The following is a 57,671-nucleotide window of genomic DNA, read 5'->3' on the forward strand; positions in this document are numbered from 1 at the left end:
ATCGGCGAGCCCGTCGCCCTCGCGCTGGGCAACGGCGCCGCCGGCACCGCCGCCGCGCTGGCCGAGCACGGCGCGGTCAAGGTCCTCACCAACGACGCCGCCGAGCTGGCCGACTACCTGGTCGTGCCGAAGGTGGACGCGCTGCAGGCCGCCTACGACGCCGTGTCCCCGGCCGCCGTGCTCGTACCGTCCTCCGCGGAGGGCAAGGAGATCGCCGCCCGCCTCGCGGTGCGCATCGGCTCCGGCCTGATCACCGACGCCGTCGACCTGGAAGCGGGCGAGCAGGGCCCGGTGGCCACCCAGTCGGCGTTCGCCGCCTCGTACACCACCAAGTCCCGCATCTCCAAGGGCACGCCGGTCATCACGGTCAAGCCGAACTCGGTCGCCGTGGAGGCCGCCCCGGCCGCGGGCGCCGTGGAGGCCCTGACGGTCTCCTTCTCGGCGCAGGCCACCGGCACCAAGGTCGTCTCGCGCACCCCGCGCGAGTCCACCGGCCGTCCGGAGCTGACCGAGGCCGCCATCGTGGTCTCCGGCGGGCGTGGCGTGAACGGCGCGGACAACTTCCACCTCATCGAGTCGCTGGCCGACTCGCTGGGGGCGGCCGTGGGTGCCTCGCGGGCCGCGGTGGACGCGGGCTGGTACCCGCACTCCAACCAGGTCGGCCAGACCGGCAAGTCCGTTTCGCCGCAGCTGTACATCGCCTCGGGCATCTCCGGTGCGATCCAGCACCGGGCGGGCATGCAGACCTCCAAGACGATCGTGGCGATCAACAAGGACGCCGAGGCCCCGATCTTCGAGCTGGTCGACTACGGCGTGGTCGGCGACCTCTTCGACGTCGTCCCCGCCCTCACCGACGAGGTCAACACCCGCAAGGGCTGACCGTACGAATCGGCTGACGGTACGAGGCCTTCGCCCCCGCACACCGCGGGGGCGAAGGCCTCGCCGCGTCACAGGGTCAGTGAAGCCTGCACCGGCAGATGGTCGCTGGGGAACTGCCCGCCCTGCGAGAAGGTGTTGATGGCCGCCGAGTGGACCCGCACCCCGGGCGTCGCCAGGATCCAGTCGATGCGATCGCCGTCCGGCGTCAGCGGCTTGTAGCCGTGGAAGGTGGCGTACGCCTTGCTGCGCTCGTCCGCCGCGTCCCACGTGTCGACGAGCCCGGCGCCCAGCATGGTGTCGTAGACCGGGTTCTTGTGGGCCGCGACGTTGAAGTCACCCGTGACCAGGAGCGGCAGGGACGAATCGAGGGCGGCGATCCGTTCGGAGATCAGGCGCGCGGCCCGGATGCGCGCGTTCTGGCTCGCGTTGTCGAGGTGGGTGTTCAGGACGTACAGCTCCGTGTCCGTGCGCAGGTCGTGGAAGCGGACCCGGGTGACCATGCGGATGGAACCGCCGCCCCAGGTGTTCGACCCGATGACGTCCGGGGTGTCGGAGAGCCAGAAGTGGTCGTACTCGACCGGCGCGAGTCTGCGGGTGTCGTAGAAGACGCTCATGAACTCGTCGCGGCTGCCGCCGGCCCGGCCGGTGCCGATCCAGTCGTAGTGCGGGCCCAGGTCCTCGGCGATGTCCCGCACCTGCTGGTAGAGGCCTTCCTGGGTGCCGATGACATGAGGACGCGCCCGGCGCAGGAGTTCCCGGGTCACCGGGCGGCGGTCGGCCCAGGTATTGGGCGGCGTGGTGCTCGCGTAGCGGAGGTTGAACGACATGACCTCCAGGCGGCGCCCCGCCCGCTCTACCGCGGAAGCGGGTGAGGCGGCCAGCGCGGTGGTGACCAAGGGCACTGCCACCGCGGCGAGCGCGGTCTGCAGGCCGAAGCGGCGCGTTACTCGGGTGTCGTTCGGCACGCGGTCTCCTTCAATGGGTGACGGTCAGGATGAGGTGCGGGCACGCGAGTGCGGAAGCAGGATCCGAGACACGGGTGAACGCACGTGGTCCGGCAGACGAGAGGGTGTTGACCAGCGGGAAGGTCGCCGGATAACTTCGGCATGCGGATTGTGGATTCCGTGAAGCGGAAGTTCTTCCTGCTTTTCAGTAATCCTGAATGGTCCTGAGTGTGTGGTCCCGAGCGTGTGGAGGGTGCAGGAATGGGTCAGCAAGAGAAGGTGGCAACGAGTCTCGCGGGCGCGGTCAGCGAGGGCATCAGCGCTTCCCTCGCCCCGGTGGACGCGGAGCTCGAGCGCCGCTACCCCGGCGACCCGGGCACCCGTCAGCCGGTCCACACCGTGTACGTCCCCGGTGAGCTCTTCGGCGCCGACACCATCCGTACGTGGGGCGACCAGGCCCTGAAGGCGCTCGACGAGCACGCCCCGGACGCCGCCACCTTCGCGTCCGTCCTCGGCCTCTCCGACGACCTCGCCGCGCCGGTCTACGACCGCGTACGCGCCAAGCTGGAGCGCGAGCCCGTCGAGGACCTGCGCATCGACTTCGAGGACGGCTACAAGGGCACGGACGAGGACCAGGACGCCGCCCGCGCGGCCCGCCTGATCGCCGAGGCCTACAAGAACGGCACCGCGGCCCCGTACATGGGCATCCGCATGAAGTGCTTCGAGGAGAACGTCCGCGACCGCGCCATCCGCACCCTCGACATCTTCCTGTCCGGCCTCATGGAGGCGGGCGGCCTGCCGGACGGCCTCGTCCTGACGCTGCCCAAGGTGACCTACCCCGAGCAGGTCACCGCGATGGTGCGCCTCCTGGAGGAGTTCGAGAAGGCGCGCGGCCTGGAGCCGGGCCGGATCGGCTTCGAGATCCAGATCGAGACCAGCCAGTCCATCCTCGCCGCCGACGGCACCGCCACCGTGGCCCGCATGATCGGCGCCGCCGAGGGCCGTGCCACCGGGCTGCACTACGGCACCTTCGACTACAGCGCCTGCCTCCACGTGAGCGCCGCGTACCAGACAAGCGACCACCCGGCCGCCGACCACGCCAAGGCGATCATGCAGGTCGCGGCGGCGGGCACCGGCGTACGCGTCTCGGACGGCTCCACCAACGTGCTGCCCGTCGGCAGCACCGAGAAGGTGCACGACGCCTGGCGGCTGCACTACGGCCTCACGCGCCGCGCCCTGGCCCGCGCCTACTACCAGGGCTGGGACATGCACCCCGGCCACATCCCCACGCGCTACGCCGCCGTGTTCGCGTTCTACCGCGAGGGCTTCGAGCAGGCCGCCGCGCGCCTGTCCGCGTACGCCGCCCACCGCGAGGGCGGCGACGTGGCGGACGAGCCGGCGTCGGCCAAGGCGCTCGCCGGGTACCTCCTGCGCGGCATGGACTGCGGCGCACTCGACGCCGGAGAGGTCACCCGGCTCACCGGTCTGACGCTGGCCCGCCTGCAGCACTTCTCGGGCCCGCGCCGCGGCGACCTCACCCCCTCCGCCAAGTAACGTCCGGCATCCGCTGTCACCCCTGCCCCGTAGTCTGTTCGCCACGGAAAGTGGCGGCACAGGAACGGGGCAGCGGTGACTTCGGGGGATCAGGAACAGACGGGCGGCGTCGGGCGCCTGCTTGCGGGGCGCTACCGCGTGACGGCTCGGCTCGGGCGCGGCGGCATGGGCGTGGTCTGGCGCGCCGTCGACGAGGTGCTCGGCCGCGAGGTCGCGGTCAAGGAACTGCGCACGTACACGGACGCGGCCGGTCCCGAACTGGCCGACCTGCGCGTACGGATGCAGCGCGAGGCCCGCGCGGCCGCCCGGGTGCGCCACCCCGGAGTCGTGGCCGTGCACGACGTGGCGGAGGTCGACGGGCGGCCCCTGATCGTCGTGGAACTGGTCGAAGGACCTTCCCTGGACGACGTCCTGCGCGATCGCGGCACCCTGGACCCCCGGGAAGCGGCGGCCATCGGCGCCAAGGTCATGGACGCGCTCGCCGCCGCCCACCGCGCCGGCGTCCTGCACCGCGACGTCAAACCCGGCAACATCCTCCTGGAGAGCGGTGGCCGCGTCGTCCTGACCGACTTCGGCATCGCCACGATGGATGACCCGGGCGACGGCTCCGCCACCCACCTCACGCGCAGCGGCGAACTCGTCGGCTCCCTGGACTACTTGGCGCCCGAGCGCGCCCAGGGCCAGGACCCGGGCCCCGCATCCGACGTGTGGGCCCTCGGCGCCACGCTGTACGCGGCAGTCGAGGGCGCGTCCCCGTTCCGTCGTACGTCCACGTGGTCCACGCTCACCGCGATCGTCGCCGACCCGCTGCCCGAGCCGCAGCGTGCGGGCCCCCTCATCCCCGTACTGCGGCAGCTGATGCACAAGGACCCGCTGGCCCGGCCGGACGCGGCGCAGGCGGCGCTGATCCTCGCCGACGCGGCGGACGGCGTGGTGACGGCACCGCTGCATGAGCCCGCGTCCCGGCCGAGGGAGGCCACGGAGCGGAGCATTCCCAGCGGGCCGCCGCCGGGGTTCGGACCGCCGCCTTCCAGCGGCGCCGTGCTCCCGGCGCCGGTGACGCCCGCCACGTCCCCGCAGCGGCGACCGCGCCGCGGCCGGGCGCTGCTCGCCGCTGCGGCCGTCGCCGTCGTCCTCGCGGCGACCGGCGTCACCGTGGCCCTCCTCAACGGCCAGGAGGGCAGCGGCAGTCGGGCGCAGCGGCCCGCGTCCTCCGGGGGCGCCGCCGAGCCGGAGGCGGACAGCAGCCGCGGCGCCCTCGACGGTACGGACGGTCCCGGTCCCTCGAAGCAGGGGGACGAGAAGTCCCGCGAGCCGGAAGGGAAACCCTCCACCGGCAAGGACCGGGACAAGGACGACCCCAAGTCCACGGACGGACCGGCGGCCCGCCCCAAGTCCTCCTCCAAGCCGACCGGGGACGACGGCGACGGCACGACGGGCGGCGGCGCTTCCAGCGGCTCCGGCTCCGGCTCCGGTGGAGGCGGCGACCCGGCCCCCGAACCCGCCTGCCACGCGGCGGGTGGCGGCAAATACGACTGCTCGGTCTGGCGCACGGCCACCTCGTACACCGCTTCGGGCGCCGAAGCGGGCGTACTGAACGCGGGCACGAACTACTTCTACTGCCAGCAGAACCTGGGCCGCCGGGAGACGCACGGCGAGTGGACGAACGTCTGGTGGGCCAGGACGGACGACGACAGCGGCAACAGGGACGTCTTCATCAGCGACGTCTACATCAAGGGCGGAGAAAACGACAAGCCGCTGCCCGGCCTCCCGGTCTGCTGACCACTGACGCCCCGTCAACCGTCAGCTCGCTGGCGGCAGTTCGCCCGACCCGCGCTTGATGAGCCGCGTCGGGAGTTCGATGCGCTCCGGCGCGTCCGACGCGCCGTCGAGCTGACGGAACAGGCGCTCGGCGGCGGTCCTGCCCAGCTGGGCGGCGTCCTGGGCGACGACGGTCAAGCCCGGCTGGACCAGGTCCGCGAGCTCGATGTCGTCGAAGCCGACGAGAGCCACGGGGCGGTCGAGACCGGCGAGGACGCGGACGACCGTCACCGTCACACGGTTGTTGCCCGCGAAGATCGCCGTGACGGGGTCAGGGCCGCCCAGCATCTTCCTGGTGGCCTGCTCGACGCGGTCCGGGGCGGTGAGGCCCAGGGACATCCACTCCTCCTCGACGGGGATGCCGGCATCCTCCATGGCCGCGCGGTAGCCGCGCAGCCGCTCTATGGCGGTGTGGATGCGCGGCTGGTCGCCGATGAAGCCGATGCGCCGGTGGCCGTGGGCGATGAGGTGGGCGACGCCGTCGCGCGCGCCGCCGAAGCTGTCGGAGAGCACCACATCGGCGTCGATCTTCCCGGCGGGGCGGTCGACGAAGACGGTGGCGACACCGGCGGCGATCTCCGGCTCCAGATAGCGGTGGTCGTCACCGGCCGGGATGACGACGAGGCCGTCGACCCGGCGAGCGCACAGCGCGAGCACCAACTCCTGCTCGCGGTCCGGGTCCTCGGCGCTTGAGCCGTTGATGAGGAGCGCGCCGTGGGCGCGGGCCACTTCCTCCACGGCGCGGCTGAGCGGGCCGTAGAAGGGGTCGGCGAGGTCTTCGAGCACGAGGCCGATGCTGGCGGTGCGGCCCTTGCGCAGGACCCGCGCGCTGTCGTTGCGGCGGAAGCCCAGGGCGTCGATGGCCTCCTGGACGCGGCGCTCGGTGTCCGGGGTGACGCCCGGCTCGCCGTTCACGACGCGGGAGACCGTCTTGAGGCCGACTCCTGCGCGGGCGGCGACGTCTTTCATGGTCGGACGGTTGCCGTAGCGGGGTTCGGGTCGCTCGGGTCGGCTGGCGGTCTCGGCCACGGTGCGCTGTCCTGTCGTCGACGTAGGTGAGCTGAAAGTGGTGCGTAAGTGATGTGGCGTCGAGCATAGAACCTGGACAACGTTGTCAGATGCAAGAGAGACTGTCCATCGCATTCTCCGGCCTGCCCTTTCACAATTAGGGCGGCCTGCCCTTTCACCAGGAGATCTGACACTGATGCACACGGACCTCGTCGCCGCACTCGACATCGGCGGCACCAAGATCGCCGGCGCCCTGGTGGACGGCCGCGGCCGGATCCTGCTGCGCGCCCAGCGGCCCACGCCCGCGCGCGAGGACGGCGACACCGTGATGCGGGCGGTCGAAGAGGTCATAGGCGAGCTCACTCGCTCCCCGCTGTGGGGCAGGGCGCGCGCGGTCGGCATCGGCAGCGCGGGGCCCGTGGACGCGTCGGCGGGGACGGTCAGCCCGGTCAACGTCCCCGGCTGGCGTGGCTACCCGCTGGTCGAGCGGGTGCGCGCGGCCACCGGCGGGCTTCCGGTCGAGCTGGTCGGGGACGGCGTGGCGATGACGGCGGCCGAGCACTGGCAGGGCGCGGCCCGCGGGCACGACAACGCGCTGTGCATGGTGGTGTCCACCGGTGTCGGCGGCGGACTGATCCTCGGGGGCAAGCTGCACCCCGGCCCCACCGGGAACGCGGGCCACATCGGGCACATCAGCGTCGACCTGGACGGTGACCCGTGCCCGTGCGGCGCGCGCGGGTGCGTGGAGCGCATCGCGAGCGGGCCGAACATCGCGCGGCGCGCGGTGGAGGGCGGATGGCGCGCGGGCGCCGACGGCGACACGTCGGCCGCCGCGGTGGCCCTCGCCGCTCGGGCCGGCGACCCGGTCGCCGTCGCCTCCTTCGAACGGGCGGCACAGGCACTCGCCGCGGGGATCGCGGCCACGGCCACGCTCGTCGAGATCGACATCGCGGTGATCGGGGGCGGGGTGGCGAAGGCGGGCGACGTGCTCTTCGACCCCCTGCGCCGCTCCCTGAAGGACTACGCCACGCTCTCGTTCGTACGCGACCTGACCGTGGCCCCGGCGCTGATGGGGACGGACGCGGGGCTCGTGGGGGCCGCGGCGGCGGCGCTCAGCCAGGAGGACAGGTCGGTGGCCCTGCGGCCTGCTGTGGGGAGCTGACCCCTTCGGGCCGTCCGGCCCGGGGGAGTGGCCGCTCTTGGCTGCGGCCGGGGTGATCTGGTCCGGCCTGCAGCCGGCAGTGTGTGGGGCTGGGTGGATGCGGTGGCCGCTGTCAGCCACGTGGCGTCCTGTCGTGAGGAGTTGACCGTCTCTGGCTGTCCGGCCCGGTGGAGTGGCCGCTCTTGGCTGCGGGGCGGGGTGACCTGCCCCGACCCGCAGCCGCCTTCGCACACGGCTCGGCAGCCGCCACTGCGCACGGCTCGGCAGAAGTCGTCGCCGCGCGGCTCGGTGGTGCGCCAAGTCGGCTCACGTGCTGCGGGCCGGGCTGAAGTCCCTCAGCCCGGCCCGCAGTCGATGACCCGCACCACTCAGCAGCTGAGCACCGGCTTTGCCCAGTCCGCGTGGTCGGAGTCCCTGCCGTCGCCGCCGTCCGTGACGACGAGGCGTACGACCTGGGCCCCGGTCACGTCGGCCGAAAGGCTCCGCGCGGCATCGGCGTTGGTCAGGACGCCGGTCGACGCGGCCCTCTTGCCGTCCGCCCAGATCTCGAAGGTGACCGTGCCCTTGGCGCCCTTCTCGTCGTCGACGCCCACCTGCGCGGCGACCTTCTCGCAGGCCCCGCCGGTGTAGTACTCGACGGCGCTCGCCGCGTGCACCCCGAGGCCCTTGGCGTAGACGGCCCCGCCGATGGTGAGCGGCTTGCCGTCGCCCGCCGCCTCCTCGCCGTTGCTGGTGTCCTTCTCGACGGGACCCCAGCCGTTGACCGTCGACATCCACGGCAGGTCACTGACCGCCGAGTCGCCCGCGGGCGGCGCCACCACGACATGGGCCGTCAGCGGCAGCACGTTCTCGGCACGGGTGCCGCCGGGGGAGCGGTAGGTGGTCCTGAGCGTCAGGTCGTACGCTCCCGGCGCCGCGCCCCGAGGTGCGGTCACCGACCACGACGTGCTCAGCGACTTGCCCGTACGCAGGGAGTCGGTGGTCGCGGGCGAGGTCGCCCTGATCCGCCAGCCGGAGGGGCCGCTGAAGGCGGCGGACACCTTCTGCGCGGAGGTGCGGCCGAGGTTGGTGACCTTCGACGTCAGCTTCTCCGCCTTGCCCGCCTCGACCAACGGCTGCCCGCCGATGCCGAGTTCGACGGCGGGCGGGTTCTTGTCCCACGCGCCGTCCGCCGTGACGCGCAGCAGTACGGTGCCGTGTGCCGGAACGGTCGCAGAGATCGTGCCCGCCGTGTTGTAGCTCTTGTGCTGCCACAGGTCCCGCAGGGTGTAGCCGTCGGCGTCCGGCAGCCCGACGTCCTTCGCCGACGTGGCGATCGACTGGGCGGTGCCCGTCTCGTTGAAGAGCGCGACCGTCCTGCTGCCGTCCTGCATCTCCTTGGCGACGACCCAGCGGCCGCCCTGCGAGGACAGCACCTTGCCCTGCTTGCCCAGCGGGTCCTGGTCGACGGCGATGACTTCCTTGTTCCCGATGATCTCGAAGGTCTCGGGCGTGGCCTTGCGCAGGTCGGAGCCGATGAGCAGCGGCGCGGCCATGATCGACCACATCGAGAAGTGCGTGCGGTACTCCGTGTCCGTCATGCCGCCGTTGCCGACCTCCAGCATGTCGGGGTCGTTCCAGCGGCCCGGTCCCGCGTGCTCGTCGAGCGGCAGGTTCTGCTTCATGATCGACAGCATCGAGCTCCAGTTGTCGCTGATGTCGCCGGTGGTGCGCCACAGATGGCCTACGTCGGCCGCCCACTCCCAGGGTTTGTTCTCGCCCCACTCGCAGAGGCTGTAGACGATGGGGCGGCCGGTGGCCTTCAGCGCGTCGCGCATCGCGATGTACCGCTTCTTGGCGTCGACGCCCTGGTTGTTGCAGTTGTCGTACTTGAGGTAGTCGACGCCCCAGTCGGCGAACTGCCGTGCGTCGCTGACCTCATGGCCGAGTGCGCCCGGGAAACCGATGTCGCTGCAGGTCTTGGTGCCGGCGCTGGTGTAGATGCCGAGCTTCAGGCCCTTGGCGTGCACATAGTCGGCAACACCCTTGATTCCATTGGGGAATCGCTCGGGATCGGGCACCAGCTTGCCGTTCGCGTCCCGTTCGGGCAGTGCCCAGCAGTCGTCGAGATTGACGTACTGGTAGCCGGCGTCCTTGAGGCCCTTCTCGACGAAGAGGTCCGCGATCCCCTTGACCATCGACTCGTCGAACTCGGCCCTGCAGTGGGTGGAGTTCCAGTTGTTGAAGCCCATGGGCGGGGTGAGGACGAGATCGCCGGGGAGCTTCACGTCACTCGTGCCGCCCGGATCGCTTGCATCGCCCATGTCACTCGCGCCGCCCAGGTCGCGTGCCGTCGCCGCCGGTGCGGCCAGCCCTGCCGCACACAGCAGTACGGCGGCGAGCGACCCGACGACTCTTCGACGCGTGGTGCGGGGAGAGATATGACGCATCGTTACATTCCTCCGTACTCGCAGAAGTTGTGGGGCTGCATGTACGTGTCAGAGGTGCGCGCTTACGTTAGGCCGTGTTGGACTCTGTTGGAAGAGGAGCCGTAACGGTTCGGGCAATCGAACGCCAAAACCCTTGACTGGCACGGCACTTGGGGGTGGGATCGCAGGCCTCGCGTTCGGTTGTGTTCGGTTGCACCCCGAGGAGGGGGACATGGCACAGTCATCGTTCATGGGTCCTGCCACGCCCCGAAGCATGTCAGGACATCGGATGTCGCGGCGGAATGTCCTGCGTGGTGCGGCCGCCGGAGCCGGTGCACTCACCCTTCCGGCCCTGCTCACGGCCTGCGGCGACGGTCCCGGGGGCAACAAGGGCGAAGTCACGATGGGCTCCAATTCCTCGGACGCGGTCCCCAAGAAGGCGTTCGCCGCCGCCTTCGACGCGTACGAGAAGAAGTCAGGGAAGACCGTCAAGGTCAACACGACAGAGCACAACGAGTTCCAGCAGAACATCACGCGCTATCTGCAGGGAACACCCGACGACGTCTTCATGTGGTTCGCGGGATACCGCATGCAGTACTTCGCGGAGAAGGGCCTGCTGATCGAGATCAGCGACGTGTGGAAGGGCTTCAAGGGCTTCTCTGCCGCGCTGCGGGAACAGTCCACGCACGAGGGCAAGCAGTACTTCGTGCCGTATTACTACTACCCATGGGCCGTCTTCCACCGCAAGAGCCTCTTCGAGAAACAGGGCTACGAGCAGGCCAGGACGTGGGACCAGTTCATCGCGCTCGCCAAGAAGACGAGCAAGGACGGCATACCGGTCGCCTTCTGCGACAAGGACGGCTGGCCCGCCATGGGCACCTTCGACTACATCAACATGCGCCTCAACGGATACGAGTTCCACAAGAGCCTGATGGCCGGCGAGGAAGCCTGGACCGACACGAAGGTCAAGAAGGTGTTCGACCTGTGGCGCGAGCTCATGCCGTACTACCAGAAAGGCGCGCTCGGCCGGACCTGGGAAGAGGCCGGCCAGGGGCTGCAGAAGCGCAAGACCAGCATGGCCGTCCTCGGGATGCCGCACCCCGGCCAGCAGTTCCCGGCGGACGAACGCGACGACATCGACTTCTTCGCCTTCCCCGAGATCGACCCGGCGCACGGCCAGGATGCCGTCGAGGCACCGATCGACGGATTCCTGGTGGCGAAGAAGTCGAAGAATCTCGACGGCGCCAAAGAACTCCTGAAGTGGCTGGGGACACCGAAGGCCGAGGACATCTATCTGGCCGGTGACCCCAACAACGTCGCGGTCAACGACGGCGCCGACACCAGCAAGTACAGCCCGCTGCAGAAGAAATCGGCCGAACTCGTCTCCGGGGCCAAGCAGATATCGCAGTTCCTCGACCGGGACACCCGGCCCGACTTCGCGCAGACCGTCATGATCAAGGCGCTGCAGGACTTCATCGACAATCCCAACGACGTCGACGGCCTGGTCAACAGCATCGAGCGCCAGAAGAAGGACATCTTCTCGTCGGACGTCAGCTGAGGACCGGGGGGACGACGTTCCGTGCCGCAGAAAACCGCGCGGCGCGCCGGACGGCGGGGACCACGGCGTTTCACACGCCGTGACACGGCCGTGCTCGGCGTGCTCCTTGGAATTCCCGTCCTGCTGGACATCTTCATCATCTGGGGTCCGACCCTGGCCTCCGTCGGCCTGTCCTTCACCTCCTGGGACGGCATCGGCGACATCCAGTGGGTGGGCGGAAAGAACTACGAGAGCCTGGTCGACAATTACCCGGCTTTCTGGCCCGCCGTCCGCCACAACCTGCTGTGGATCGCCTTCCTCGGCCTGGTGGCCACGCCGTTCGGCCTGCTCCTTGCGGTGATCATCGACCGGGGCGTCCGCTTCAGCCGCTTCTACCAGTCCGTGCTCTACATGCCGGTGGTGCTCTCGCTCGCCGTGGTCGGCTTCATGGCCCAGCTGATCCTCGGCACCGACCAGGGCGTGGTCAACACCATTCTGAACAACCAGAGCGACCCGATCGACTGGCTCGGGAACTCCGACATCAACATCTGGATGATGATGCTGGCCGCGAGCTGGCGGCATACGGGCTACGTCATGATCCTCTACCTGGCCGGGCTGAAATCCGTGGACCCCGCCCTGAAAGAGGCCGCGGAGATAGACGGCGCGAACGCCCGCCAGACATTCTTCCGCGTCGTCTTCCCGACCCTGCGACCGGTGAATGTCATCGTCGGCGTCATCACGGTCATCGAGGCACTGCGCGCCTTCGACATCGTCTACGCGGTCAACAAGGGCCGTAACGGCCTCGAACTGCTCTCCGTGCTCATCACCGACAACATCATCGGCGAGGCGAGCCGTATCGGATTCGGCTCCGCCATCGCGGTCGTGCTCCTGAGCGTCTCGCTCGGATTCATCGTGACGTTCCTGGTCCAAGAGCTGCGAGGTGCGCGCGACCGATGACCGCCGACATCCACACCACGCCGCTTCGGAAAGAACCCGCACGGCCCGCCGAACTGCCCCCGGGCCGCAGCCGCCGACGCGGCCGTTTTGGCGTGCACATCTTCCTGACGGCGGTGACCCTGGCCTTCCTCGCGCCGCTCCTCCTCGCGGTCTACGCCTCACTGCGCCCTTACGAGGAAACGGCGCAGCACGGCTATTTCTCGTTCCCCGAACGCCTGTCGTTCGACTACTACCGCCAGGCCTACAGCGATTCCGGCATGGGCAAGTACTTCACCAACACCTTGCTCATCGCGGTGCCGGCGGTCCTCGTCACGCTCTTCCTGGCGGCGTTCGTGGCCTTCGCCGTGTCCCGTCTGCGGATCCGCGGGGGAATGGTCCTGCTGATGCTCTTCACGGCGGGAAACCTCCTGCCGCCGCAGGTCCTCGTGACCCCCCTCTACGTCCTCTTCCTGAAGATCCCCCTGCCGTGGTGGATGTCCGACTCACTGACCCTGTACGACTCGTACTGGGCGATCATCATCGTCAACGTGGGCTTCCAGGTCGGTTTCTGTGTGTTCGTGCTCGCGAATTTCATGCGGACGCTGCCGCAGGAAATCCTGGAGGCGGCGATCGTGGACGGCGCGGGCGTATGGACCCAGTTCTGGCGCATCACCCTCCCGCTGTGCCGCCCCGCTCTCGCGGCCCTCGGCACGCTGGAATTCACCTGGATCTACAACGACTTCCTCTGGGCCCTCATCTTCATCTCCAACCCCGACAAACTCCCGATCACGTCATCCCTGAACAACCTGCGCGGCCAGTTCTTCACCGACTACAACCTCCTGGCCGCGGGCTCGGTCCTGGTGGCGCTGCCCACGGTCCTGGTCTTCCTGCTCCTGCAGCGGCACTTCATCGCGGGGCTGACGCTGGGGTCGAGCAAGGGGTGAGGGGCCCGGACTGGCCGCGAACAACTGAGCGCCCGGCAGAGCTTGCGTTCGAGGTGATGTGCAATCGGCAATTGCCGACCGGCAGGTGCATCCAAAGCGGCCCGCGGCAGAGAAGCGTCTAGTGCAGGGTCGGCTCCCCCGACCGACCACCCCTGGGTCGCCGCTGGCGTCGGGCGCCCGAGCACCCCGACGCCAGTGGCATTGCCAGTGGTTCGGACCGGGGGAATGGCCAATGCCGCGAAAGGGCGTCGACGTGGACGAGCAGACGAACCCACCAACCCGCGCCGTGAGGGTTCCGCTCGCTGCGGCTCGCGTTCGCCTCTCGCCTGTCCAGGAGGCTTACGGGGCCTGGGCCGGCCACCAACGCGCCTGCAGCATCTGCCGGAACGTGGACGCGGGGCCGTGTCCGACCGTGGGGGTGCTGCGCCGGCAGTGGGACGCGCTGGCGGGCGCCGCGGTCCGACGGGTGGCCGACGAGTCGGCATGACGGCCCGAGTTCGCGGGAGCTGTCGGAGGGGGCCCGCGAGGGGGCTGAGAGTGTCCGCCTCCTGATCGGGTGGCGTCCGTCCGCATGACCCGCTCCGTGTCACGGGCTGTCGTATCCCGCCGCGACCAGCGGGATTGAGATTGTCGGGCGTGTCCACCGACAACCTCCAGCAGACGGAGCACTTCGCATGAAAGCCCCGAAGTACGCGCGTGACATCCCCGGCCTGTGCTGGGACGAGAGGCCCGGTGACGTCCTTCACTGCACTCTTCAGCAGGGCCACACCGGCGACCACTTCCACGCGTACACGCGCACCAGGTGGATCAACCGGCCGGTGAAGCGTTGTCCCGGGCCCGGCCGGGCGTGAAGGGTTCACACGGGGTGTGAACGGAATGCATATATGCACCCGGCGCGCACACTCCCGGCGGTGCCACGCGCGGGGCAGGCTCATGATGCTGCCCGGACCCCGCAGCACAATGCGCCACCCCCCTCACTCGTCTTCCAGCGCCTGCTCCAGCGTCGCAACGGGCAGCAGCGTCGGCGTAAGGCCCGTGAGGCGCAGGATGCGGAGCGTCAGGCGGTGGGTGCAGACCACGGAGAGGCGGGCGCCTCTTGCCGTCGTGCGACGATGCGCGCGGACCAGCAGGGCGATGCCCGAGCAGTCGAAGAACGTGGTCCGGGTCAGGTCGATGACCACGGTCGTCGCGGTGCCACCGGTGATGGGGTCGATGAGCGGGGCCATCCGCTGGTAGGCCAACAGATCGATCTCGCCGTGCAGTTCGACGACGACGGCGCCGTTGTGGCCGTACACGCGCGGCTGCTGATCGGAGTCCTCGAAGGCGAATTCGTTCAGTGCGTCGAGCTGCACGTGTCCCCCCAGTGTCGACATCGGCCGGATCCTCGCGGCAGCGGGTGCATCAGGAGAGCCGGATTCAGGAGGTCACCAGGGGCTGGGGCGCCTGGCGGATCACGCTAGCGGGGTCGGACGCGCCCTGGAGTGAGGGAACGATTCATGCAGGGTGACTGCCACCCGATGGGGTGAAGTGACAGCGAATCGCTTGACACGTTGTGGCGTCATTTGGTCCAGATAGTGGCCGCCTCATCAGGCCCTGGTTTCCGTGGCAGGGTGTTGCGGGCAAGCCACAGGGGGCCGACGGAAGAGGGGGGAACCGTGATCATCTGGATCAACGGTGCGTTCGGTGCGGGCAAGACCAACGCCGCACGGGAACTGATCGAGCTGATCCCGAACAGCACGCTCTTCGACCCCGAGATCATCGGCGCCGGACTGCCGGACCTGCTGCCGCCCAAGCACCTCGCCGAGGTGAGCGACTACCAGGATCTGCCGATCTGGCGGCGGCTCGTCGTGGACACCGCGGCGGCTCTGCTCGCCGAGCTCGGCGGCGTCCTCGTGGTCCCCATGACCCTGCTGCGGCAGGACTACCGCGACGAGATCTTCGGCGGCCTCGCCTCTCGCAGAATCCCCGTACGACACGTGGTCCTGGCCCCGGATGAAACGATCCTGCGCGAGCGAATATCCGCCCGCACGGTCCCGGGCCCGCCCGACGGCGAGGTGCGCGTACGACAGTGGTCCCTCGACCACATCGAGCCGTACCGCATCGCGCTCGCGGGCTGGCTCGGCAGCGACGCGCACCGTATCGACACCGGCGCGCTCACCCCCTGCCGGACCGCCGAACGCATCGCAGAGGCCGTACGCACCGGGGACGTGTCCGTCTGCGACATCGTGCAGACCCCGGAGCCCACCGCGGAGACGCTCGCGGCCGGGGTGCTGCTCTTCGACGAGCGCGGCCGGGTGCTGCTCGTCGACCCGACGTACAAGGCCGGCTGGGAGTTCCCCGGCGGCGTCGTCGAACCCGGCGAGGCGCCCGCGCGCGCGGGCATGCGCGAAGTGGCCGAGGAGACCGGCATCCAGCTCACCGACGCCCCCCGGCTCCTCGTCGCCGACTGGGAGCCGCCCGCACCGCCCGGCTACGGAGGGATGCGGTTCCTCTTCGACGGCGGGAGCCTCGACGGCGGCGAGGCGCGCCGGATGCTCCTGCCGGGACCCGAACTCCGTGACTGCCGTTTCGTCACCGAGGAGGAAGCGGCCACACTGCTGCCCTCCGTGCGCTACGAACGGCTGCGCTGGGCCCTGCGCGCGCGGGAGAGCGGGATCGCCCTGTACCTGGAAGCGGGCGTCCCTGTCGGCTGCCGGTGAGCGGCGGGGGCGCAGTCCGGCCCCCGCCCGGTGGCTCAGCTCGCCGCGTACTTCCGGAGGAACAGCGCCTCCGCGACCGAGAGGCGCTCCAGCTCCTGCGGCGACACGCTCTCGTCGACCGCGTGGATCTGCGCCTCGGGTTCGCTCAGGCCGATGAGCAGGATCTCCGCACGGGGATAGAGCGCGGCGAGGGTGTTGCACAGCGGGATCGAGCCGCCCTGCCCGGCGTACTGCATCTCCTCGCCGGGGTACGCCTCGCCCATCGCCGCCGCCATCGCCGCGTACGCCGGGCTCGTGGTGTCCGCGCGGAACGGCTGGCCCTGCCCGATCTGCTCGGTGGTCACCTGCGCGCCCCACGGGGTGTGCGCCTCCACGTGCGCCTGCAGCAGCTTGGTGGCCTCGGCCGCGTCCACGCCCGGCGGCACCCGGAGGCTGATCAGCGCCCGCGCGCCCGCCTGCACGGACGGCGTCGCGCCGACCACCGGCGGGCAGTCGATGCCGAGGACCGTGACCGCGGGACGCGCCCAGATGCGGTCGGCGACCGTGCCGCTGCCGACGAGGCCGACGCCGTCGAGGACCTTGGCGTCCCTGCGGAAGTCGCCCTCTTCGTACTGAAGGCCGTCCCAGACCTCGTCGCCGGTGAGCCCGTCGACCGTCGTCGAGCCGTCCTCCGCGCGCAGCGAGTCGAGGACCCGAACCAGCGCGGCGAGCGCGTCCGGGGCCGCGCCGCCGAACTGTCCCGAGTGCAGATTGCCCTCAAGGGTGTCGATACGGACACGCACGAGCGTCATGCCGCGCAGTGTGGCGGTGACCGTCGGCAGGCCGACGCGGAAATTGCCCGCGTCGCCGATGACGATGGTGTCGGCCGCGAGGAGGTCGGGGTGCTCCTCGGCGTACCGCTCCAGACCGCCCGTGCCCTGCTCCTCGGACCCCTCGGCGATCACCTTGACGCTCACCGGGACACCGCCGTTCGCCTTCAGGGCGCGCAGCGCGAGCAGGTGCATCAGGACGCCGCCCTTGCAGTCGGCGCTGCCGCGGCCGTACCAGCGGCCGTTGCGCTCCGTCAGCTCGAACGGCGGGGTGGTCCACGCCTCCTCGTCGAGCGGCGGCTGCACGTCGTAATGGGCGTAGAGCAGCACGGTGGGAGCGCCCTCGGGGCCCGGAAGGAAGCCGTACACCGACTGCGTGCCGTCCGGGGTGTCGAGCAGGGCCACGTCCTGGAATCCCTCGGCGCGCAGCGCGTCCGCCACCCAGTTCGCGGCGGCCTCGCTCTCGCTCCGGGGGAACTGGTCGAAGTCCGCCACCGATTTGAAGGCCACCAGTTCGGTGAGCTCCGCCTTCGCCTTCGGCATGAGTGAGGCGACGGTCTCGGCGATCGGATGCGGCGACATGGGCACGCTCCTCGTAGGTGCGACGTTATACGTATGTGGGTGTTGTGATCCTCCCACAGGAGGGTGCCGGAGGTGCCCGCCGTAGGATGCCTTGGAAAGCGCGGCCAACAGCTGGATCGGGAGCGGTAGACCAACGTGAGCAGCGAGAACTCAGCGGACTCGGCGGACGACGCGCAGTATGTGTGGGACGTCGTCGTGGTGGGAGCAGGGCCCGCGGGGGCGTCCGCGGCCTATGCGGCAGCCGTCGCGGGACGCAGTGTCCTCATCCTGGAGAAAGCCGAACTGCCCCGGTACAAAACGTGTGGCGGAGGCATCATCGGCCCCTCGCGCGACTCGCTCCCGCCGGGGTTCGAACTGCCCTTCAGAGACCGCGTGCACGCGGTGACGTTCTCCCTGGACGGCAAGTTCGCCCGCACCCGCCGCTCGAAGCAGATGCTCTTCGGGCTCATCAACCGCCCCGAGTTCGACCAGCAACTGGTCGAGCACGCGCAGAAGGCGGGCGCCGAGGTGCGCACCGGCGTCACCGTCGCGCGCGTGGAGCAGCACGGCTCCGCGGTGCCCGACCGGCGGACGGTCGCCGTGGTGCTGCAGGGCGGCGAGACGGTGCTCGCCCGCGCGGTCGTCGGGGCCGACGGCAGCGCGAGCCGCATAGGGGCGCATGTCGGCGTGAAGCTCGACCAGGTGGATCTCGGTCTTGAGGCCGAGATCCCGGTGCCGCAGAGCGTCGCCGAGGACTGGGCGGGCCGGGTGCTCATCGACTGGGGCCCGATGCCGGGCAGTTACGGGTGGGTGTTCCCCAAGGGCGACACCCTCACCGTCGGCGTCATCTCCGCGCGCGGCGAAGGCTCGGCCACCAAGCGGTACTTGGAGGACTTCATCGCCCGCCTTGGGCTCGCGGGCTTCGAGCCGAGCATCTCGTCGGGCCATCTGACGCGCTGCCGCAGCGACGACTCGCCGCTCTCGCGCGGCCGGGTCCTGGTGTGCGGTGACGCGGCGGGGCTCCTTGAGCCCTGGACCCGCGAAGGCATCTCCTTCGCGCTGCGCTCGGGTCGGCTCGCGGGGGAGTGGGCGGTGCGGATCGGTGAGGCGCACGACGCGGTCGACGCCCGCCGCCAGGCCCTGAACTACGCCTTTGCCATCAAGGCGGGCCTCGGTGTCGAAATGAGCGTCGGGAAGCGCATGCTGGCCCTCTTCGAGCGCCGTCCGGGCACGCTGCACGCGGCGATCACCGGGTTCAGGCCCGCGTGGAACGCGTTCGCGAGGATCACCCGCGGCTCGACGACGCTCGGCGAGCTGGTGCGGAGCCATCCGCTGGCGGGACGGGCGCTGAGCGCGTTCGACCGGTAGTCCCCGGTGGTTCCGGGCGGCGTCACTTCGTGACGGTGAGGCGGAAGACGGGGTGGTCGCTTGCGGCCGCCTCGATCTCCGCGTCCGTGGACTTGGCGGTGACGCCCTTGAAGTACTGGTTGACCTCCCAGCCCCACTTCTCCAGGTAGCCGCGCAGCAGCGGCAGCTTCTCGGCGTTCGGGACCTCCTCGACCGTGAACGGGCGGACCTTGCGCCCGACGCGCAGCTCGCCGCCGCCCGCCACGCGCATGTTGCGCACCCACTGCGAGTGCCCGCGGGCCGAGACCAGGTACTGCGCGCCTTCGTACGTGAACGGGTTGACCGGGACGCGCTGCATCTGGCCGCTCTTGCGGCCCCGTACGGAGAGCTCGGCCGAGCCGGCCAGGCTGACGCCGTGCCGCGCGAGCCAGCCGACGAAGTCGTTGAGCCGCAGGGCCATGCGGCCGGCCTTGAGGTAGTGGGTGGTGGAGGGGGCCGAGGGGGAGGACGTGGACATGGTGACCGCCAAATTCGGGAGGGCTTCCGAGAGCACTGCTCTCGCTTAAGAGCAGTGTGCACGAGAGCGGCGCCCCATTTCAAGAGCAGTGCTCTCGAAAGTGTCTGCCGCTCTCTTTTTAGTGCGCAGCTCCCGTTTCAGCGCACTGCTCCGAACCCGTGGCACACTGCCTGCATGAGCAGCGCCACCAGCGGGGCCAGGGCCCGCGCCCGAGTCGAAGTCACCGCCGCCATCAAGGACGAGGCCCGCAGACAGCTGGCCGCCGACGGCGCCGCCAAGCTCTCGCTGCGCGCCGTCGCCCGCGAGCTCGGCATGGTCTCCTCCGCCCTCTACCGCTACTTCCCCAGCCGCGACGACCTCCTGACCGCGCTCATCATCGACGCCTACGACTCCCTCGGCGCCGCTGCCGAAGAGGCCCACGCCGAGGTCGCGTCGGAGGAACCCGTGCGGCGCTGGGCGGTCGCCTGCGAGGCCGTGCGGTCCTGGGCGCTCGGCCACCCCCATGAGTACGCCCTGATCTACGGCTCGCCGGTCCCCGGCTACAGCGCGCCCGACACCACGGTCCAGGCCGCCGCCCGCGTCGGGCTGCTGCTCATCGGGATCCTGCGCGACGCCCATCAGGGGCGCGGTATCGCCGCGCGGCCGCTCCCGGAAGGGCTGCGCGCCGAGGCCGAGCGGATCACCGCGGACCTCGCCCCCGATCTGCCGCCGGCGGTGAACATGGCGATGGTCACGGCGTGGGCGCAGCTCTTCGGGCTCGTGGGCTTCGAGGTGTTCGGTCAGTTCAACCGCGTCGTCGACGACCGCCCGGCGCTCTTCTCGTACGCGGTCACGCAACTCGCCCACAGTGTCGGGCTGTTGGAGCAGAAGTAGCCCGCACGCCGCCATGCTGCGCCCGCCCCGTGCGAAGGCTGCACCGGCGCTTCGGACTGCACGAGAAGCACGGGAGCGGGGAGGAAGGCAAGACCCCCGGGTACTCCAGCGGGAGTACGTGTGATCGCCACGCCGGGCTGACGCCCGGCGGCCGCCCCGCGGTCTAGCGTTGCCGTCATGGACGAGCAGCACGAACGCGGGCGCGGCGGTCCGTCCCCGTTCCGGGGCGGACCGCCGATGTGGCGGCACGGTCCGCCCCGGTGGCTTCAGGGGGACGCCGGCAGGCTGCCGTGGCTGACGACGCTGGCGATCACCGTGTTCGTGCAGATCGGCTCGAAGTACGCGGCGCAGGGCCAGCTCGACCGGGTGGAGCTGAACGTTCCCGCCCGGCTGCTCCTGCTCGCGGGCACGGCCTCGCTCCTGCTGCGCCACCGCCACCCGGTCCCGGTCGCGTACTTCACGGCCGGGACCGCCCTTGTCTACCTCGGGGCCGGGTTCGCGTACGGCCCGGTCCTGATCACCGTCGCCGTCGGCTGCTTCGCCGCGGTCGTCGCGGGGCACCGGCGCGCGGCGTGGGGCGCCGTCGCGATGCTGTGGGCGGGGCATCTCCTGGTCGCGCACTGGCTCTACCGGTGGCTGCCACCGGACGGGGACGGAGCGCGCACCTGGGGCGAGGAGACCATCGTCGCCGTCTGGGTCGTCGCCATCATCGCGGTGTCCGAGCTGGCCCGCGTACGCCGTGAGCAGTGGATGAAGGAGCGGGCGGAGCGTGCGCGGGCCGCCGAGCGGCGGGCCGACGAGGAGCGTCTGCGCATGGCGCGCGAACTGCACGACGTCCTCGCGCACAGCATCTCCGTGATCAACGTCCAGGCGGGCGTGGGCCTCGCGCTGCTCGATTCGGACCCCGAGCAGGCCCGCACCGCGCTGACCACCATCAAAGCCGCGAGCAAGGAAGCGTTGGGGGAGGTCCGCCAGGTCCTCGACACCCTCCGTACGCCCGGTGACGCGCCCCGGGCCCCGGCTCCCGGGCTCGACCGGCTGCCCGAGCTCGTGCAGCAGGCCGCGAGCACCGGGCTCACCGTCGACGTGGACACGCAGGGGTCCGGCAGGAGACTGGCGCCAGGCGTCGACCTCGCCGCCTTCCGCATCGTCCAGGAGGCGCTGACCAACGTCGTAAGGCACTCCGGGTCGCGCCACGCGCGCGTGCTCGTGCGCCACGAGGCGGCGGCGCTCACCCTGCGCGTGGACGACGACGGCCCCGCCACCGGCGCGGACGCGGGTGGCAGCGGCAACGGCCTCGCCGGGATGCGGGAGCGCGCCGCCGCCCTCAATGGCACGATCGAGGCGGGATCGCGCCCCGACGGGGGATTCCGCGTCACCGCCGTACTGCCCACCCGCACGGCACCTCAGGAGGACCAGTGATCCGCGTACTGCTCGCCGACGACCAGTCGCTGGTCAGGGCCGGTTTCAAGGCGCTGCTCGGTGCCCAGCGGGACATCGGGGTCGCCGGGGAGGCCGCGGATGGCGAGGAGGCGGTGCGCATGGTGCGTGAACTGCGCCCCGACGTCGTCCTGATGGACATCCGCATGCCGCTGCTCGACGGGCTCGCCGCGACCCGGCAGATCACCGGCGACCCGGAGCTGAACGACGTCAAGGTGGTCATGCTGACCACCTTCGAACTGGACGAGTACGTCTTCGAGGCGATCCGCTCCGGGGCCTCGGGTTTCCTCGTCAAGGACACCGAGCCCGAGGAACTGCTGCGTGCCGTGCGCGCGGTGGTCGACGGCGACGCGCTGCTCTCGCCCGGGGTGACGCGCCGCCTGATCGCCGAGTTCGCGGCCCGTTCCAAGGAGCCCGCGGGCCCCGAGCCGCTCGGCGAACTCACCGAGCGGGAGCGGGAGGTGATGGCGCTCGTCGGCATCGGCCTGTCGAACGAGGAGATCGCCCGCCGTCTGGTCGTCAGCCCGCTGACCGCGAAGACCCACGTCAGCCGGACCATGGTCAAGCTCGGCGCCCGCGACCGTGCCCAACTGGTGGTACTGGCCTACGAGTCGGGCTTGGTGCGGCCCGGCTGGCTCGGCTGACGCTCCCGCCGGTGGCGCACGAGGACCGTCACCACGGACACGACGAAGACCGTGACCGCGACGATCGCGCCGACCCGGTTCAGGGTGCGCGCCGATGACGAGGACACACCGAAGAGGTGGAGCGGGGACGTCACGACGAAGAAGGCGGCGCCCGCGAGGCACGTCGCGGCGAACAGCGCGAAGCCGGTCTCCACGGTGTTGGCGTCCCGCTGGGCCTGCGTCCTTCGCCCCATCTCCCGAGTGTCAGGGGTAGGCCTCCGGCGGGCAAGCAACTGCCCGCCGGAGTATGGATGTTGACTCCGGGCCAAGTCAGTCGTGAACGGCCACCCGCTCCTCGTCGGCCTCGCGCCGCACGGACTTCACGACCAGGACCGTCTCCTGCTTGCGACGGGTCCGCAGCCCGGTGAGGGTGATCAGGAGTCCCGCGACCGCGATGGCCGTGACCACGATCAGGCCGGGGCGGTAGCTGTCGAGCACGGCCTGCGGTGAGGCGTCGCCGCCGTGGGACGACGCGGTGATCACGGCCGTGACGACGGCGAGGAAGATCGCGCCGCCCACCTGGATCGAGGTGTTCAGGAGGCCCGACACCATGCCCTGCTCGTCGTCGTCCACGCCGTTGGTGGCCTGGATGTTGAGCGAGGGGAAGACCAGGGCGCAGGCGAAGCCGAGCAGGATCATGGACGGCAGGACCATGGAGGCGTACGACGGGGTGAGGCTGACGCGCAGGAACAGCGTGTACGAGGCGACGAGCAGGACGAAGCCCGCCACGATGACCCGCGGTGTGCCGAACCGGTCGATGACCGAACCGACCTTCGTGGACGAGAGGGCGACCAGGGCGCCCGCGGGCAGGAACGCGAGCGCGGTCTCCAGGGCCGACCAGCCGAGCAGCGTCTGGAAGTACTGCGTGGCCAGGAACTGGAAGGAGACGTAGCCCCCGAAGAACGTCATCGCACCGATCTGCGCCCGGAGTTGGGGACCCGAGCGCAGGACGCCGAGGCGGATCAGCGGGCTCGCGGTGCGCAGTTCGATGCGGACGAAAACGGCGAGCAGTACGGCCGCGGCGAGGAACGACAGGAGGGTGCGGGCGGATGCCCAGCCGGCCTCCGGTGCTTCGACGACCGTGAACACGAGCAGCAGCATCGCGGCCGTGCCGGTGACGGCGCCCGGCACGTCGTATCCGCCGGTGTTCTTCTCGCGGGCGCTGCGCGGGATGAGCTTGAGTCCGGCGACCAGCGCGATGACGGCGATCGGCGCGGGCAGCAGCATGGTCAGGCGCCAGCTGGCCTCGGTGAGCAGTCCGGACAGGACCAGGCCCATGGAGAAGCCGGTGGCGGCGCAGGTCGTGTAGATGGTGAGCGCACGGTTGCGCAGGGGGCCCTCGGCGAACGTCGTGGTGATGATGGACAGGCCCGCGGGCGCGGTGAACGCGGCGCTCAGGCCCTTGATGAAGCGGCTCGCGATCAGCAGCGGGCCCGAGTCGACGAACCCGCCGAGCAGCGAGGCGAGGGCGAAGACGGCGAGTGCGATCAGGAAGACCCGGCGCCGTCCGAGCAGGTCGGCGGCGCGTCCGCCCAGGAGCAGCAGGCCGCCGTAGCCGAGGATGTAGCCGCTGACGACCCACTGCAGGGCCGAGGTGGAGAGGTTCAGCTCGGAGCCGATGGAGGGCAGGGCGACACCGACCATCGATACGTCGAGTGCGTCGAGGAACATCGCGGCGCAGAGCACGAGAAGAGTGCCCCACAGTCGTGGGGACCAGCGCTCCGGGGACGCGGAGGCAGCTGTGAGCGGAGAAGTCATGCGCAGCACAGTACATGCACGTGCATTGAGTGCAAGTGCATTTAATTCCGATGCAACAAAGGTGCATTCTCTGCTAACGTGCGATGTCATGGCGGCGAAGACAGCCGAGCAAGGGCTCGTGGACCAATGGCGCGACATCCTCGCGGTGCACGCGCGCACCCTGTGCGAACTCGACAGCGCCCTGCGTGAGCACGGCCTCGGGGCGAGCGACTTCGAAGTGCTCGACGTGCTGACCGAGGGCGGCGCGTCCGAGGGCGCGACGGCCGACGGCGACTGCGGCTACCGCGTGCAGGACATCGCGGGCCGCGTGCACCTGAGCCAGAGCGCACTGTCCCGCCTCATCGGCCGCCTGGAGAAGGACGGCCTGGTGGAGCGCGCGATGTGCAGCGAGGACCGGCGCGGGGTGCGGGTCGTGCTCACCGACAAGGGGCGTCACCTGCACGCGGAAGTGCGGCCGCTCCAGCGCGCGGTGCTCGAACGGATGCTGGTGCGGACCGCCTCCGAATCCTCCGGATCCGCCCAGTAGCGGGCAGGATCACACGCCCGACGTCTCGCTCCACAGTGCGCTCAGCGCGGTGTCGCCGGTGACCTGCGGGAACGGCCCCCGGTTCCACAGCGCGAGGTAGAGCTGCTCCGCGGGACCCGACAACTCGCATTCGGCCGGGCCCTCCTCGCCCCGTTCCGTGACGGCCGGCTCCTGCGAGAGGCGTACGGTCCACACGGCGTCCGCGTCCGTCGCCCGCACGCGAAGAACCCGCGGTTCCTGCGTGCGCACCCTGCTGCGCGAGCGCGCGTGGAACCCGCGCAGCAACTCGTCGATCCCGTCCGCGGCGAACTCCGTACCGATCGGGGACGGCGCACCCCCGCGCGCGGACTCGGCGTCCACGCGGTGGATCGCCGTCTCGTTCGCCTGCCGCCGCGCCCAGAACGCGAGCGGGGACGGCGCGGGCAGGAACGCCCAGCACCGCACGTCGGTCGCGGCGGTACGAAGGGTGGCGACCAGGTCGCCGTGTGACTGCCGGTACCAGTCGATCAGGGCGGCGCCGTCCAGGTCCGGCGGGTCGCCCATGGGCCGCGGCGACGGGTGCTCGTCGGCGACAAAGGCCGCGGCCCAGATGTGCACCGCCCCCGTGTGCCGCAGCAGATCGCGCACGCTCCAGTCGGGGCAGGTGATCACCTTGGCGTCCGTCCCGGCCGTTTCGGCGGCGCGGGCCAGCAACTTGCCTTCGGCGTCGAGAACTTCGAGGTGCTCGGCAGTCTCCATGTGGGGATTGTGCCGGATGGAGTGCGCTCGCGTACGTAGGGGCGTCGTCGCCTATTGAAGTGCGTACATGCGAATGACGACCGTGTCCTCCGCATCGCCTTCGGGCCTGGCAAGCCCCACGAAGACCGTCTCGGCGAGCCAGCGGTGTGCGGGGGCGTCGGTGCGGAAGACGGGAGAGGTGCGGTAGTAGTGACCGGCGTGGCTGACCTGGACGTCGCCGTCGTGCTGGTCGGGGCTGTCGGGGGCCGGGTGGTAGTAGCCGCGGTTGACGATGTCGATGACGGCGCCGTCGTCGGCCTGGATCAGGTAGCGCGCGTCCAGCTGGCAGACCTCGCCGCGCGTACTGCTCCAGTCGCCGCCGCCCGCGAGGACCTTGCCGCTCAGCAGCGGGCCCTCCACTGTCCCGCCGACGATCGGGGTGAACTCGGTGACCTCGCCCACGCCGTGGCCGACGTGCAGGGAGTCGGTGAGGTGGGCGCGGATCTCGAACGCGTAGGCCAGGGCGGGGGAGAAGGACATCGCTTGGCTCCAATGAACAAGGGCAGTGAGCAGTGAGCAGTGAGCAGTGGGTCGGGTGCCGGCGGCGATTTCGCGTCAGGCCGCGGCCCCGCGCTTCGGGGTCCAGCCGCGGCGCGGCACCGAGTCGATCAGAGCCCGGGTGTACGGGGCTTCGGGGCGTTCGAGCACGGCGACCGTGCGCCCCCGCTCGACGATCCGGCCGCGGTGCATCACCACGATGTCCTCGCAGATGTGCTGGACGATACCGAGGTCGTGGGTGATGAACAGATAGGCGATGCCGGACTGTTCGCGCAGATCCCGCAGCAGGGTGACGATCTGGGCCTGTACGGACACGTCCAGGGCGGCGACCGCCTCGTCGAGCACCAGGACGCGGGGGCGTACGGCCACCGCGCGGGCGATGGCCACGCGCTGGCGCTGGCCACCCGAGAGCGCGCGGGGCAGCGACCCCGCCTGGCCCGCGGTGAGTCCCACCTGGTCGAGCAGCTCCGTGGTGCGCCGGGTCAGCGCGCTGCCGCGCAGGTCGGTGTGGAGTGCCAGGACTTCGCTGATGCTGTCGTCCACGCGCTGCCGGCGGTCCAGGGAGGCGTACGGATCCTGGAAGACCATCTGGACGTCCCGGGCGAAACTCCTGCGTACGGCGGTGCGGGCCCGACGCCCCGGCAGCGGCCGGCCGTTGAACCGTACGGCTCCGGCGGTCGGCGCTTCGAGGCCGGCGATCATACGGGCGGTGGTGGTCTTGCCCGACCCGGACTCGCCGACGACGGCCAGGGACGCGCCGGGAGCGAGGGACAGGTCGACGTCGTCGACCGCGACGAAGTCCCCGAAGGTCTTGCGCAGGCCCACCGCCTCCAGGGCTGCCGGGGCGCTGCTGTCAGACATGGCGCACCGTCCTTTCGGTGTCGGCCGTTCCGTCGTCCGTGAGGTGGGGGAAGTGGCAGGCGGTACGGCCGTCACCGGTCGGCTCCGGCAGCGGACGGTCCGTCGTGCAGACGTCCCGGGCCTGCGGGCAGCGGGGCGCGAACGCACAGCCGGGACCGGCCTCGGACGCTGAGAGCGGCCGGCCCTCGATCGCCCGCAACGGCCGCGCGCCCGCGCCCGGATCGGGCCGGGAGGCCAACAGGGCCCGGGTGTAGGGGTGACAGGAGTGGTCGTGGAGGCGCGTGGCCGGCAGCTGCTCGACCACCGAGCCCGCGTACATCACCGCGATGCTGTCGCAGACGGCCGCCGCAAGCGCCAGGTCGTGCGTGATGAACAGCATCGCGAGCCCGCGCCGGACCCGCGCCTCGTCGATGACGGCCATCACCTCGGCCTGCGTGGTGACGTCCAGCGCGGTGGTCGGCTCGTCCGCGAGCAGCAGCCGGGGCTCGCCGATCAGGGCCGCCGCGATCATGACGCGTTGCAGCAGCCCGCCGGACAGCTCGGCGGGGCGTTGGCGCAGCCGCCGCGGGGCGTCGGCGATGCCCACCTCGCGGAGCAGGTCCGCGGCCCTGGCCTCGGCGACCCCGCGACGTTCCCCGCGGGTGGTGACCAGGCCCTCGGTGAGGAAGTCGCCGATGGTGCGCAGCGGATTGATGTGCGCCCGCGGGTCCTGGAAGACCATCGCCACCCCGTGGCTGCGCAGCGTACGCAGCGCGGCCTGATCCATGGCGGTGACCGAGGCGCCCTCGAAGCGGATGTCGCCGCCGACCCGGGCACCGGGAGGAAGCAGCCGCAGCACCGAGCGGGCGGTGAGCGACTTGCCCGAGCCGGACTCGCCCACCAGGCCCACGGCGCTGCCCTTGGGGACGGTGAGGTCCACGCGCCGGACGACGCAGCGGTGTTCGCCCCGGACGGGCAGGCTGATGTGCAGGCCGTCGAACTCGAGCAGAGGGGTTTGCACGGGGTTCACCGGTCCTCTCCGAGAAGACGGCGGGACAGGCCGCCGCCCAGCAGATTGCAGGCGATGACGAAGACGACGATGACCAGACCGGCGTACAGCGACTGCTCGGGCTGCCCGCCGATGATGCCCGGAGCGCCGTTGGCCACCATCAACCCCCATTCCGCGGTGGGTGGTTGGGTGCCGAGCCCGATGAAGGAGAACGCCGCCACGTCGAGCATCGTGTAGCCGAACGAGGTGGTCGCCTGTACGAGGACGAGCGGCATCAGGTTCGGCAGCAGGTGCCGCAGACAGATCCTCCGGCCCGGCAGGCCCAGCATGCCCAGTGCGGAGACGTAAGGGAGCGAGCGCTCGCGCAGTGCCGCGCTGCGCACGATGCGGGCGATGTAGGGCAGATAGGCGAGGGAGAGGGTGAGGACGGCGATGTCCAGGCCAGCCCCGAAGACCGCCGCGCCGACCACGGCGAGGACGAGCCCGGGGAAGCCGAAGACCAGGTCGAGGAAGGCGGACACGACCCGGTCGTACCAGCCGCCGAGCCAGGCCGCCGAGACCGCGAGCGCCGTGCCGACCGTGCCCGCGGCCAGGGTGATCAGCGCCGGGGCCAGCAGGCTGGGCCTCGCCCCGTACAGGAGCCGGGAGAGGATGTCGCGCCCCGTGTCGTCCGTGCCCAGCCAGTGGGCCGCCGAACTGCCCCGCGAAACGGCGAGCGGGTCAACGGCATTGGGGTCGTAGGGCGCGAGCAGCGGGGCGAATACGGCGGCGACGACCACCAGGGCCACGACGGCTCCGGCGGCGATCGGCACCCCCTGCCCGCGGGCGAGGGCGCGGACCCGGCCCCGGGGGAGCCTGTCCCCGGCCGCGGAGGCCAACTGATAGGTGCTCATCGGCTTCCTCCCGGCGGAACGCGATGGTCGAGTGCCGCACTGAGCACGTCGACAGCGGTGTTGATCAGTGCGAAGGCCACCACCGTGAGAAGTGCGAGGGCCTGCACCACGGCCAGGTCCTGCTTGGCGGCGCTCTGGATGAGCAGCGCCCCGACGCCGTTGAGCCCGAAGGCCTGCTCGACGATCGACGAGCCGGCGATCAGCCCTGCCACGGCCACTCCCGAGACGGAGACGATCGGTGCGGAGGCATTGCGCAGAATGTGCTTGCGGACGATGAGGCTTTCCCTGATCCCCCGGCTGCGGGCGGTCTGTACGTGCTCGGAGAGCAGTTCGGCGCGGATCGCCGCGCGGGAGACCTGGGCGACGTAGGCGAGCCACGATGCGGCGAGGGCCAGGGCGGGCAGGGTCAGATGCTCCAGGCGGTCGGCCGGGCCCGCGCCCGATCCGTAGGCCGGGAACCAGCCGAGGCGCACGGCGAGACCCCAGGTGAGCAGGACCGCCATGACGAAGACCGGGACGGCCATGAGGGTCGTGGAGAGCACCGTCACCAGGGTGTCGACCCACTTGCCGCGCAGGGCGGCCAGGGCGCCGAGGGCGACGCCGAAGGTGATGATCAGGGCGGCGGCGTAGGAGATGAGCAGGAGGGTGTTGCCGATGCGGGCGCCCAGCAGGTGGGTGACGGAGTCCTGGTAGCTGAGGGACTGTCCCGCGTCGCCCCGCAGCATGCCGGTCAGCCAGCGCCAGTAGCTCTGGAGGAACGGGTCGTCCAGGTGGTATTGGCGGTGAATTTCGGCCAGCAGACCGGGACTTGGCTCCTTTCCGCCGCCGACGAGGAGGGTGGCCGGATCGCCGGGGGACAGGAACAGCGCACCGTAGACGGCGATGCTGGCGATCAGCAGGGTCACGGCCAGGGCCGCCGTCCGGCGGGCGACGAAGCGGGCGATCACGAGGTGCCCTTGCCGGTGCCGCCGAGGTGGGCCGCCCACGGCATGTTGATGTAGGCGAAGGACGAAGGGGCGCCACTGAGCCGCTTGTTGAGGAAGAGACGCTCGTGCGGAGAGGCCAGCGGCACCACGGGCAGATCGGTGCTGTAGCGCTGCTGCGCCCGGGTGAAGAGCTGGGCCGACTTCTCGGGCTCCATGGCGGCCTGCGCCTGGCCGAGCAGTGAAGTGACCTCTGGATTGCGGTACGTGGTCCAGTTGAACAAGGAGTTGGGATCCGTGAGGAGCTGTGCGTACGAGAGGGGGTCGGGGATCTCGACGTAGCCGAGGACCATGGTCGCGTCCAGGCCCTTGCGGAGCGAGGCGTCGAAGAAGAGGCCCGACATCTGCGTCGGCTGGAGCTGCTTGACGACGACCTCGAGGCCGATGCGCTCCGCCCCCGCCTGGAGGAAGGTGAGGGTCTGCTGCGACTGCTGGTCTCCCGCGGCCGTGGCGACGGTCAGCGTGCGCCGCTTGGTGCGGGCCTGACCCACCAGCTTCTTTGCCTTGTCCACGTCGACCTCGGGAACGGCGGGCAGCGCGTCGTGCCCCTCGGCGTAGATGTCGGCGGCCTCGCCGTTCTGCCACACCAGAGGCGGGATGAAGGTCTTGAGCTTCTGAGCGGCGCCGGCGTACACGTTCTTGATCAGATCGTCGCGGTCGAGTACGAGCGAGAGGGCCTCGGCGATCTTGTGGTCCGCCAGTGGTGAGTCCTCGCCGATCGCGGCGATGAAGTTCGTCTGCGCCGAAGGTCCGTGGTAGAGGGTGCCCACGTCGGAGGAGCCGAGGGCGCGGGCGCCCGCCGAACTGATCTCGTAGCTGCCGTCGACCTCACCGGAGAGCAGGGCGCTGGTGAGCGTGGAGCCGTCGGTGATGAACTTGAACGTCAGCTTCTCGACCTTCGGTCGGAGAGCGGTGTCCCAGTACTCCGCGTTGCGGGTCGCGGTGATGGACTCGCCGGGTTTCCAGGACGTCAGCTCGAAGGGCCCCGTGCACATCAGCCCGCCTTTGGCGCTTCCGTAGCCGCGTCCGGCCTTCTTCACGTACGCGGCTTCGTTGACCGTGCCGAAGCTGGTCGCGAGCCCCTTGAGGAACATCTCGTCGGGGGCCTCGAAGCGGACCGTCACCTGGTGCGCGCCCGTCGCGGTGATCGTCTTCACCCGGGCGAGGAGGCTGGCGTTGACGCTCTGCGTCGTGGGGTCCCCCTGCCGCCGCAGGCTGCTGACGACGTCGTCGGCGGTCATGGGGTGCCCGTTCCAGAACCGCACGCCCTTGCGGAGGTTGAGCACCAGGGTCTTGTCGTTCGGCCTGTTCCAGGAGGCGGCGAGGCCGGGTGCGGTGGAGTAGTCCGGTTTCAGCCGCAGCAGGGAGTCGCAGAGGTTGGCCTTGACGGTGCTCGGCGAGTAGTCGGCCACCTTCGCCGAGTCCAGCGTCCTCGGCTCGCCCATGGGCAGGTTCCACGTGACGTCGTCGAGGGTGCCCTTCGCGGCGGGCGTGGTCATCGTGAGCTTCTGGGGGCCCGGTGCCGGGTCGGCGGAGGTGCCCGACGTACAAGCGGTCGCGGTGAGCAGGACGCACAGGGCGCCGGCGGCCGGGGCGGTGATTCTGGGAGCCTTCATGAGGGAGCACCTCGGGAGTGTCGGATCGCTGCGGACGTGTTCTTTCGGCCGGGTGTGGGGTGGTGGTGCGCGGATGTGCGTCGGTGTACGGGGGCGACGCGGGGCGGGTCAGCCGCCGTGGGCGGGCGCGACCGTGACGGTCAGCCGGGACGGGCAGGCGCCGCCCGAGTACAGGGTCTGGGTGCTCGGCTTGGTGGTGAGCGCCGTCCAGGGGTTCTCGCCGGTGCCCGGCGCGGGCAGGAACAGCGGGTGGTCGCTGCCGGTCAGGATCAGGGCGAGGCGGTGGCCGGGGCGCAGCCGGTAGCCGGTGTGCCCGAGGTCGAGATGGATCTCGTCGGCCGTCTCGGCGGAGCGCACCGAGACCTGGCCCCGGGCGATCTGGTGCGCGCACCCGTCCGGTCCGAGGTCGACGACCTTGGCGAAGACGTCGAACTCCGGTGCGGTGCCGGTGACATGGAGGTCCACGCCCACCGGCCCCGCCAGGTCCAGGGGCTCGGTCACCGCGGGTGCGGAGAAGACGAGTACGTCGTCACGGGCGGCCACCGGCGCCAGATCCGGATAGCCGTGCAGATAGGCGAACGAGTCGTCGACCAGCGAGGGCACCGGCGCTTCGGGGTCGTGCGCCCACTGTGCCGCCTGCTCATCGCCGGCGGGCGAGTCGGCCAGCGAGGCGCCCGGCAGGGGGTCCGCCGCACGGGACAACTCGGTGAGCCAGAAGGTCCGTTGGGTACTCCGGGCCGGCGGCCAGGCGGTGGAGGTGCGCCAGCCGGCATGGCCGAGCTCCCAGGTCACCTTGGAGAGCGAGGACACCGGGCGGATGCCCTTCAGGAACACGTCGAAGAAGTCGATGGCCGGATTCGCGTAGTCCGGCAGCATCCGGGCGAGGGCGTCCTCATTGGTGTTGTGGTCGTCCTCGTCGCGGATCGGCGCCTGCGCGAGGCGGTAGTTCTCGTGGTCGATCGCACCGGCCCACAGATACTGGACGGCGTCCCAGCCGGGCCGCGAGGCCAGTTCCATGTAGTCGCGCATGTGCGCCGTGACGATGTTGTCGAACCATCCCACGCAGTGCAGCACCGGCACCGGCCGCGCGTCGAAGGGATGTAGCCCCGGCTGCGTCGACACGCCGGCGGGGCGGGGCGCCATCAGGTCGAACCACAGGGAGCGGGCTCCGATGGCGCGGAACGCCTCCTCGTACTGCTCGATGACGGGCCGTCTGGTGCGGTCGATCCGGTACTCGTAGGAGTCGTTGTCCACCCAGTGGTGGGCGAAGTACTCGACGCCTTCCAGCCAGACGGGCGAGGCCTGTCCCTCCGGCTGCCAGATGGTGCTGAAGTCCGCCGCTGTCACCCGCGGCACGATCGCCCGCAGGGCCGGGTGCTGGGCGGCGACGGCGGCCCACTGCGTGAACCCGTAGTAGGAGTCGCCGAACATGCCCACGCGGCCGTTCGACCAGGTCTGGCGGACGATCCAGTCGATGGCTTCGTGGCCGTCCTGCGACTCCCGCAGGAAGGGCACCGTGCTGCCGCCCGAGCGGAACTTGCCCCGCACGTCCTGCACCACCACCGCATAGCCGCGGGCGGTGAACAGGCGCGCGATCCGGTCGAAGTACACGTAGCGGCTGTTCTTGTCGTAGGGCAGCCGCACGAGTACCGCAGGGAACGCCGCTTCGTCGTCCCGCGGGGCTTCGGGGAGGTAGACGTCGGTGGCGAGCCGCACGCCGTCGCGCATGCGGACCATGTACTGCCGGGCGTCCTCGGCGGGGGGCGCCGCGCCGATCCGCTCGAAGGTGAAAGGCATGGGTGCGTCTCCAGCCACATGAGATACAACGGCGTTGTGTAACGTCGTTGTATGACAACATTGCAGCAGTTCGCCACCGCGTCAACACTCCGTATCGAGGTCGATTTGAGGTCGATGACATGCCGATCGAGGTAGACACAGCCCAGCGGCTCGACGAGATCGCCGCCGCCACCGTCCGGGTGGCCAGGGAGCGCGGCGTGCGCGCCGTGACCATCCGTGCGGTCGCCGAACAGCTCGGCGGCTCGACGGCCATGGTCACCAACTACGTCCCGAGCCGCTCCGATCTGATGGTCAACGCGATGCGGCACGCCGAGGAGGAGTGGGGGCGCGAGGTGGAGGGCGTCCTCGAAGGCACCCGGGGGCCCGAGCGCCTTGCGGCGTTCGCGCGGTGGATGTGCACCACCGCGGACGACGACGAGGTGATGCGCAGGCTCTTGATGGAGACCGTCGGGGCGGGGTCGGGAGCGGCGGCCGGCCGCGAGGTCGACCGGGTCCGTGCGCTGGCGCGCGCCCAGCGCGACGAGTTGGAGGAGGTGACCGTCGCCGCGGGCACGCCCGCTCCCGCGCTGGCGGCGGACATCCTGCACCTGCTGTTCCGCGGGTACTGGCTCTCCACGCTGGAGGACCCCGAGGGCTGGTCGGACGAGCGGGGGACGCGGGCCGTGCTCGCGGCGGTCGACCTGCTCCAGGGCGAGGTGCCGGAAGGGGCCGCCGATGCCGGGGCGGGGGAGTGAGGCCGGTGATCGGCTCTTGACAAGCCGGGTGGGGGGCGTGAATCTGAGCATCAATAAAACGTCGTTGTATGACAGCGTTTGATTTCCGCGCGGAGCGGTCCTCCGCCGCGCTTGCCGCATGACCGGGCAGTCTGCCTTCCCGGATGCGGGCGCCCCCTTCCCCAGAGGCGAGAGGCGATCATGGAAACCCGGAATCCGGCTGCCGAGCTGTGGCAGCGCACCGCCACCGACCTGGCCGATGCCATCCGCAGGCGCGAGGTCTCCTCCGTGGAGGTCGTGCAGTCCTGCCTCGCACGCATCGAGGAGACCAACCCGCGACTCGCGGCGCTGGTCGACATCCGCCCCGACGAAGCCCTCGCCGACGCGCGCCGCGCCGACCGGGACGTCGTCGCGGGAGGCGAACTCGGCCCGCTGCACGGCGTACCGGTGTCCACCAAGATCAATACCGATCAGCGGGGCTACGCCACCAGCCACGGCGTTGCCGCCCTCGCAGGCCGCCCCGCGGAAGGGGACGCGGCCTGCGTCACGGCCCTGCGGGATGCGGGCGCCGTCCTGCTCGGCCGCAGCAACGCCCCCGCCTTCTCCTACCGCTGGTTCTCCACCAACGGCCTGCACGGCCGCACCCTCAACCCCTGGGACGCCGCCCGCACTCCCGGCGGCTCCAGCGGCGGCGCCTCAAGCAGCCTCGCCGCGGGCATGACGCCGATCGCACAGGGCAACGACATCGGTGGTTCGATCCGCTACCCGGCGGCCTGCTGCGGGGTGGTCGGCGTCCGGCCCACCGTCGGCCGGGTCTCCGGCTGGATGCCGCCCGCCTACGCCGACACTCCCGCGGGCCGGAAGCAGATCGACTTCCCGCCCACCGTGCAGGCGTGCGCCGTCGAGGGGCCGCTGGCCAGGACGGTGGCCGACGCCCGGCTCGCACTGCACGTCATGACCACCCCCGACCTGCGCGATCCGTACGGCATCCCCGCCGCGCCCGCCCGGCTGCCCGAGGGCGTCAAGGCCAAGGTCACCGTGGTGCGCGGCATCGGCACCGTCAAGAACCACCCCGGTGTCGACCGGGCCGTCACCGACGCCGCGGCCCGGCTCGCCGACGCCGGGCACGAGGTCGAGGAACTCGACGACCTGCCGCTGCTCGCCGAGGCGGCCCGCATCTGGGCACTGCTGATCTACGAGGACTTCCGCCCGATGCTCCCGCTGGTGAACGAAGTCGGCGACGACGACATCCGCACCTCGCTGGCGTACTCCTTCGGCGCCGCCGCGGCCATCTGGGGCGAGCGCCCGTCGCTGGAGGCGTATGTCCAGGGCTGGGCCCGCCGTGCCTCCCTCATCACCGAGCTCCAGCAACTCCTGGGCCACCAACGGGTGTTGCTCACCCCGGTCTGCGCGGAGCCGGCGTTCGAGCAGGACGCGGACATCGCTAGCCCCGAACGCGCCGCCGAACTCGTCGCCGCCATGTGGCCGATGACGGCCGTGCCGGTGCTCGGCTTCCCGGCCGTCACCGTGCCGGCGTCGCTGAGCGAAGGGCTGCCGGTCAGCGTCCAGCTCATCGGCGGGCGGTATGCGGAGGAGCGCATCCTCGACGCGGCACAGGCCATCGAGGACCGCACTCCTCGCTTCCTGCCGCCCCTCGCGGTCAGTTAGCGGCCTGCTGCCTCACGGTCGCGGGCGCCGGGCAGCATGGCTTCTGGCAACCGGCTTCCCTTTTTGGCCGAATGCCGTCGTGGCCGTCGTGGCCGTCGTGGCCGTCGCGGCTGTCGCGGCCCCGTGCGGCAGACGCGTGGCTTCGGCGCGGGGGGGCGTCAAGACGGGCGGGTGCGGTGACGCGCCATGCGGCTGCGGCCCCGGCGGCGTTCCCCGACGCTTGCGCCGGGGCCCGGAGCCGGTCCCTGACTCCTTCACCGTCTTTCCCGCCGGCCTCCCCCTGACCAGCGCCACCCGTCCCGTTCCGGCCAGTAAACTGCGCGCGCTCAGAGACGGCGCACGAGGCAAGGGGTAACGGTGGCACACGGGGGATATCAGGGCTGGGGACCGGGCAACGGAGCGCCGCAGGGAGGCGGTCCGGATCCGTACGGCCCGCCGCCGAGTCCGTATGCGCCTCCGCAACCGCATCCGGTCCCGCCTCCGCACCCGTACCCGTATCCGCAACCGCCGCAGCCCGTCAGGCGGCGGCGTTCCGGCTGCGCGTGGCTCTTCGTCTCGCCGATCGTCCCGGTGATCCGTTCCGCCCGCCGCCGCGCCGAGGCGATCTTCAACCAGCCGGGCGCGGGCCGTGTCGATGACCGGATCGTGACGCGGGTGCAGTTGTGGCGCGCGATCGCCGGTGCGTTCGCCAGCCTCCTGTTGATCTACACCTACGGCTCGGACGACGGCTGGAGCGGTGTCGCCAACGACGGCGTCGTGAAGCTGATTCTGGCCCCGCTGCTGCTCATCCTCACCGGACCGCTGGTCGTGGTCGGCTTCATCCGCTACGCCCCCGCCGCGCAACGGAGCGTGCTCCGCTCCCGGTTGCGCGCACCGCTCAAGGCCGTGGGCTGGTACGTCGGCATCCTGGTGGGCGTCGGCCTCGTACTGGCGGGCAGTGCCGTCCTCCTGAAACAGAACTACGGCACGCTCCTCAACGGCCTCGTGGCGCTCGGGCTCCTCATCGGCCTCATCTGGCTCCTTCCGTTCCTCCTGTTCGCCTCCGCCTACGCCGCGCGCTATGCCTTCAACACGTCCAACGTGCACGCCGCTCTCCCCGCCGCACTCACCGTCGTACTCGTCTGGGAACTGATGCTCTGCAGCGTGGCGCTCGAAGGCGGGCTGCCGTACGGGCCGCCGGCCGCGCAGTGGTGTGCGGTGCTCGGCGGCCCGGTATCCGTGACCGCGGTCGCCCTGTGGGAACTGCACCGCATGCGCACCCGCCACGGCGTCCGCATCCGCCCCTGAGAGACCCGCCAAGAGGGTCTAAATCCAGCCCAGTTGTCAATTCCGCAACGGCTCGCGGTTGCTGGTGTCGCCAGCTGGGACAACTCTCGTCACCCCAGGTCACGGGGCATGTCTTCTCCGTCAACGCGTCCATGGGGTGTCATCCGCAAGTGGGTCCAGTCTCAAAGGTTGAACACGAATTCCACACACCCCCTCTACAGGGCGACCCCGATGGTCTAAATTGACCGTGCTTCAGCTGTTCCAGCGTGAAGCGACCGACAATGATCAATACGTTCGGCGCTAGAGACAGGCGGCAGTCGCGTCCCCGGCGCCAGGCGCAGAGGTGACCAACTTCGGTGCCGGAGAAGGACGTTGGGTGCGGGGAGCGCCCGGGGTCCCGACCGGTTCCGTCGCACCTCGAACGTCTGGCAGGTCACGTGAGCCTGCTGCCCGTAGGGGTGGGCCCAGCAAGTAGCGGCCTTATGGCCGGGATTTGCCATGCGCGGGAGGCGGGGGCCTCCCGGGGGGAAGAACGGTGCGACGCGGGAGGCGGGGGCCTCCCGTAGGGGGTTGAACAGCACGGCGCGGGGGGCGGGGGTCTCCCGAGGGAACCAAGCGACCTGTGGGGGGTCCTGTGCAGCAGGGGGAATTAGTCGACCCGTTTCCGTCGGCGCATGGGCGCCTGGCGAACGGGACCATCAGCCGACCGGCCAGCGACTGGGAACAGCGGTACCGACGTACCGTGATCACCAGCGATACCGTGGTCACCGCCTTCGTGGTGGCGTCCATCGGCATCTTCTTCGGGGCCAGAGACGCGGCCAACTGGCACGAGAAGTGGGGGATCCTGGCATTCGGCACCGAGTTACTGGTGCTGGGAGCGCTCGCGGTGAGCCGGGCCTGGGCGCCGGCCGTACTCGGCCAGGGTGCGGAGGAATTCCGCCGGCTCGGCCGTTCACTGTTCACGGCGGTCGTCGTACTGGCGCTCGGCGGGATCGCTCTCACCTCGCGCAACATCAAACTCTGGATCTTCGTCGCGATCCCCGCGATCGCCCTCCTCACCATGACCGCGCGGTACCTGCTGCGCCTCTGGTTGCACAGACAGCGCAAAGAAGGACGGTGCCTGCGCCCGGTGCTCGCCGCCGGGAGTCTGGCCACCGTCAGCGATCTGATCACCCGCACCCGCAAGTTCCCGCATCTGGGCTGGCAGGTGGACGCGGTGTGCACGACGGACGGTCTCGGGGCCGACGGTGACCAGCTGGACGGCGTGCCGGTCGTCGGCCAACTGACGGACGTCGCAGGCCACGTACACCGCGACGGCTACCGGGTCGTCGCGGTCACACCGGACCCGCACTGGTCACCGGACCGGCTGCAACGCCTGGCCTGGAACCTCGAGGGCAGCGATGCCGAGATGGTCGTGGCGCCCGTCCTGATGGAGGTGGCGGGACCGCGGCTGCACGTCGACGCGGTGCTCGGGATCCCCCTCCTGCGGGTCAGCATGCCGACCTTCACCGGCGGCCGCCGGGTGGTCAAAGGGGTGGTCGACCGGCTGGGCGCGGCGTTCCTGCTGGTGCTTTTCGCGCCGCTGATGGTGCTGGTCGGGCTGCTCGTCCTGGCGGAGAGCCGGGGCGGGGCGCTCTACCGCCAGCGCAGAGTGGGCAAGGACGGCCGCGAGTTCACCATTTTCAAGTTCCGCACCATGGTCGCCGGGGCCGACGGGGCGCGTGCCCAGCTGGTCCACCGCAACGAAGGTGCGGGGCTGCTGTTCAAGCTGCGCCGGGATCCGCGGGTGACCCGGGTGGGAGCGGTGCTCCGCCGGTACTCGATCGACGAGCTCCCGCAGCTTTTCAACGTACTCACCGGATCGATGTCGCTCGTGGGCCCGCGGCCTCCGCTGCCGGAGGAATCCGCCGCGTACGGCCCGGACATCCGGCGGCGGCTGCTCGTCAAGCCGGGCCTGACCGGCCTGTGGCAGATCAGCGGACGCAGCGACTTGCCGTGGGAGGAGGCGGTCCGCCTCGACCTGCGGTACGTGGAGGACTGGTCGCTCGCCCTGGACTCAGTGATCTTGTGGAAGACGCTGCGTGCGGTGCTCTACGGCCAGGGGGCCTACTGATGCGTGGGGGGCGTCGCCCGGCGGGCGCGCGGATCGCAGGCCGTGGGGGCCTGCCTGGGGGGATGGACGAGTAATGAGAGTCAGCGTTTTCGGTCTCGGATATGTGGGCTGCGTGTCGGCCGCGTGCCTGGCCAGCATGGGCCACGAGGTCATCGGGGTGGACGTCAACCAGGTGAAGGTCGACCTGGTCAACGACGGCAAGGCCCCGGTGGTCGAGGAGCGGATCGGCGAGCTCACCGCCGAGGTCGTGCGGAGCGGGGCGTTGCGCGCCACCGTCGATGTCCGCGAGGCGATCATGGGCAGCGAGGTGTCGCTGATCTGTGTGGGTACCCCGTCGGAGCCCAACGGCGCCCTGTGCACCACGTTCCTGGAGCGGGTCACCGAGCAGATCGGCGCCGCGGTGGCCGAGCGGGGCGGGCGGCAGACCGTCGTGTTCCGCAGCACCATGCTGCCGGGCACGTGCCTGAACCTGCTCGTACCCATCCTGGAGAAGGCCGTCGGCGGCACGGCCGGGGTGGACATCGGGGTCGCGGTCAACCCGGAGTTCCTGCGCGAGGGCACGAGTGTGCGGGACTTCTTCGACCCGCCCAAGACCGTCATCGGCGAACTCGACGCGGCAAGCGGCGACGTCGTGGCGGCGCTGTACGACAGCCTGCCCGGCGAGGTGTTCCGGGTGCCGGTGCCGACGGCCGAGGCGATCAAGTACGCGGACAACGCGTTCCACGGCCTCAAGATCGGCTTCGCGAACGAGCTCGGCGCGGTGTGCCAGGCGCTCGGCGTGGACTCGCACCAGGTGATGGACGTGTTCCTGGCCGACCGCAAGCTCAACATCAGCCCCGCCTACCTGCGGCCCGGCTTCGCCTTCGGCGGCTCCTGCCTGCCCAAGGACTTACGCAGCCTGGTCCACGCGGCGCAGCGGGCGGACATATCGGTGCCCATCCTCTCCCACGTGCTGCCCTCCAACGCGGACCATCTGCAGCGCGCGGTGGAGCTGGTCGAGCGCACCGGCAAGCGCAAGGTGGGCCTCTTCGGTCTCTCCTTCAAGCCCGGCACCGACGACCTGCGCGAGAGCCCGCTCGTCGAGCTGGCGGAGAGACTCTTCGGCAAGGGTTACGACCTGCGGATCTACGACGCCAACGTGAGCCTCTCCCGGCTGATCGGCGCGAACCGCGAGTACATCGAGACCCGCCTTCCGCACCTCGCCCAGCTCCTCGCCGACTCCGTCGACGACGTGCTCGAGCACTCCGAGGTATGCCTGGTGGGGACCAAGGATCCGGCCGTCCTTTCGGCGCTGCCCCATGGTCCGGCACCGGTGCTCATTGATCTGATCCGCCTACCCGACGCCGAAGCGCGCCGGACAGAACCGGGGTACGTGGGCCTTGCTTGGTAACGCAACGAGCGGCGGCGGGCCTGCCCGCCGCGCGCTGATTTTGGTGGAAAACCTGTCGGTGCCGTTCGACCGGCGGGTGTGGCAGGAATGCACGACACTGCGCGACGCGGGATGGACGGTGCACGTCATCTGCCCGCAAGGCACGAAGCGGGACACGGAGCCGGAGGCCGAGATCGACGGGGTGCGGATCCACCGCTACCCGTTGCGCGCGGCCACCGGAGGCCCCGCCGGCTATCTGCGCGAGTACGGATCGGCGTTGTGGCACACCGCCCGTCTCGCCCGCAAGGTCGGCCCCGTCCATGTGGTGCACGCCTGCAATCCGCCGGACCTGCTGTTCCTGCCGGCCCGGTGGCTGACGCGGCGCGGCGCACGATTCGTCTTCGACCAGCACGACCTGGTGCCCGAGCTGTACCTGTCACGCTTCGGCCGCGGCAAGGACGTGCTCTACCGCGCCGTGTGCGCCCTCGAACGGATGACCTACCGGGCCGCGGACATCGTGATCGCCACCAACGAGAGCTACCGGGACGTCGCGGTGAGCCGTGGCGGCAAGAAGCCGGAGGACGTCTTCGTGGTGCGCAGCGCGCCCGCGGTAGACCGCTTCCAACCGGTGCCGCCCGAGCCGGAGTTGAAGCGCGGCAAGGAACATCTGCTGTGCTACCTCGGCGTCATGGGCCCCCAGGACGGCGTCGACTACGCCCTGCGTGCGCTGGCGAAACTGCGCGACGAGCTCGGGCGCAGCGACTGGCACGCGGTGTTCGTCGGCTCCGGCGACGCCTTCGACGCGATGGTGGAGCTGGCCGGGGAGCTCGGGCTCTCCGAGCAGGTGGAGTTCACCGGGCGCATCCCGGACGCCGACCTGGTGCGCTATCTGTCCACCGCGGACGTATGCCTCTCCCCGGACCCGCGCAATCCGCTCAACGACGTGTCGACGATGAACAAGGTCCTGGAGTACATGGCCATGGGCCGGCCGATCGTCTCCTTCGATCTGCGGGAGGCGCGCGTCTCCGCCGGTGAGGCCGCCGTGTACGCGCCCGCCAACGACGAGGCCGAATTCGCCAGACTCACCGCGCTGCTTCTGGACGACCCGGAGAAGCGGGCACGGATGGGCAAGATCGGCCAGGAGCGGGTCAGCGGTCCGCTCTCCTGGGAGAACTCGCAAGCTTCGCTGCTCGCCGCGTACGCCGTGGCCTGCCGCGACCACATCCGTGTCGGTGGCGCCCCGGTCCGGAAGGGGAGGGGGCGGCGACGTTGAGCGACGACACGATCCGTCTGGTCACGATCGGATGGATCTTCCGCAGGCGTTGGCGGCTGCTCGCCGTCGTCGCCCTGGTGGGTGCACTCGTCGGCTACGGCGCCTCGGTGGTGCTGTTCCCGCCGCGTTTCACGGCATCGGCATCCGTGCTGCTTCCGGGGGCGTGGGAGGAACGCGAGCTGCTGACCCAGGTGAACGTCGCGACCAGTTCGTCGGTGGTCGACCGGGCGGCCGACGCGCTCGACTGGACGGACGGCGAGGGCAGCGAGCTCATCGACCAGGTGAGCGCCAAGGCCGCCGACGGGAACATCGTCGAGATTTCGGGTACGGCCGACACTCCGGAGCGCGCGCAGCAGCTGGCCGACCGGGTGGCCAAGGAGTTCGTCACCTTCGCCACGAGGGTCGCGGGCGGCAGCACCGACCCCGCGCGGGCTTCGGGGCCCGAGGCGCTGCGCAAGAAGGTCGCGGAGACCAACCGCCGTATCAGCGAACTGGCCAAGGCGGCCGATCCGGGACAGACCGTGGAGAGCGTGCAGGCCCGCACCTCGCTGGAGAAGTTGCGCACCTCGCTGGAGGAGGCCATGAAGAAGCTCGAAGAGGCCGATCCGGCGACCGGCAAGGCCGGCATGGTCGTCATGGGCCCCGCTGCCCTGCCGACCGGCGAGGCACCGCCGACGAGGACGCAGCTCATGGTCGGCGGGGCGCTGCTGTCCCTGCTGGTCGCGGTCATCGCCCATCTCGCCGCCGCACGCTCCAACCGCCGGCTGCGGACCGAACCGGAGATCGCCGCGGCGCTGGGCTCGGCGCTCATCGGCACCGTCGACGTGCCCGGCGGACGAACCGCCCACCGGTCCGCGGGCGGCGGCGCGCGGGCCCGGGTCCGCCGTTTCCTCGGCGTCGACACCCGCTGGGACATACCGGTCCCCCTGGCCTCCGACGAGGCCGGCAGACAGCTGCGCTACCGGCGGGTGTGCGCCCGTGTCCGGATCCAGGTGCCGGGCTCCCGGGGCCTGCTCGTGGTCGTACCGGAGGGCGACGAGATCGGCCGCCGGGCCGCCGGACAGCTCGTCGCCGAGTCGAGGAACGATCCGCGGATGCGGATGGTGGAAGTCCCGGTGTCCCGGCCGATGGTGCCGGACCGTGACGCCGAGTCCGGCGCCCTGGTCGTGCTCAGCGCGGGCAGTTGGACCGCGGCTGAGCTCACCGGCATCGCCGAGGCGTGCGCGGACAGCAGGCACGAGGTCGTCGGCGTCGTCGTCGCCGGCACGGTCCGCGCCCGTCCCGCCCGGCCGGTCGGGCACCCCGAACAGAACGCCACTCCCGCGCTCGCGGCTCGCGGCCACGCGACGGGAGGCCCGGCGTGACGACGAACACGACCTCGGAGCCGTCGACGGCCGCTCCGCTGCTGAACCTCCAGGCGCTGGTGGTGGCGGTGCGCAGGCGCCGCCGCCTCTGGTGCTCCCTGGCCCTCCTGGGGCTGCTGCTCGGCGCGGCGGTGGCCGTCCTGCGACCGCCGCCCCCGGCCGCCATGGCCAAGGTGCTGGTCGCCCATCAGGACGATCAGCCCAACGACACCGGAACGCTGATCCGCACCGACGTAGAGGTGCTGCAGACCACCCGCATCGCCGACAAGGCGTTGAAGTCCCTCAAGTCACCGGTGAAGCCGGAGGACTTCCTGAAGGACTACCGGGGCACCGGCGTGACCAACAACCTGCTGCAGATCGACGTCACGGGTGACAGCGACAAGGAAGCGGTGGCCCGGACAAAGGCGTTGGCGGACGCGTTCATCGCGGACCACGTGCGGCGGATGGAAGCGGCCGCCAAGGCCGAGTCCAAGGCCCTGCGCGACCAGGGCGACCGCATGCGCAAGGAACTCGCCCGGGTCAACAAGTCGATCGGCGGCAGGACACCGGAGAGCGAACCGGAGACCGACCCCGAGTCGTCGGCGAGCATGGAGTCGCTCTTCGCCCGCCGGGCCGAGCTCACCTCCCGCATCGCCGACTTCAACCAGCGCGCCGAAGAGGCACGCATGGGCACACCCCGGATCATCGCCGGCACGCAGATCGTGGACGACCCGCGCGCGGTGCGGCACTCCCTGCCCCTGGCCATGGTCACCAACGCCGCGATCGGGCTCGTTCTCGGGCTCGTTCTCGGGCTCGGGGTGGCCGCCGTCGGTTCGGTGGTGGCGGACCGTCCCGTGCTGCGCCGGGAAATCGCCGCGAACCTGGGGGCCTCGGTCATCGCGGAGATGCGCCGCGTGCCCCGACGGCCGATCAAACTGTGGCAGCTGCGACGGACCCGCCTGGCACGCGAACGGCTCATATCGACCCTGGCCCGCACCGTGCGCGACTCCTCGGAATCGGTGTCGCTCCTGGAACTGGGCAGCGCGCACAGCACGGGCGTGCTCGCCCTGGACCTCGCGAAGGCACTGTCGGAAGAGGGCCCCGTCGTCATCATCGATGACCTGCCGGCCCTGCAGCGCGCCGCCCGCGGCCAGGAGCCGGGAGGCCCGGCCGTCGTCGGCGCCGACCGTGCCGCCACCGTGTCGCACCAGGTGCGCCGGCTCGGTGTCGGCTCGGTCGCGCCCGGCACGGCGTGGACCGGCCTGCAGGACCTCGGTTCGCAGACCGTGCTCGTCGTACGCGCCGGGCACGGCAGCACCGCATGGCTGCACACCGTGGCCCGGCAACTCGCGGACCTGCTCATTCCGGTGATCGGAGTGGTGCTCGTCGACCCCGATCCGCGGGACCGGACCGACGGCACCCTGTGGGACGGCCGGCACACCGCGTTGCGCGGCCACAAAGAACGCCTTGCCCGGCAGAACGCCGGGGGTACCTCCCACGCCGTCGAGGCAGTGGGGGAGGGCCGGCAGCTGTCGGAGCAGCCGTCATGGGCCGTACGAGTTCCGGACAGCGACCAGGAGGCGCGGTAAGACATGTGTGGCATCGCAGGCACCTACCGATGGCCGGACGGGAAGGTCGTGACCGACCGGCTCACCGATGTCCTCGCCCACCGCGGACCGGATGCGGCTGGCCGGTACGGCCACCCCGCCGGTGACGGCGAAGTGCAGCTCGGGCACCGCCGCCTCTCCATCATCGACCTGTCCGAGACAGGCGCCCAGCCGATGGTCTCGGGCGGCCTCGCCCTGACGTACAACGGCGAGCTCTACAACGCGCCCCAGCTGCGCGCCGAGCTGGAGGCGGGCGGGGTGCGCTTCCGCGGCACCTCCGACACCGAGGTGCTCCTTGAGGCGTGGCGGCGCTGGGGCACCGACTGCCTGCCCCGGCTGCGCGGCATGTTCGCGTTCGGCGTCTTCGACGAACGCACCGGTGAACTGGTCCTCGCCCGCGACCAGTTGGGCATCAAGCCGCTGTTCCTCCTGCGGCGCGGCGAGGGTCTGGTGTTCGCCTCCGAGCTCAAGGCGCTCGCCGCCGTGGCCGGCGGATCCCTTCAGGTGGACGACGCGGCGCTGGTCGCCTCGCTGCTCTACTACTGGGTGCCGGACTCGCGGTGCGCGTTCCGCGAGGCGGAGAAGCTGCCGCCGGGCAGCTGGCTCAGGATCCGGCCCGACGGCCGGGTGCAGCGCGGGCAGTTCTGGAACCTGCGCGACGTCGCCGCCGAGGGGCAGGAGCGGGCGCGCAGCGGCGAACTGCCCGATCTGGCCGCCGTCGTCGAGGAGTCGACCCGGCAGCACCTGCTCTCCGACGTCCCCGTGGCGACCTTCCTCTCGGGCGGTCTCGACTCCAGCTACCTGACCGCGCTCGCGGCCCGCGACCGGCCAGGCATCTCCGCCTACACGATCGGGTTCCGCGCCGAGGACGCCAAGTTCGAGGCGATGCCGGACGACCTGCGCTATGCCCGGCAGGTCGCCGAGCAGTTCGGCGTCGACCTGCACGAGATCGAGATCGCCCCGAACGTGCTCGACCTGCTGCCGCAGATGACGCACCACCTGGACGAGCCGATCGGCGACCCCGCCGCGATCAACACCTTCCTGATCTGCTCGGCCGCCCGGGAAGCCGGGGTCAAGGTGATGCTCTCGGGGATGGGCGCCGACGAACTGTTCGCCGGCTACCGCAAGCACCTGGCCAACCTGCTCGCGCTGCGCTACCAGCGCGTCCCGCGGCCCCTGCGGCGCGGCGTTTCCGCGGCCGTGGACCGGCTGCCGGTCGCCACGGCCCGCCGGGGACTGCGTTCGGTGCGCTTCGCCAAGCGGTTCCTCTCCTTCGCCGATCTGCCGGAGGAGACCGCGTTCCGGCGCAGCTACACCATGTACGACCAGGACGAGCTGCTCGCCCTGGTCAATCCGGACCTGGCCGGGGCGGTCGACGACGTACTGACCGAGCACGCGGACGTCTACGAGGACAACGACCTCGACGACTTCGTCAACCGCATGTGCCTGGGCGACGCCCGGATGTTCCTGCCGGGCCTGAACCTCGCCTACACCGACCGCTCCAGCATGGCCGCGTCGACCGAGGTGCGGGTGCCGTACGTGGACGTCGAGGTGGTCAGGGCGGCGTTCGCCCTGCCCGGCAATCGCAAGATCGTCGGACGGCAGAGCAAGGCCGTCCTCAAGGAGGCGGCCACCTCGGTTCTGCCCAGGGAGATCGCCTACCGGCCCAAGGGCCTGTTCAGCGCCCCGCTGCGGGCCTGGATGAGCCGGGATCTGGCACCGCTGGTGCGTGAGGTGATCAACGACGGGGTGCTGGTCAGCTCCGGGATCCTGCGCCGTGACGCGCTGGAGCGGATGGTCGCCGAGGACGCCGCCGGTCAGCGGGACTTCTCCAAGCATCTGTGGCATGTGCTGACCCTCGAGTACTGGTATCGCGACGCGACCTCTGGCTCCGGTCAGAGACAAGCGGCTTGACGGCGTTGGAAGTTGAAACAAGAGGAGCTCGGGTGAAGCAGGTCGTACAGAACTACAAGAGCGGCGAACTGGCGCTGCTCGACGTCCCGGTGCCGGGATGCAAGCCGGGCGGTGTGCTCGTCCGCAGCGCCTACTCGCTGATATCCACCGGAACCGAGCTCATGAAGGTGTCCGAGGCCGGCATGTCGATGGTGGGCAAGGCCCGCTCCCGGCCCGACCAGGTCGCCAAGGTCGCGCAGAGCGTGGCCACCAACGGGCTGCCCGCCACCTACCGCAAGGTGATGGGCAAGCTGGACTCCTACACACCCCTCGGCTATTCGCTGTGCGGAGTGGTGGAGCAGGTCGGCGCCGGGGTCGACGACGTCAAGGTCGGCGACCTCGTGGCCTGCGCCGGCAACGAGCACGCGCTGCACGCCGAGCTCAACTGGGTGCCGAAGAACCTCTACGCCCCGGTGCCCGACGGCCTCGAGCCGCGGCACGCGGCCTTCGGTACCGTCGGGTCCATTGCGATGCAGGGCGTTCGCCAGGGCGAGCCGCAGCTGGGCGAGGTGGCCCTCGTCATCGGCCTCGGCCTGATCGGACAGCTGGTGGTGCAGCTCCTGACCGCCGCGGGTGTCCGCGTCGTCGGGGCCGACCCCGACCCGGCCCGCTGCGAGCTCGCCGAGCGCCTGGGCGCCGCGGCCTGCGGCGATCCCGCCTCCGCGGCCGTGGAAGCCGCCGTCGCCGAACTCACCGGCGGGCACGGCGTGGACCAGACGTACCTGGCCGCGGGCGGCGGCAGCAACCAGCCCGTCGAGCTGGCCGCCCGGCTGAGCAGGGACCGCGGCCGGGTCGTCGACATCGGCAAGTGCCGCCTGGACCTGCCGTGGAACGCCTACTACGAGAAGGAGCTCGACGTCCGCTTCTCGCGCTCCTACGGGCCCGGGCGCTACGACCCGGCGTACGAGATCGAGGGGCGCGACTACCCGATCGGCTACGTGCGCTGGACCGAGCGCCGCAACCTGGCGTGCTTCCTCGACCTCGTCGCCCGCCGCCGCGTCGACGTGGACCCCTTGATCTCCCACGTCGCCGACTTCGATGACGCCGTCGAGACCTACCAGCGCCTGAAGGACGGCGACTTGAAGGCCGTGGCGGTGCTGTTCCGCTACCCCGGACAGACGGCGGAAGCCGAGGCTCCCGCGGTGAACGTGCCTTCGGTGGCCGTGCCCTCGGTCGCCGTAAAGCCGAGGCCGGTCCGGTCCGCCGCATCGCCCGTGCGCCTGGCGTTCGTCGGCGCGGGGAACTACGCCACGTCGATGCTGCTTCCGCACCTGACGGGGCGCGACGGAGTCGAGCTGTCCAAGGTCGTCACCACGACGGCGCTGTCCGCTGCCAACGCGAAGCGGAAGTTCGGCTTCGCCGAGGCGACCACCGATCTCGACGCCGCGTTCGACGACCCGGCCATCGACGCGGTGTTCGTGGTCACCCGGCACAGCTCGCACGCCGAACTGACCCGCAGGGCACTGCTCGCGGGCAAGGCGGTGTTCGTGGAGAAGCCGCTCGCCCTCACCGAGGACGAACTCGCCGGTGTGCTCGCGGCGGTGGAGGAGTCCGGCAACGACCGGCTGCAGGTGGGCTTCAACCGCCGCTTCGCACCGCTGCTGCAGGAGGCCAAGGAGAAGTTCGGCGCCCGGACCGGTCCGGCGAGCCTGCGCTACCTGGTCAACGCGGGCCGGCTCCAGCAAGGCAGCTGGTACCTCCAGCAGGGCTCCGAGGGCTCCCGGTTCGCCGGCGAGGGCGGGCACTTCATCGACACGGCGAGCTGGCTGCTCGGGGCCGACCCGGTCTCGGTGTACGCGACCGCCACGTCCGGCAACGAGGACCTTCAGATCGTCCTCGGCTACCCGGACGGGTCCACGGCCACCATCAGCTATGTCACCACCGGTCCCGGCAGCTTCCCCAAGGAGACCCTGGACCTGATCGCGGACGGCAAGGTGCTGCGGCTCGACGACTTCGTCCGTGCCTCGGTGTTCGCGGACGGGGGAGTCGGCCGCAAGCGCTGGGTCAGCTCGCGGCTGCCCAAGGCCAGGGACAAGGGACAGAACGCCGAACTGGCCTCGTTCGTGCGGGCCGTGCGGTCCGGCGGTCCGATGCCGGTATCGCTGGAGTCCCTCGTCGCCACCACGGCGGCCACCCTCGCCGTGCAGACCGGCCTGGCCGGCGGCGCGCCGGTGGCACTGACGAGGACGCGATGACCACGAGTGCGGGCTGGTACCTGCGGCGCCTTTCCCGGATGCGGCCGCAGGAGGTCGGCGGCCGGGTGGGCGACGCGGTACGCAGGCGGCAGTGGCGGCGCTCGGCGCCGCCGGACTGCCCTGCGGTGACCGGCGCCCGGTTCACCGCGGTACTGCCCGCCGAAGCGATCGGCGCGGTGCCGCCTGACGCCGCGAAGCGTCTGGTGGCCGAGGCGGACCGGCTGATGGAGGGGCACGCCACGTACTTCGGCGTGGACCGCGACGACATGGCGGACCCGGACTGGTGGTACGACCCGAAGACCGGCCGACGGGCTCCGTGGGGCTATGCCTTCGACGTGCCCTATCGCGACGAGGACGCGGTCGGGGACATCAAGCAGATCTGGGAGCCGTCCCGGCACCAGTACCTGACCGTGCTCGCCGCCGCCTACGCGGTCACCGGGGACGAGCGGTACGCCGAGCGCGTGGCCGCGCACCTGCGGTCGTGGTGGGCGGTCAACCCGCCGCTGCGCGCGGTGCACTGGATCAGCGGCATCGAGCTGGGCATCCGGCTGCTCTCCTGGGTGTGGATCCGCCGGCTGCTCGACGGCTGGTCCGGCGCGGCCGGTCTCTTCGAGGACAACCCGGTGGCGCTGAACCAGATCTGGCACCACCAGCGCTGGCTTGCCGCCTTCCCCAGCCGGGGATCCTCGGCGAACAACCACGTCATCGCCGAGGCTGCCGGGCAGTTCGCGGCAGCCTGCGCGTTCGACTGGTTCCCCTCGTCGGAGGGCTGGCGGGACGGCGCGCTGCGCTCCCTCGAGCGGCATCTCGAGGCCAACACCTTCGGCTCGGGACTCAACCGCGAGCTCGCCACCGAGTATCACGGCCTCGTCCTCGAGCTCGGTCTGGCCGCCGTGGCCGAGGCGGATGCCGCCGGTGTGCCGGTCCCCGCGTCGATCCACCGCGTACTGCTGCGGATGACCGACGCGCTCGCGGCCGTCGTGGACAACCGACTGCGGCCACCGCGCCAGGGAGACGCCGACGACGGGCACGGCCTGATCGTGGACGGCGCGGGCACCGGCCGCTGGGGCTCGCTCCTTGCCACCGGGGACGCCGTGTTCGGGCGGCTCTCGTGGTGGCCCGAGGTGACCGGCACCGATGTGCGCACGCCACTCCTTGCCGCGCTGATCCGCCCGTACGCGCACAACGCATCCGGACGCCCCGTGAGCAGGCCGGCCCACTTCGCCGACGCGGGGATGACCATCCTGCGCGGACCGGGAGAGATCTGGTGCCGCTGCGACGGGGGCCCGCACGGCTTCCTGTCCATCGCCGCGCATGCCCACGCCGACGCGCTGTCCGTGGAGGTCCGGCACGACGGCGTCGACGTGCTCGCCGACCCGGGGACGTTCTGCTATCACGGGGAGCCCGAGTGGCGGCAGTACTTCCGCTCGACCCTCGGCCACAACACTCTGCGCCTCGGCGGCGGTGACCAGTCCGTCTCCGGCGGCCCGTTCCTGTGGACCCGGCATGCCCGCAGCCGGGTCCTGGTCGCGGACACGTCCGGAGCTGCTGACGGGGGCACGTCCCGCTGGTGCGCCGAGCACGACGGCTACCAGAGCGCGGACGGCGCTGTGCACCGCCGCCGGGTCGAACTGGCCTCTGCAAGCGGAGAGTTGCGCGTGATCGACGAGGTGCGCGGCCAGGGCCGGGCCGCGCAGCTCGCGTTCCACCTCGGCCCGGCGATCACCGCGGAGCTGACCGGCAACCGCGCGGTGCTGACCTGGACCAGGGACGGCGAGGACCGCTCGGCGGTGCTCGACCTGCCCGGGCAGCTGAACTGGCGCGCGCATCGCGGCGAGAGCAACCCGCCGCTGGGCTGGTACTCCGCCGGCTTCGGGCGCAAGGAACCCGCCACGACACTGATCGGCACCGGTTTCGCCGACGGCACGCAGGGTTTCACGACCGTGCTCAGGTTCCGGGGCTAGGGGGACGGTGGCAATGAAGTGGCGGAACTGGGCGTTACCGGTGGCGGCGGCCGCCGTGCTCGCGGCGACCGGCTGCGACGGCTCGCCGGGCGACCGGGCGGAGCCGACCTCCGCGCCGTCCAAGTCCGGGGCCAGGGCCGCCGTGGCCCGGGTGTGCGCCAAGCCCGCGGCCGGGCCGGCGACAGCGCCGGCGGGCGCGGTGACGGTCGACCCCAAGAAGGTGGGCGACCTGGCCGCCAAGACCAAGAGCAGCCCCGCGAACACCACGTTCTGGCTTCGACCGGGCAAGCACCGGCTCGAACCGGACCGCCACGCCCAGATCATCCCCAAGAAGGGGAACCGCTACCTCGGCGCGCCGGGCGCCGTACTCGACGGCCGGAAGAAGAACCAGTACGCGTTCGGCGGCGACGCCCCTGACGTCACCATCCGCCACCTGACCGTGCAGCGTTTCGTCGCGCCGCACGACCAGGGCGTGGTCAACCACGACTCGGCCGACGGCTGGGTGATCGAGCACGCGAAGATCCAGTACAACTCCGGCGCCGGTCTCATGGCCGGTGCCCGTCAGCAGGTCCGCGCCAACTGCCTGCGCAAGAACGGCCAGTACGGCATGAACGCGTACAAGGGCACGGGCCCGCTGCGCGACCTGGTGGTCAAGGGCAACGAGATCACGGGCAACAACACGGGCGACTGGGAGAAGCGGCGGGAGGGCTGCGGCTGCACCGGGGGCGTCAAGTTCTGGGCCGTCGACGGCGCCGACATCCGCGGCAACTGGGTGCACGACAACCGCGGAACCGGATTGTGGGCGGACACCAACAACAACGACTTCCGGATCGAGGACAACGTACTCGAGGCCAACGACGGTGCCGCACTGATCTATGAGACCAGCTACAACGCGGTCATCCGGAAGAACACGATCCGGCGCAACAACTGGGTCGAGGGCCGCAGGGAGGCCTCCGGCGGCGACAACTTCCCCTTCGCGACCGTCTACCTGTCCGAGTCCGGCGGCGAACCACGGGTCCGGGCCCGCACGGACAAGATCGAGGTCTACCGGAACCTGTTCGAGGACAACTGGTCCGGGATCACCCTGTGGGAGAACGCCGACCGGTTCTGCAACAGCCCCGCCAACACCTCCTCCGGTGACTGCACGTTGCTGGAGAAGAACACCGACCGCTGCGCGCGCCCGCAGATCGCCACCGCGCCGCTCTACACGGACTGCCGGTGGAAGACCCAGCGGGTGGACATCCACACCAACCGGTTCGTGCTGGACAAGTCCGTCCTCAAGTGCACGGAGCGGTGCGACCGCATGGCGGTCCTCGCCAACTACGGCACCTATCCGAAGTGGTCGCCGTACAAGGGCGAGCGGGTGGCCGACGCGATCACCCACAAGCAGAAGAACCGCTGGCACGACAACGTCTACATCGGACCGTGGAAGTTCGTCGCCCACGACCCGAGCCGGGTGCTCGACTTCGGGCAGTGGCAGGGCGCGCCGTACGAGCAGGACGCGAGCAGCACCCTCCGTGTACGGGACGGTGATTGAGATGAGCCAGGACCTGCGACGCGGCGGGCTGCCGGGCGGAGCCGGCACGGCGGGCACTTCGGGTACGGCAGGCACGGCGGGCACACAGCACGGCGCCGGCGCGCGCCCCGGCACGCCCAAGCTCGTCGGGACCGTCTGGGGACTGCTGATCCTCAACACGCTCGGCTCCACGGGGGCGGAGACCGTCATTCCGCTGCCCCGCGGGCTCATCCAGCTGATCACCATGGGCGCGCTGGTCGCCGCGTTCGCGCTGGCGCTCGCGCTCAATCCGCGGCTGCGCATCCACGCCAGCGCCTTCCTGCTGCTGCTCACCCTGCTCCTCGTGCCGAGCGTGCTCTCCAGCCTGCAACTGGCGTCCGGGTTCGGCGCGCTGTTCCGCTGTACCCGCTTCGCTCTCTTCATCGGCACGCTGTGGCTGCTCAGCCGCTGGTGGGACGGCAGCGAGACGTTCGTCCGGCACCACATCCGCATCTACTTCGCGGTCCTCGGGTCGGTCGCCGCCGGCGCGGTCATCTCGCCGGGCGCGGCCATGCCGGACGTCTACGGCGGGCGGCTCGTCGGCGCGCTGTGGCCGCTCACCCCGCCGCAGATCGGACAGTACGCCGCGGTGATCATCGGGCTCACCGTGCTGCTCCTCATGGGGCGCCGGACCGACCGGGTCAGCGCGACGGTCGTCATCGTGCCCTCAGTCGTCCTGCTCGCGCTGACCCATACCCGCACGGCCACGCTCGGCATGCTCATAGGTCTGGCGTTGGCGATCGGCTCGCTCGTCCTGACCAGTGCCGCCGCCCGCCGGTTCTTCACGGGGGCGGTGGTCGTCACCGTGGTGGCCGCGGTGGGGTTCGCCCCCCTGCTACGCGCGTGGTTCCTGCGCGGACAGAGCCAGGAGTACCTCACCAGCCTCACCGGCCGGGCCAAGGTCTGGGACGCCCTCCTCGCGGCACCCCGGTCGACCGTGGAGAAGCTGTTCGGGATGGGCCTGGGCGACAAGTCGTTCGGCGGGCTGCCGATCGACAACAGCTGGCTGGCCGTCTACCACGAGCAGGGCTGGATCGGCGTCACCCTCGTGGCGGCGCTCGTCACCATCCTCGGCGCCGTCGCGCTGCTCCGACCGCCGTCCCTCGCGAGGGCTTGCGCGATCTTCCTGATCAGCTACTGCGCCATCGCGTCGTACACCGAGGCCGGCCTCGGCGACGCCTCGCCCTATCTGCTGCATCTGGCCCTGGCCGCCTCGCTCCTCGCGACCGCTCCCGAGGCCGCCGCGCCCCTCGCGGCGCCCGCGGCCCCACGACGACGTATCCCGCGCTGGGCCCAAGATCGGAGGCGACCGTGAGCATGCACGTCCTCGTGGTGCACAACCGCTATGCCTCGGCGCAGCCGAGCGGCGAGAACAACGTCGTCGACCAGGAGACGGCGCTGCTGCGCGATGCCGGACACCGGGTCGAGGTGTTCGAGCGGCGCAGCGACGACATCGGCGCCATGTCTCTGCCGGTCAAGGCCACGGTGCCGCTGCTCGTGCCGTGGAACCCGAGGGTCCGTTCCGAGCTCGCCGCCCGGCTGCGCGCCTCACGCCCTGACGTGGTGCACGTCCACAACGTCTTCCCGCTCCTGTCGCCCGCGGTCATCGCCGCCTGCGCCGACGCCGGCGTGCCCGTCGTGGCGACGCTGCACAACTACACGCAGGTCTGCCCGCCCGGCACACTGCAGCGGGACGGCCGGCCGTGCACCGAGTGCGTCGGGGGGACGCCGCTGCCCGCCGTCCGGCACGGCTGCTACCGCGGCTCCCGGCTCGCCACGGCGCCGCTCGCGCTCAGCCTGTCGGTCAACCGGCGGCGCTGGTGGACCGGCGTGGAGCGGTTCTTCTGCATAAGCGCCGCGCAGCGCGAGATCCTGGTGCGGGCCGGCATGCCGGCCGAACGCCTGGTGGTGAAGCACAACTTCGTGCCGGACCCGGACGCCCGTCGATCGGGCGCGGGCGACCATCTGCTCTATCTGGGCCGGCTCGCGGAGGCCAAGGGCGTGCGGCTGCTCATGGCCGCGTGGGACGAGATCGCCGCGGCCGGCGGTGTGGGCGTGCCGCTCGTCATCGCCGGCACGGGACCGCTGGAGGACGAGGTGACCGCCTGGGCCGCGGGCCGGGACGACGTACGGTACGTCGGCCTCTACGACCCGGAGCAGTGCCGGCAGGCCATCGCGCGCTCGGTGGCCGTGGTGGCTCCCTCGACGTGGCTCGAGGCGTTCGGCCTGGTGGTCGTCGAGGCGATGGCGGCGGGGGTTCCGACCGTCGCCGCCGGTCACGGCGCCTTCGTCGAACTGGTCGAGGACGGGGTGACCGGGCTGCTGCACCGGCCGGGGGAGCCCGCCTCACTCGCGTCCTGTCTGCGCCGGATCACGACCGATCCGGCGCGGAACCAGGAGATGGGCCGGGCCGGCCGACGCCGATACGAGCAGGGTTTCAGCCCGGCCGTCGGTCTCGGTCGCCTGGTGGAGGGGTATCGCTCCGCGATCGCGGAGCGGTCGGGCGGCGGGGAAACGCCGCCCGCAGGGGATGGAAACACTGGCTCGCGGTGGGGCACCCGCGCGAGCAGAACTGGGGGGAACTAAATGACACGATGCCGACTCTGCGGCTCGGCGGCGCTGGGGAGCGTCGTCGATCTGGGGGCGACTCCGCCGTGCGAGAGCTTTCTCGCCGCTGATCAACTCGACAGGGCCGAACCGGCGTACCCGCTTCATCTGCGGGTCTGCACCGACTGCTGGCTCGCCCAGATCCCGCCGCTGATCAAGCCGGAGGAGACGTTCACGGAGTACGCGTACTTCTCCTCCTTCTCGACGTCCTGGGTGGAGCACGCGCGCACGTTCGTCGCCGACGCGGTGGAGCGGACGGACCTCGGCCCGGACGCCTTCGTGGTCGAGGTCGCGAGCAACGACGGGTACCTGCTCAAGCATGTGGTGGACCGGGGGATCCGCTGCCTGGGCGTCGAGCCTTCGGTGAACGTCGGTGCCGCCGCGCGCGAGGCGGGCGTGCCCACGCTCACGGAGTTCCTGAGCCCGCAGACCGGTGCGGCCGTCCGCGCCGAACACGGCCCGGCCGACCTGGTCGTGGCCAACAACGTGTACGCGCACATCCCCGACGTGGTCGGCTTCACCGAGGGCCTGCGCGCCCTGGTCGCCGACGACGGCTGGGTCTCCATCGAGGTGCAGCACCTGCTGACCCTGATCGAGGAGAACCAGTACGACACGATCTACCACGAGCACTTCCAGTACTACACGGTCGCCTCCGCGATCCGGGCGCTCGCCAGCGGCGGACTCGCGCTCGTGGACGTCGAGTTGCTGCCCACGCACGGCGGCTCCATCCGGCTGTGGGCCCGTCCCGCCGAGGTGGCCGGCGAGCCCTCCCAGCGGGTGGTCGACGTACTCGACAGGGAGAAGGCCGCCGGTCTTCAGGAGCTGTCGGGGTACACCGAGTTCTCCGCCCGGGTGGCCAAGGTGCGCAGGGACCTCCTGAAGTTCCTCATCACGGCGGCCGAGGAGGGCAAGACGGTCGTCGGCTACGGCGCCCCCGGCAAGGGCAACACCCTGCTCAACCACTGCGGCATCCGGCCCGACCTGCTCGCGTACACGGTCGACCGCAACCCCTACAAGCACGGCAGGTTCACGCCGGGCACCCGCATCCCGATCCTGCCGCCCGAGCAGATCAGCATCGACCGGCCGGACTACGTGCTCGTCCTGCCCTGGAACCTGCGGGCCGAGCTGGTCGAGCAGCTGTCCTTCGTGCACGACTGGGGCGGCCGCCTTGTCTTTCCCATCCCGGAACTGAGCATTGTCGAGGGCACGTCTGGAGAGGTCACAGCATGAAGGTCGTACTGTTCTGCGGCGGTTACGGGATGCGGATGCGCAGCGGCGCCGCCGACGACGTGCCCAAGCCGATGGCGATGGTCGGCCCGCGGCCGCTGATCTGGCACGTGATGCGCTACTACGCGCACTTCGGGCACACGGAGTTCATCCTGTGCCTGGGGTACGGGGCGCACCACATCAAGAACTTCTTCCTCAACTACGAGGAGACGACGTCCAACGACTTCGTGCTGCGGGGCGGCAGGACCGAGCTGCTCTCCACCGACATCTCGGACTGGACGATCACATTCGCGCAGACCGGCATCGAGTCACCGATCGGCGAACGCCTTCGCCGGGTGCGCCACCACCTGGACGGCGACGAGATGTTCCTCGCCAACTACGCCGACGTGCTCACCGACGCCCCGCTGCCCGAGATGATCGACCGGTTCGCCGCGCGTGACGCGGGCGCGTCGATGATGGTCGTGCCGCCCCAGTCCTCCTTCCACTGCGTGGAGTTGGGCGAGGACGGCCTGGTCGGGGGCATCACCCCGGTCAGCGAACTGCCGATGTGGGAGAACGGCGGCTACTTCGTGCTGCGCCAGGAGGTCTTCGACCACATACCGGAGAACGGTGACCTGGTCGCCGACGGATGCGGCGGCCTTGCCAAGCAGGGCCGGTTGGTGGCGCACCAGCACCGCGGCTTCTGGAAGCCGACCGACACGGTCAAGGAGCGGGCCGCGCTCGACGAGGCCTACGCACGGGGCGACCGCCCGTGGGCCGTGTGGGAGCGGGACAGCGCGGGGGTGAGCGCGTGATCGGGCTCGGGGCCGGGCCGCTGAGCCGGATCGTCGCGGTGGGCGCGCACTGCGACGACATCGCCATCGGCGCCGGCGGCACACTCCTGTCGATGTGCCTCGCCCATCCGGGCATCCGCGTCGACGCCCTCGTGCTCACCGGCGGTGGCAGCGAGCGCGAGCAGGAGGAGCAGGCCGCGCTCGCCGCCTTCTGCCCGGGCGCCGATCTGCGCCTGACCGTGCTCAAGCTGACGGACGGCCGGCTCCCCGCGCAGTGGGAGGAGGCCAAGGCCGCCGTCGAGGAACTGCGCGAGCGCACCGAGCCGGACCTCGTCCTGGCGCCGCGCACCGATGACGCGCACCAGGACCACCGCGGCCTGGCGCAGCTGATGACCACCGCCTTCCGCGACCACCTCGTACTCGGCTACGAGATCGTCAAATGGGACGGCGACCTCGGCCGCATGCCGGCGTACCAGCCGCTGGCGCCGGCGACCGCCGAACAGAAGGTGCGGCTGCTGCAGGAGCACTACCCCTCGCAGCGGCACCGCCCCTGGTACGACCGCGAGGCCTTCCTCGGCCTCGCACGGATCAGGGGCATCGAATGTCACGCGCGGTACGCCGAGGCGTTCGCCGTCACCAAACTCACGCTCAATCTCGGCACTTTCGACCTGGGGGAATGAACCTTGCGCGTACTGCTCACCGGACACCAGGGCTACTTGGGCACCGTGATGGCCCCGGTACTCACGGCCGCCGGACACGAAGTCGTCGGCCTTGACGCCGGTCTGTTCGCCGACTGTGTCCTGGGTCCGCCGCCCGCTGACCCGCAGGGTCACCGGGTGGACCTGCGCGACCTCACCGCCGAACACGTGGCCGGGGTGGACGCCGTGATCCACCTGGCCGCGCTGTCCAACGATCCGCTCGGCTCCCTCGCACCGGAGCTCACCTACGACATCAATCACCACGCGTCCGTACGGCTCGCCCGGCTGGCCCGCGAGGCCGGAGTGCGGCGCTTCCTGTACGCCTCCACCTGCTCGGTCTACGGCGCCGCGGGCGGCAGCGACCTGGTGGGCGAGGACGCCCCGCTGCGCCCGGTGACGCCGTACGCGGAGTCCAAGGTGCGCGTCGAGGACGACCTGCACGCCCTCGCCGACGGCGACTTCAGCCCGGTGTACATGCGCAACGCCACCGCCTTCGGCTACTCGCCCCGGCTGCGCGCCGACATCGTC

Annotated in this window: 48 protein-coding genes (1 of these 48 running past the window's edge); 32 read left to right on the forward strand and 16 right to left on the reverse strand. The window is 70.9% G+C overall.

Features of this window, described 5'->3' with window-relative positions:
* On the forward strand, positions 1-879 hold an 879-nt coding region (locus tag ACWFR3_RS07305), incomplete at its 5' end, for an electron transfer flavoprotein subunit alpha/FixB family protein (RefSeq protein WP_453733576.1).
* 68 nt (positions 880-947) lie between these two features.
* On the opposite strand, the gene ACWFR3_RS07310 is transcribed toward ACWFR3_RS07305, so the two are convergent.
* The gene (locus ACWFR3_RS07310; protein ID WP_453733577.1) at positions 948-1,844 is read right to left on the reverse strand and encodes an endonuclease/exonuclease/phosphatase family protein; all 897 of its coding nucleotides are present in this window, start codon (positions 1,842-1,844) and stop codon (positions 948-950) included.
* A 240-nt stretch (positions 1,845-2,084) separates the two neighbouring features.
* On the opposite strand from ACWFR3_RS07310, the gene ACWFR3_RS07315 reads away from it, so the two are divergent.
* Together ACWFR3_RS07315 and ACWFR3_RS07320 are read left to right on the forward strand one after the other, a co-directional pair.
* Complete coding sequence (locus ACWFR3_RS07315; protein WP_453733578.1) at positions 2,085-3,377, forward strand: DUF6986 family protein; 1,293 nt, start codon at positions 2,085-2,087, stop codon at positions 3,375-3,377.
* 75 nt (positions 3,378-3,452) lie between these two features.
* Positions 3,453-5,159, forward strand: a complete 1,707-nt coding sequence (locus ACWFR3_RS07320) for a serine/threonine-protein kinase (RefSeq protein WP_453733579.1) — start codon at positions 3,453-3,455, stop codon at positions 5,157-5,159.
* Between the two features lie 21 nt (positions 5,160-5,180).
* Here the strand turns inward: ACWFR3_RS07320 and ACWFR3_RS07325 are convergent, their stop codons facing one another.
* On the reverse strand, positions 5,181-6,167 hold the full coding sequence (locus ACWFR3_RS07325; protein ID WP_453733580.1) for a LacI family DNA-binding transcriptional regulator: 987 nt from the start codon (positions 6,165-6,167) through the stop codon (positions 5,181-5,183).
* A gap of 235 nt (positions 6,168-6,402) precedes the next feature.
* Between ACWFR3_RS07325 and ACWFR3_RS07330 the strand changes: the two genes are divergently transcribed.
* Positions 6,403-7,368, forward strand: a complete 966-nt coding sequence (locus ACWFR3_RS07330) for an ROK family protein (protein ID WP_453733581.1) — start codon at positions 6,403-6,405, stop codon at positions 7,366-7,368.
* Positions 7,369-7,736: 368 nt separating this feature from the next.
* On the opposite strand, the gene ACWFR3_RS07335 is transcribed toward ACWFR3_RS07330, so the two are convergent.
* A complete protein-coding gene (locus ACWFR3_RS07335; RefSeq protein WP_453733723.1) occupies positions 7,737-9,671 on the reverse strand; it encodes an NPCBM/NEW2 domain-containing protein in 1,935 nt (644 codons plus the stop codon).
* A gap of 394 nt (positions 9,672-10,065) precedes the next feature.
* Between ACWFR3_RS07335 and ACWFR3_RS07340 the strand changes: the two genes are divergently transcribed.
* The 4 genes from ACWFR3_RS07340 to ACWFR3_RS07355 all read left to right on the forward strand — a co-directional run bounded on the left by ACWFR3_RS07340 (position 10,066) and on the right by ACWFR3_RS07355 (position 14,044).
* Entirely contained in the window at positions 10,066-11,334 is a 1,269-nt protein-coding gene (locus ACWFR3_RS07340; protein ID WP_453733582.1) for an ABC transporter substrate-binding protein, read from the forward strand.
* A 21-nt stretch (positions 11,335-11,355) separates the two neighbouring features.
* Positions 11,356-12,270 (forward strand): carbohydrate ABC transporter permease, encoded by a 915-nt coding sequence (locus ACWFR3_RS07345; protein WP_453733583.1) that lies wholly within the window; start codon positions 11,356-11,358, stop codon positions 12,268-12,270.
* Complete coding sequence (locus ACWFR3_RS07350; RefSeq protein WP_453733584.1) at positions 12,267-13,193, forward strand: carbohydrate ABC transporter permease; 927 nt, start codon at positions 12,267-12,269, stop codon at positions 13,191-13,193. Before ACWFR3_RS07345 ends, ACWFR3_RS07350 begins: the two co-directional genes overlap by 4 nt.
* Before the next feature lie 674 nt (positions 13,194-13,867).
* On the forward strand, positions 13,868-14,044 hold the full coding sequence (locus ACWFR3_RS07355) for a hypothetical protein (RefSeq protein WP_453733585.1): 177 nt from the start codon (positions 13,868-13,870) through the stop codon (positions 14,042-14,044).
* Between the two features lie 123 nt (positions 14,045-14,167).
* On the opposite strand, the gene ACWFR3_RS07360 is transcribed toward ACWFR3_RS07355, so the two are convergent.
* Positions 14,168-14,566 carry an STAS domain-containing protein gene (locus ACWFR3_RS07360; RefSeq protein WP_453733586.1) on the reverse strand — a complete coding sequence of 133 codons (399 nt, stop codon included), beginning with the start codon at positions 14,564-14,566 and terminating at the stop codon, positions 14,168-14,170.
* 282 nt (positions 14,567-14,848) lie between these two features.
* Between ACWFR3_RS07360 and ACWFR3_RS07365 the strand changes: the two genes are divergently transcribed.
* Entirely contained in the window at positions 14,849-15,892 is a 1,044-nt protein-coding gene (locus ACWFR3_RS07365) for an NUDIX domain-containing protein (protein WP_453733587.1), read from the forward strand.
* 35 nt (positions 15,893-15,927) lie between these two features.
* On the opposite strand, the gene ACWFR3_RS07370 is transcribed toward ACWFR3_RS07365, so the two are convergent.
* Complete coding sequence (locus ACWFR3_RS07370) at positions 15,928-17,283, reverse strand: M20/M25/M40 family metallo-hydrolase (RefSeq protein WP_453733588.1); 1,356 nt, start codon at positions 17,281-17,283, stop codon at positions 15,928-15,930.
* Positions 17,284-17,418: 135 nt separating this feature from the next.
* Here ACWFR3_RS07370 and ACWFR3_RS07375 point away from each other — a divergent pair, with 135 nt between their 5' ends.
* On the forward strand, positions 17,419-18,630 hold the full coding sequence (locus ACWFR3_RS07375) for a geranylgeranyl reductase family protein (RefSeq protein WP_453733589.1): 1,212 nt from the start codon (positions 17,419-17,421) through the stop codon (positions 18,628-18,630).
* A gap of 22 nt (positions 18,631-18,652) precedes the next feature.
* Here ACWFR3_RS07375 and ACWFR3_RS07380 read toward each other — a convergent pair whose 3' ends face one another.
* Positions 18,653-19,126, reverse strand: coding sequence for a nitroreductase family deazaflavin-dependent oxidoreductase (locus ACWFR3_RS07380; protein WP_453733590.1), 474 nt, complete (start codon positions 19,124-19,126; stop codon positions 18,653-18,655).
* Between the two features lie 174 nt (positions 19,127-19,300).
* Between ACWFR3_RS07380 and ACWFR3_RS07385 the strand changes: the two genes are divergently transcribed.
* The 3 genes from ACWFR3_RS07385 to ACWFR3_RS07395 all read left to right on the forward strand — a co-directional run bounded on the left by ACWFR3_RS07385 (position 19,301) and on the right by ACWFR3_RS07395 (position 22,083).
* On the forward strand, positions 19,301-19,999 hold the full coding sequence (locus tag ACWFR3_RS07385; RefSeq protein ID WP_453733591.1) for a TetR/AcrR family transcriptional regulator: 699 nt from the start codon (positions 19,301-19,303) through the stop codon (positions 19,997-19,999).
* Between the two features lie 177 nt (positions 20,000-20,176).
* Positions 20,177-21,421 carry a sensor histidine kinase gene (locus ACWFR3_RS07390; protein WP_453733592.1) on the forward strand — a complete coding sequence of 415 codons (1,245 nt, stop codon included), beginning with the start codon at positions 20,177-20,179 and terminating at the stop codon, positions 21,419-21,421.
* Entirely contained in the window at positions 21,418-22,083 is a 666-nt protein-coding gene (locus ACWFR3_RS07395; protein ID WP_453733593.1) for a response regulator, read from the forward strand. The genes ACWFR3_RS07390 and ACWFR3_RS07395 overlap by 4 nt, the downstream gene beginning before the upstream one ends.
* Here ACWFR3_RS07395 and ACWFR3_RS07400 read toward each other — a convergent pair.
* Positions 22,044-22,316, reverse strand: a complete 273-nt coding sequence (locus tag ACWFR3_RS07400; RefSeq protein ID WP_453733594.1) for a DUF6332 family protein — start codon at positions 22,314-22,316, stop codon at positions 22,044-22,046. The two genes, ACWFR3_RS07395 and ACWFR3_RS07400, sit on opposite strands and share 40 nt — an antisense overlap.
* A gap of 76 nt (positions 22,317-22,392) precedes the next feature.
* Positions 22,393-23,880, reverse strand: coding sequence for an MFS transporter (locus tag ACWFR3_RS07405; protein ID WP_453733595.1), 1,488 nt, complete (start codon positions 23,878-23,880; stop codon positions 22,393-22,395).
* Between the two features lie 88 nt (positions 23,881-23,968).
* Here ACWFR3_RS07405 and ACWFR3_RS07410 point away from each other — a divergent pair, with 88 nt between their 5' ends.
* Entirely contained in the window at positions 23,969-24,406 is a 438-nt protein-coding gene (locus tag ACWFR3_RS07410) for a MarR family winged helix-turn-helix transcriptional regulator (protein ID WP_453733596.1), read from the forward strand.
* 9 nt (positions 24,407-24,415) lie between these two features.
* On the opposite strand, the gene ACWFR3_RS07415 is transcribed toward ACWFR3_RS07410, so the two are convergent.
* The 8 genes from ACWFR3_RS07415 to ACWFR3_RS07450 form a co-directional block, all read right to left on the reverse strand.
* Positions 24,416-25,144 (reverse strand): maleylpyruvate isomerase family mycothiol-dependent enzyme, encoded by a 729-nt coding sequence (locus ACWFR3_RS07415; protein WP_453733597.1) that lies wholly within the window; start codon positions 25,142-25,144, stop codon positions 24,416-24,418.
* Between the two features lie 51 nt (positions 25,145-25,195).
* Positions 25,196-25,663 carry a DUF3237 domain-containing protein gene (locus tag ACWFR3_RS07420; protein WP_453733598.1) on the reverse strand — a complete coding sequence of 156 codons (468 nt, stop codon included), beginning with the start codon at positions 25,661-25,663 and terminating at the stop codon, positions 25,196-25,198.
* Between the two features lie 75 nt (positions 25,664-25,738).
* Positions 25,739-26,542, reverse strand: a complete 804-nt coding sequence (locus ACWFR3_RS07425; protein WP_453733599.1) for an ABC transporter ATP-binding protein — start codon at positions 26,540-26,542, stop codon at positions 25,739-25,741.
* Complete coding sequence (locus ACWFR3_RS07430; RefSeq protein WP_453733600.1) at positions 26,535-27,542, reverse strand: ABC transporter ATP-binding protein; 1,008 nt, start codon at positions 27,540-27,542, stop codon at positions 26,535-26,537. Before ACWFR3_RS07430 ends, ACWFR3_RS07425 begins: the two co-directional genes overlap by 8 nt.
* A gap of 5 nt (positions 27,543-27,547) precedes the next feature.
* Positions 27,548-28,423 carry an ABC transporter permease gene (locus ACWFR3_RS07435; RefSeq protein ID WP_453733601.1) on the reverse strand — a complete coding sequence of 292 codons (876 nt, stop codon included), beginning with the start codon at positions 28,421-28,423 and terminating at the stop codon, positions 27,548-27,550.
* Positions 28,420-29,370 (reverse strand): ABC transporter permease, encoded by a 951-nt coding sequence (locus ACWFR3_RS07440; protein WP_453733602.1) that lies wholly within the window; start codon positions 29,368-29,370, stop codon positions 28,420-28,422. Before ACWFR3_RS07440 ends, ACWFR3_RS07435 begins: the two co-directional genes overlap by 4 nt.
* Positions 29,367-31,022, reverse strand: coding sequence for an ABC transporter substrate-binding protein (locus ACWFR3_RS07445; protein ID WP_453733603.1), 1,656 nt, complete (start codon positions 31,020-31,022; stop codon positions 29,367-29,369). Before ACWFR3_RS07445 ends, ACWFR3_RS07440 begins: the two co-directional genes overlap by 4 nt.
* Before the next feature lie 108 nt (positions 31,023-31,130).
* Positions 31,131-32,819, reverse strand: a complete 1,689-nt coding sequence (locus ACWFR3_RS07450; RefSeq protein ID WP_453733604.1) for a CocE/NonD family hydrolase — start codon at positions 32,817-32,819, stop codon at positions 31,131-31,133.
* Between the two features lie 119 nt (positions 32,820-32,938).
* Between ACWFR3_RS07450 and ACWFR3_RS07455 the strand changes: the two genes are divergently transcribed.
* From ACWFR3_RS07455 to ACWFR3_RS07540, 18 genes are all read left to right on the forward strand, one after another.
* Positions 32,939-33,553 (forward strand): TetR/AcrR family transcriptional regulator, encoded by a 615-nt coding sequence (locus tag ACWFR3_RS07455; RefSeq protein WP_453733605.1) that lies wholly within the window; start codon positions 32,939-32,941, stop codon positions 33,551-33,553.
* A 180-nt stretch (positions 33,554-33,733) separates the two neighbouring features.
* Complete coding sequence (locus ACWFR3_RS07460; RefSeq protein ID WP_453733606.1) at positions 33,734-35,200, forward strand: amidase; 1,467 nt, start codon at positions 33,734-33,736, stop codon at positions 35,198-35,200.
* Between the two features lie 570 nt (positions 35,201-35,770).
* On the forward strand, positions 35,771-36,487 hold the full coding sequence (locus ACWFR3_RS07465; protein ID WP_453733607.1) for a hypothetical protein: 717 nt from the start codon (positions 35,771-35,773) through the stop codon (positions 36,485-36,487).
* A 613-nt stretch (positions 36,488-37,100) separates the two neighbouring features.
* Positions 37,101-38,579, forward strand: coding sequence for a sugar transferase (locus ACWFR3_RS07470; RefSeq protein WP_453733608.1), 1,479 nt, complete (start codon positions 37,101-37,103; stop codon positions 38,577-38,579).
* Positions 38,580-38,652: 73 nt separating this feature from the next.
* Complete coding sequence (locus ACWFR3_RS07475; RefSeq protein WP_453733609.1) at positions 38,653-39,969, forward strand: nucleotide sugar dehydrogenase; 1,317 nt, start codon at positions 38,653-38,655, stop codon at positions 39,967-39,969.
* Positions 39,959-41,221: a glycosyltransferase family 4 protein gene (locus ACWFR3_RS07480; RefSeq protein WP_453733610.1), complete on the forward strand. Its 1,263-nt coding sequence runs from the start codon at positions 39,959-39,961 to the stop codon at positions 41,219-41,221. Before ACWFR3_RS07475 ends, ACWFR3_RS07480 begins: the two co-directional genes overlap by 11 nt.
* Complete coding sequence (locus ACWFR3_RS07485) at positions 41,218-42,585, forward strand: polysaccharide biosynthesis protein (protein WP_453733611.1); 1,368 nt, start codon at positions 41,218-41,220, stop codon at positions 42,583-42,585. The genes ACWFR3_RS07480 and ACWFR3_RS07485 overlap by 4 nt, the downstream gene beginning before the upstream one ends.
* On the forward strand, positions 42,582-44,153 hold the full coding sequence (locus ACWFR3_RS07490) for a Wzz/FepE/Etk N-terminal domain-containing protein (RefSeq protein WP_453733612.1): 1,572 nt from the start codon (positions 42,582-42,584) through the stop codon (positions 44,151-44,153). The genes ACWFR3_RS07485 and ACWFR3_RS07490 overlap by 4 nt, the downstream gene beginning before the upstream one ends.
* A gap of 3 nt (positions 44,154-44,156) precedes the next feature.
* Positions 44,157-46,085 carry an asparagine synthase (glutamine-hydrolyzing) gene (asnB, locus tag ACWFR3_RS07495; RefSeq protein WP_453733613.1) on the forward strand — a complete coding sequence of 643 codons (1,929 nt, stop codon included), beginning with the start codon at positions 44,157-44,159 and terminating at the stop codon, positions 46,083-46,085.
* A gap of 32 nt (positions 46,086-46,117) precedes the next feature.
* A complete protein-coding gene (locus ACWFR3_RS07500; RefSeq protein ID WP_453733614.1) occupies positions 46,118-48,319 on the forward strand; it encodes a bi-domain-containing oxidoreductase in 2,202 nt (733 codons plus the stop codon).
* The gene (locus ACWFR3_RS07505; RefSeq protein ID WP_453733615.1) at positions 48,316-50,283 is read left to right on the forward strand and encodes an alginate lyase family protein; all 1,968 of its coding nucleotides are present in this window, start codon (positions 48,316-48,318) and stop codon (positions 50,281-50,283) included. The genes ACWFR3_RS07500 and ACWFR3_RS07505 overlap by 4 nt, the downstream gene beginning before the upstream one ends.
* Before the next feature lie 13 nt (positions 50,284-50,296).
* The gene (locus ACWFR3_RS07510; RefSeq protein WP_453733616.1) at positions 50,297-51,820 is read left to right on the forward strand and encodes a right-handed parallel beta-helix repeat-containing protein; all 1,524 of its coding nucleotides are present in this window, start codon (positions 50,297-50,299) and stop codon (positions 51,818-51,820) included.
* Position 51,821: 1 nt separating this feature from the next.
* Entirely contained in the window at positions 51,822-53,153 is a 1,332-nt protein-coding gene (locus ACWFR3_RS07515; protein WP_453733617.1) for an O-antigen ligase domain-containing protein, read from the forward strand.
* A 2-nt stretch (positions 53,154-53,155) separates the two neighbouring features.
* Entirely contained in the window at positions 53,156-54,424 is a 1,269-nt protein-coding gene (locus ACWFR3_RS07520; RefSeq protein ID WP_453733724.1) for a glycosyltransferase family 4 protein, read from the forward strand.
* Positions 54,425-55,675, forward strand: coding sequence for a class I SAM-dependent methyltransferase (locus ACWFR3_RS07525; protein ID WP_453733618.1), 1,251 nt, complete (start codon positions 54,425-54,427; stop codon positions 55,673-55,675).
* Complete coding sequence (locus ACWFR3_RS07530) at positions 55,672-56,466, forward strand: glucose-1-phosphate cytidylyltransferase (RefSeq protein ID WP_453733619.1); 795 nt, start codon at positions 55,672-55,674, stop codon at positions 56,464-56,466. The genes ACWFR3_RS07525 and ACWFR3_RS07530 overlap by 4 nt, the downstream gene beginning before the upstream one ends.
* Positions 56,463-57,125 (forward strand): PIG-L deacetylase family protein, encoded by a 663-nt coding sequence (locus ACWFR3_RS07535; protein ID WP_453733620.1) that lies wholly within the window; start codon positions 56,463-56,465, stop codon positions 57,123-57,125. The genes ACWFR3_RS07530 and ACWFR3_RS07535 overlap by 4 nt, the downstream gene beginning before the upstream one ends.
* 3 nt (positions 57,126-57,128) lie before the next feature.
* A protein-coding gene (locus ACWFR3_RS07540; protein ID WP_453733621.1) for an NAD-dependent epimerase/dehydratase family protein crosses the window boundary here: on the forward strand, positions 57,129-57,671 show its 5' portion. It continues 483 nt past the right edge of the window; the window shows 543 of its 1,026 coding nt (coding positions 1-543); the start codon lies at positions 57,129-57,131; its stop codon lies beyond the right edge, outside the window.

Source organism: Streptomyces sp. NPDC055189 (assembly GCF_053606765.1).

Excerpts from the sequence above, each read along its gene's own strand:
- ACWFR3_RS07520 (WP_453733724.1), top strand. The coding sequence starts at position 53,156 with ATGCACGTCCTCGTGGTGCACAACCGCTATGCCTCGGCGCAGCCGAGC.
- ACWFR3_RS07355 (WP_453733585.1), top strand. The coding sequence starts at position 13,868 with ATGAAAGCCCCGAAGTACGCGCGTGACATCCCCGGCCTGTGCTGGGAC.
- ACWFR3_RS07420 (WP_453733598.1), bottom strand. The coding sequence starts at position 25,663 with ATGTCCTTCTCCCCCGCCCTGGCCTACGCGTTCGAGATCCGCGCCCAC.
- ACWFR3_RS07450 (WP_453733604.1), bottom strand. The coding sequence starts at position 32,819 with ATGCCTTTCACCTTCGAGCGGATCGGCGCGGCGCCCCCCGCCGAGGAC.
- ACWFR3_RS07380 (WP_453733590.1), bottom strand. The coding sequence starts at position 19,126 with ATGTCCACGTCCTCCCCCTCGGCCCCCTCCACCACCCACTACCTCAAG.
- ACWFR3_RS07475 (WP_453733609.1), top strand. The coding sequence starts at position 38,653 with ATGAGAGTCAGCGTTTTCGGTCTCGGATATGTGGGCTGCGTGTCGGCC.
- ACWFR3_RS07525 (WP_453733618.1), top strand. The coding sequence starts at position 54,425 with ATGACACGATGCCGACTCTGCGGCTCGGCGGCGCTGGGGAGCGTCGTC.
- ACWFR3_RS07435 (WP_453733601.1), bottom strand. The coding sequence starts at position 28,423 with ATGAGCACCTATCAGTTGGCCTCCGCGGCCGGGGACAGGCTCCCCCGG.
- ACWFR3_RS07415 (WP_453733597.1), bottom strand. The coding sequence starts at position 25,144 with ATGGAGACTGCCGAGCACCTCGAAGTTCTCGACGCCGAAGGCAAGTTG.
- ACWFR3_RS07390 (WP_453733592.1), top strand. The coding sequence starts at position 20,177 with ATGGACGAGCAGCACGAACGCGGGCGCGGCGGTCCGTCCCCGTTCCGG.
- ACWFR3_RS07350 (WP_453733584.1), top strand. The coding sequence starts at position 12,267 with ATGACCGCCGACATCCACACCACGCCGCTTCGGAAAGAACCCGCACGG.
- ACWFR3_RS07410 (WP_453733596.1), top strand. The coding sequence starts at position 23,969 with ATGGCGGCGAAGACAGCCGAGCAAGGGCTCGTGGACCAATGGCGCGAC.
- ACWFR3_RS07400 (WP_453733594.1), bottom strand. The coding sequence starts at position 22,316 with ATGGGGCGAAGGACGCAGGCCCAGCGGGACGCCAACACCGTGGAGACC.
- ACWFR3_RS07515 (WP_453733617.1), top strand. The coding sequence starts at position 51,822 with ATGAGCCAGGACCTGCGACGCGGCGGGCTGCCGGGCGGAGCCGGCACG.
- ACWFR3_RS07405 (WP_453733595.1), bottom strand. The coding sequence starts at position 23,880 with ATGACTTCTCCGCTCACAGCTGCCTCCGCGTCCCCGGAGCGCTGGTCC.
- ACWFR3_RS07455 (WP_453733605.1), top strand. The coding sequence starts at position 32,939 with ATGCCGATCGAGGTAGACACAGCCCAGCGGCTCGACGAGATCGCCGCC.
- ACWFR3_RS07330 (WP_453733581.1), top strand. The coding sequence starts at position 6,403 with ATGCACACGGACCTCGTCGCCGCACTCGACATCGGCGGCACCAAGATC.
- ACWFR3_RS07460 (WP_453733606.1), top strand. The coding sequence starts at position 33,734 with ATGGAAACCCGGAATCCGGCTGCCGAGCTGTGGCAGCGCACCGCCACC.
- ACWFR3_RS07340 (WP_453733582.1), top strand. The coding sequence starts at position 10,066 with ATGTCGCGGCGGAATGTCCTGCGTGGTGCGGCCGCCGGAGCCGGTGCA.
- ACWFR3_RS07315 (WP_453733578.1), top strand. The coding sequence starts at position 2,085 with ATGGGTCAGCAAGAGAAGGTGGCAACGAGTCTCGCGGGCGCGGTCAGC.
- ACWFR3_RS07335 (WP_453733723.1), bottom strand. The coding sequence starts at position 9,671 with ATGGGCGATGCAAGCGATCCGGGCGGCACGAGTGACGTGAAGCTCCCC.
- ACWFR3_RS07425 (WP_453733599.1), bottom strand. The coding sequence starts at position 26,542 with ATGTCTGACAGCAGCGCCCCGGCAGCCCTGGAGGCGGTGGGCCTGCGC.
- ACWFR3_RS07505 (WP_453733615.1), top strand. The coding sequence starts at position 48,316 with ATGACCACGAGTGCGGGCTGGTACCTGCGGCGCCTTTCCCGGATGCGG.
- ACWFR3_RS07510 (WP_453733616.1), top strand. The coding sequence starts at position 50,297 with ATGAAGTGGCGGAACTGGGCGTTACCGGTGGCGGCGGCCGCCGTGCTC.
- asnB (WP_453733613.1), top strand. The coding sequence starts at position 44,157 with ATGTGTGGCATCGCAGGCACCTACCGATGGCCGGACGGGAAGGTCGTG.
- ACWFR3_RS07360 (WP_453733586.1), bottom strand. The coding sequence starts at position 14,566 with ATGTCGACACTGGGGGGACACGTGCAGCTCGACGCACTGAACGAATTC.
- ACWFR3_RS07445 (WP_453733603.1), bottom strand. The coding sequence starts at position 31,022 with ATGAAGGCTCCCAGAATCACCGCCCCGGCCGCCGGCGCCCTGTGCGTC.
- ACWFR3_RS07370 (WP_453733588.1), bottom strand. The coding sequence starts at position 17,283 with ATGTCGCCGCATCCGATCGCCGAGACCGTCGCCTCACTCATGCCGAAG.
- ACWFR3_RS07385 (WP_453733591.1), top strand. The coding sequence starts at position 19,301 with ATGAGCAGCGCCACCAGCGGGGCCAGGGCCCGCGCCCGAGTCGAAGTC.
- ACWFR3_RS07530 (WP_453733619.1), top strand. The coding sequence starts at position 55,672 with ATGAAGGTCGTACTGTTCTGCGGCGGTTACGGGATGCGGATGCGCAGC.
- ACWFR3_RS07325 (WP_453733580.1), bottom strand. The coding sequence starts at position 6,167 with ATGAAAGACGTCGCCGCCCGCGCAGGAGTCGGCCTCAAGACGGTCTCC.